Below are 57,671 nucleotides of genomic sequence, written 5' to 3'. Positions count from 1 at the left end.
CCAAAAGAGGAAACAGTCATCGTTGCTTCTGTTTCATGACTATAATATCGCCCTGCCAATCGCTGAATATCGATACCTCCGTCATCAACCCTCTTTTTAAGATAAAAGACATTGCCATTTTCATTAATCTGTTCCAGTGCAGTAACACTGTCATTTTCAATGATGGGTCTGAATCGGATTTTACCCCCTTTCTCTTGGAATGTACCGTCAGAGTTAAAAATAATCGGGTTACCTTTTTCGAATAAATTACCTAACAAATAAGTCTCTTCCTTGGTAATAATATAAGGATAAGGCTCTTCCCCTCGGAAAATACCGGTGATATCGATATCACTGGTTAGGCTATACGGTTCTTCTGGCTTAATATCGGTGTCAAACAAGATATCAATATTCTGTTCCACCCATTTAGAAACATCAACACCTATTGCAGCGGTAATCGCGATACCTAATTTAGCATCCGGTAAAATACAAACATGAGATTTGAAGCCAGCATAAGAACCACCGTGTTCTATTATCGTTTGCCCTTCGCGTTGGCTGATAATCAAACCGTACGCATAATTGTTGCGATTACCGTTGGTTAAATCTGGCGTGCGGGATAATTGAGGCAACAGATCCTGAACAATCGATGGTGAATAAAAGGCTCTGATCCAACGACACAAATCACTTACCGTAGAATGAAGCCCTGAACCACCGACCACTGTATCGTTGAGATCATCTCTTATCCAACGGCATGAATCCTCGTTATAAGTGTAGCCCATTGCCCGATCAACGATAATTTCAGTGACATCATCATAGAAAAAGGTATCTTTCATCTTTAATGGGGCAAAAACATTTTCTTCTGCATATTCTCTTAACGATTTACCTGAAACCACTCTGACTATTTCCGCCAGCAAATTATAGCCGGTATTACTATACAGATGATATTCCCCAGGAGTAAAGTTAAGCGCTTGTTGCCGTTGAGCCAATTTTCTGACTAAATCAATATGGCGGTGATCAAAGTCCGAATTTTTACCTGCCAGCTCATAAAGTAAAAACTCATCCCGTAACCCGCTGGTATGGTGAATAAGATGTTCAATGGTAATATCAGAGAATTCCGCAGGGAAATAATTCAAATATTGCCCAACTTTATCCTTGACGCAAAGCTTCCCTGCTTTTTCTAGCAAAGTAATACAAAAAGCTGCGAATTGTTTTGAAACACTCGCCAAATAGAATTTAGTATTAGGCTTTACAGCCACAGCATGTTCAATGCTGGCTTTCCCGATATGACGCTGATAAATGATTTTATTGCCGAGGATAACCGCAACGGCGAGAGCGCCCCCCTTCTTTTTATTTTCAATATTCATTAATTCGTCTATTTTCTTGAGAAATAACTTAATCTTATCTGTAGATATAGTAGATTTCATCATGAAACTCCTTATTTAAGGTTACAAAATAGAATATATACGGCCTGATATCAATACATATACAAACAGTACTGTAAGACGTAAATAAGAAATATCCAAGTGATAATGGTTATCATTTAATGTGTGAATGGCAATATAAAGTAATTATCGAAGCTGATGTTTAAAAAACAGGCAGAACTAAATATAATATTTCTGCCTGGAACAAAATGCATCTAATGGAAAATATCTTTAGGCCCTCAACAACATTAATTACACCCTGTTATAACAATGCCATTCTTCATTCTGATTTATCACTTTAAAAATTAAACTGCAACAAATTCTACCCTCCAGCAACCCCAGTCATTGATATAAAGGTGAGGCTTATTCATATCAGAGTCAAATTCAAAATCGATAACAAATTCAGTACTCGTGGAGAAATAACTATTACCGTAAATCCGCCGTAAAACCTCTTTTTTCTCAGAATAAGTAACCCCATCAATATAAATTTCATCTCCAGAAGCAGAAATAGTCACCGTTGCTTCTATTTCATGACTATAATAATTCCATAACAATCTCTGAATATCGATAACATCGTCATCAGTCATCTTGTTAAAATAAAAAACATTGCCATTTTCATCAATCTTTTCCAATGCGATAACACTATTATTTTCAATGATAGGTCTGAATCGGGTTTTACTTCCCTGCTGTTGGAATGAGCCATCAGAGTTAAAAGTAATCGGTTCGCCTTTTCCGAATAAATTACCCAATAAATAGCAATCCTCTTTGGTGATAATATAAGGATAAGGCGTTGCTCCTCGGAAAATTCCTGTGATATCGATATCACAGATTAGACAATGTGGTTTTTCCGGTTCAATTATATTCGTGTTAAACAACACATCAAGACACTGTTCAATCCATTGAATGACATTAATATTCGTTGCAGAGGTAATAGCGATACCTAATTTAGCGTCAGGTAAAATACAAACATCAGATTTGAAACCAGCATAGGAACCATCATGCTGTATTATTTTTTGCCCTTCTCGTTGGCTGATAATCAAGCCGTAAGCATAATTATTGTGATTGCCATTGGTTAAATCTGGTGTACGAGATAATTGAGGCAACAGTTCCTGAACAATGGATGGTGAATAAAATGCTCTGATCCAACGACACAAGTCATTCACCGTAGAATAAGCCCCTGTGCCACCTACCACCGAACCATTGAGATCATATCTTGCCCACCGGTTCGGTTCCTTGTTATAAGTGTAACCCATCGCCCGATCAAAAATAATCTCTGTGACATCATCATAGAAAGAAGTATCTTTCATCTTTAACGGAGCGAAAATATTTTCTTCTGCATATTTTCTCAATGATTTACCTGAAACCACACTGACGATTTCCGCCAGCAAATGATAGCCCGTGTTGCTATAAGTATAATATTCGCCAGGCGTAAAATTAAGCGCTCGTTGCCGCTGCGTCAGTTTTCTTATCAAATCAATATCATGGTAATCAAAACGCGAGTTTTTACCTGCCAAGCGATAAAGTAAAGATTCATCACGTAATCCACTGGTATGATAAATAAGATGTTCAATAGTAATATCAGAAAATTCTATCGGGAAATAATCCAAATATTGCCCAACTTTATCTTTGACGCTGAGCTTTCCTTCTTTCTCCAATAAGGCAATGCAAAAAGCTGCGAATTGTTTTGAAACACTCGCCAAATAGAATTTAGTATTAGGTTTTGCAGCCACAGCATGTTCAATGCTGGCTTTCCCGATATGACGCTGATAAATGATTTTATTGCCGAGGATAACTGCAACGGCGAGAGCGCCACCCTTCTTTTTATTTTCAATATTAACTAATTCGTCTATTTTCTTGAGAAATAACTTAATCTTATCTGTAGATATAGTAGATTTCATCATGAAACTCCTTATTTAAGGTTACAAAATAAAATATACACGGCCTGATATCAATACATATACAAACAGTACTGTAGGACGTAAATAAGAAATACCCAAGTGATAATGGTTATCATTTAATATGTGAATGGCAATATAAAGTAATTATCGGAGCTGATGTTTAAAAAAACAGGCAGAACTAAATATAATATTTCTGCCTGGAACAAAGTGCACCTAATAGAAAATATCTCTATCTCCTCAATAGTATTAATTCCATTCTACTATAACCATATCGCTCCTAATTCTAATTTATCATTTTATAAATTAAACTGTGACGAATTCTATCTTCCAACAACGTGAATTACTGATATAGATATGAGGTTTATTGCTATTAGGGTCTAATTCAAAATCAATAATCAGTTCAGTACTGGGAGAAAAATAACTATTTCCGTAAATCCGCCGCAAGACCTCCTTTTTACCAATATAAACTACCCCATCAATATAAATCCCATCGCCAGAAGGGGAAACAGTTATCGTTGCTTCTGTTTCATGACTATAATATCGCCCTGCCAATCGCTGAATATCGATACCTCCGTCATCAATCCTCTTTTTAAGATAAAAGACATTGCCATTTTCATTAATCTGTTCCAGTGCAGTAACACTGTCATTTTCAATTATAGGTCTGAACCGGATTTTGCCTCCTTGCTCTTGGAATGTACCGTCAGAGTTAAAAATAATCGGGTTACCTTTTTCGAATAAATTACCTAACAAATAAGTCTCTTCCTTGGTAATAATATAAGGATAAGGCTCTTCCCCTCGGAAAATACCGGTGATATCGATATCACTGGTTAGGCAATACAGTTCTTCTGGCTTAATATCGGTGCCAAACAAGATATCAATATTCTGTTCCACCCATTTAGAAACATCAACACCTATTGCAGCGGTAATCGCGATACCTAATTTAGCATCTGGTAAAATATAAACGTGAGATTTGAAGCCAGCATAAGAACCACCGTGTTGTATTATCGTTTGCCCTTCGCGTTGGCTGATAATCAAACCGTAAGCATAATTGTTGCGATTGCCATTGGTTAAATCTGGTGTGCGGGATAATTGAAGCAACAGATCCTGAACAATCGATGGTGAATAAAATGCTCTCATCCAACGACACAAATCATTCACGGTGGAGTGAAGCCCACCACCACCCACAGCAGAATTATTGATATCGTTTCTTACCCACTGGTGCAGCTTCTTATTATAAGCATAACCTATAGCCCGATCAGGAATAATCTCGGTTATATCATCATAGAAAAAGGTATCTTTCATCTTTAATGGGGCAAAAACATTTTCTTCTGCATATTTCCTCAACGATTTACCTGAAACTACGCTGACTATTTCCGCCAGTAAACTATAGCCCGTGTTGCTATAGAGATAATACTCCCCAGACGTGAAATTAAGTGCCTGTTGCCGTTGGACCAATTTTCTCACCAAATCAATATGACGGTGATCAAAGTCTGAATTTTTACCTGCCAGGTGATAAAGTAAAAATTTATCCCGTAACCCGCTGGTATGGTGAATAAGATGTTCAATGGTAATGTCAGAAAATTCTGCGGGGAAATAATCCAAATATTGTCCGACTTTATCCTTAACCCTGATCTTTCCTTCTTTCTCCAATAAAGCTATGCAAAAAGCCGTGAATTGTTTTGAAACACTCGCTAAATAGAATTTAGTATCAGGTTTTACAGCTACAGTATGTTCAATGCTAGCTTGCCCAATATGACGCTGATAAATGGTTTTATCGCCGTGGGTAACCGCAACGGCAAGAGCCCCTCCCTTTTTTTTATTTTCAATATTAACCAGTTCATCTATTTTATTGATAAATAATTTAATATTATCTGTAGATATTGTCAGTTCCACCATTAATTTCCTAATATTTAAAGTTATACAAGCAGGGCACATATATACAATCTGGTGATACAACATATGCGGGCAGAACTATAAGGCGTAAACAAGAAACACCCAAGTGATAATGATTATCATTTAATGTATGGATGACAATATAAAGTAACTGTGGGTGAAAATCAAAATTAGCTAACTTTTATAAATAGTTATTTGATTTCAGAAATCATTTTAGATCTAATGTTTACAAAAAACAGGCAGAACATAAATATAACCGTTCTGCCTAGGATGAAGTGCATCTAATATAAAATATCTCCAGACTCTCACAATAGTATCAATCCTATCCTACTAACGAAATACTGTCCTAAATTTTCATTTACTAACCTGTTAATTAAACCGAAACAAATTCCAAATTCAAGCAGCGCGAATTACTGACATAGAGACGATATTTATTTGAATCTGGATCAAATTCAAAATCAACAATAAGATCAGTTCCTGGGGATAAATAACTATTCCCATAAATATGCCGCAAAACCTCTTTTTTTACCGGATGGATAATCGCATCAATATAAACATTTTCATCAGCCGATATAACATTAATTACCGCCTCTGTTTCGTAACTATAATAGCACCCTGACAATAGTTTAATATCGATACTCTCTTCATCATTCATTTTTTTAAAATAAAAAACATTACCATTTTCATCAATCCGTTCTAGTGCGATAACATTGTCATTTTCAATGATAGGTCTGAACCGGGTTCTACCTCCTTGCTCTTGGAATGTACCGTCAGGATTAAAAGTAATCGGGTTACCTTTTTCGAATAAATTACCTAAAAAATAAACATCTTCTTTGGTAATAACATAAGGATAAGACTCTATCCCTCGGAAAATACCGGTGATATCAATATTATCGGTTAGGTAATGCGGCTTTTCTGGCCCAACATCGGTATTAAGCAATATATCAATATACTGATCCACCCATTTAGCAACATTAACACCTATTGCAGCGGTTATCACGATACCTAATTTAGCATCCGGTAAAATACAAATATTATTTCTGAAGCCAGCATAAGCACCACTGTGTTGTATTATCGTTTGCCCTTCGCGTTGACTGATAATCAAACCGTAAGCATAATTGTTACGATTTCCATTGGTCAAATCTGGTGTACGGAATAATTGAGGCAACAGATCCTGAACAATCGATGGCGAATAAAACGCTCTCATCCAACGGCACAAATCATTCACGGTGGAATGAACCCCTGCACTACCCACCACAGAATTGTTGATATCGCTTCTTATCCACCGTTGAGAATTCTCATTATAAGTGTAACCCATCGCCCTGTCAGAGATAATCTCGGTTATATCATCGCAGATAAAGGTATCTTTCATCTTTAATGGGGCGAAAACATTTTCTTCTACATATTTTTTCAACGGCTGGCCTGAAACTACGCTGATGATTTCCCCCAGCAAATAATAGCCCGTGTTGTTATAAAGATAATATTCCCCTGTGGGGACATTCAATGCCTGTTGTCGTTGAATCAGTTTTCTGACTAAATCAGCATGGCAGTAGTCAAGATCTGAATTTTTACCTGCCAGACCATAAAGTAAAAACATATCCCGTAACCCACTGGTATGATGAATAAGATTTTCAATGGCAATATCAGAGAAATGCACGGGTAAATAATCCAAATATTGTTTGATTTTATCCTTGACGTTGAGCTTTCCTTCTTTCTCCAGCAAAGCTATACAAAAAGCCGTGAATTGTTTTGAAACACTCGCTAAGTAGAATTTAGTATTAGGTTTTATAGCCACAGCATGTTCAATGCTCGCTTTCCCAATATAACGCTGATAAATGGTTTTATTACCGTGGGTAATCGCAACGGCGAGAGCGCCACCCTTTTTTTTATCCTCAATATTAACTAATTCATCTATTTTCTTGATAAATAATTTAATATTATCTGTGGATATTGTCAGTTTCATGATTAATCTCCTAATATTTATAAAAAACAGACAGAACATAAATATAATCGTTCTGCCTGGAACAAAGTGTATCTAATAGAAAATATCTTTAGGTCCTCATAATATTAATTCTATACCCGTCATCTTTCAAGTTGCCTCTTTGTTGGATTCACTCCCTTGCCGTCGCGATGCATCTTGAAATCTATAGGGTATATATTTACTAACCTGTGACTAAATTTCAACGAATTCCACATTCAAGCAACGTGAATTACCGATATAAAAACGAGATTTATTCGTGTCAGGATCAAATTCAAAATCAACAACAAATTCAGTACTGGGAGAGAAATAACTATTCCCATAAATACGTCGCAAAACCTCTTTTTTTACCGGATGGATAATCCCATCAATATAAATATCATCACCAGACGCTATAATATTAATTACTGCCTCTGTTTCGTGACTATAATATCGCCCTGACAATAACTGAATATCAACACTATCTTCATTGTTCATCTTTTTCAAATAAAAAACGTTACCAATTTCATCAATATGTTCCAATGCGATAACACTGTCATTTTCAATGACGGGCCTGAACTGGATTTTACTTCCTTGTTCTTGGAATGTACCGTCAGAGTTAAAAATAATCGGGTTACCTTTTGTAAATAAATTACCTAAAAGATAAACATCTTCTTTAGTAATAATATAAGGGTAAGGCTCTATCCCTCGGAAAATACCGGTGATATCAATATCACTGGTTAAGCAATGTGGTTTTTCTGGCTCAGCTTCGGTATTAAACAATATATCAATATGCTTATCCGTCCATTTACCAACATCAACATCGGTTGCAGCAGTCATCGCGATACCTAATTTAGCATCTGGTAAAATACAAATATTAGCCCTGAAGCCAGCATAGGTACCACTGTGTTGTATTATCCTTTGCCCTGCGCGTTGGTCGATAATCAAACCGTAAGCATAGTTGTTACGATTGCCATTGGTTAAATCTGGTGTACGAGATAATTGAGGCAGTAAATCCTGAACAATAGATGGCGAATAAAATGCTTTAGCCCAACGACATAAATCATTCACGGTGGAGTGAACCGCTGCACTACCCGTCACAGAATTATTGATATCGCTTCTTATCCACTGTTGCGAATTCTCATTATAAGTGTAACCCATCGCCCGATTAGAGATAATCTCGGTTATATCATCACAGATAATGGTATCTTTCATCTCTAATGGAGCGAAAATATTTTCTTCTGAATATTTTTTTAACGACTTACCTGAAACCACTCTGATGATTTCCCCCAGCAAATAATAGCCCGTGTTGCTATAAATATTATATTCCCCAATGGGAGCGTTTAGTGTCTGTTGTCGTTGGATCAGTTTTTTCACTAAATCAGCATTGCAGTAGTCAAAACTTGAGTTTTTACCTGCCAGACTATAAAGTAAAAATACATCCCGTAACCCGCTGGTGTGATGAATAAGATGCTCAATGGTAATATCAGAGAAATGCTCGGGTAAATAATCCAAATATTGACTGACTTTATCCTTGACATTGAGCTTTTCTTCTTTCTCCAGCAAGGCTATGCAAAAAGCCGTGAATTGTTTTGAAGCACTCGCCAAATAGAATTTAGTATTAGGCTGTATAGCCACAGCATGTTCAATGCTCGCCTGCCCGATATGACGCTGATAAATTATCTTATCATCGTGGATAATAGCAACTGCGAAAGCCCCACCTTTTTTTTCATTTTCAATATTAACCAGTTCATCTATTTTTTTGATAAATAAATTAATATTATCTTTAGATATCATCGATTTCATCATGAATTTCCTTATATAAGATTATAAAACAAGACATATATATGCAGTCTGATAGCAATAAATATGTTGTGAGTACTGTAAGACGGAAATAACCAACATCCAAGTAATAATGATTATCATTTAATATATAAAGAGAAACAGAAAGTAACTGTGGTTACTCATCAGAACAGATGAATTCGTGCTAGTACTGATTTCAACATTCATAAAAAAGCAATTACCGGACTAATTGTAAGCCCGGTAACCCAGATTTATTCAGTGGCAAGAGAGACTCTCTTTGTACGAAAGACTAATACAAGTCCTGATAAAATGGCTACCATTCCCAACAAACTTAGAGCAGGTAATGAATTTCCCAGAAACAAATAATCCATTACAGCGGTTACACCAGGAACGAGATAAAAAAGACTGGTTACATTCACCAAATTACCTGCCCGAATGAGTCGGTAAAGTAATAATTGAGCCACAACAGAGATAATTAACCCTAACCATAGCAATGAAATAATAAAGCCAGGCACCAGTTGAAACTCAAAAGGTTGGAAAGGAACAAACAATAAACAAAGTAGTAGGCTAACACTATATTGCAGGGGTAAAACCGCAGAGGGAGCTTGATGAATTCGTTTCTGTAAAATCGCACCAATACTCATACAAGCCAATGCGGCTAAGGCAAAAGTAATACCAGCAATAGAAAACCGAGACAGCACCAAGCTTTGATACACCACTAATACCAAACCCAGTAATGCTAATAATAAACCCGCTAAACGTACAACCGAGAAACGACGTTCGATCACCAACAATGTGATAATCGGTTGAATTCCCATAACTGTAGCCAAAACGCCAGGCGTGATCCCATTATCCAAAGCAAAAAAGTAACAAATAGAATAACCGCCAATTAACAAAATACCGGTGCCTGCTATCTGTTTGCGAGTACCATGCTCAGGTAAATAATAGCCCTTATGCCTGAATAATAATCCCAGAAATATCAAAAAAATAAGCGCAATAGCAAAACGCATCGTGAGAATGGCAAACGCGGTACTATGATCGAGTCCCCACCGAGAAAAAATCGCACCACTGCTCCACAATAAAACAAAAATCAAAGTCGAGCTATAAGAGATCCATTGAGCTTTAGAAATCATAGAGAATCCACACCCTGTCTTACATTTAATGTACACAAGTCAACGCAGCAGCCAAATCTAACACCGATTAAATATCAACCCTCTCTCAGAGGCAATCATATTATACGATTATATACCCGTCATCTTTCAAGTTGCCTCTTTGTTGGCTGCACTCGCTCACCCCGGTCTCATAGTTATCTATGCTCCCGGGGATTCACTCCCTTGCCGTCGCGATGCATCTTGAAATCCATAGGGTATAGATAAATATCTGTGAGCAGTTTTCAATCTCCATGAGCACGTTACGTTAGGTCCACCAAATAAGATCACCATTTTGCTGTAATCCCATAAAACAGGTCATCAGTAAACGCCGTTCTGGTGCAGAGATAGTATTACTATTCAGTACCGCATGGACCAAGTTCCCATTCAGTAATACCAAATCTCCCGCCTCAATATTAATCACCATACTTGCATGATCTTCCAATAACTCCGACGGGTATGGAAAACCACTGTAAGTTAAACCAAGGGCACTACGCGATTGGTCATCAGGTTGAATATTCCATACTTTTAATTGTCCGCCATTTTGAGGAACGTCAGCGTAAAAATTTACCGCCATAACACGATTAATCTGTTGGATCTCAAAATCACTCTGGCTCGGATCACTTAACTGTGCAAGATCATCATGAGGTAATAAAAGAAATTCGCCAAAATTATTCCAATACACAATTTTTACATTACCCGCCGCAACACCATGATACATTGCAGGACGTATTACCCGTAGGGTATTACTACTAAAATGAATTACTTGATCAATGAAATGATCAATTGGATTGATCGTATCTTGAAACACCTCATTAATTGAAGAACGGAAATGTTCCGCTTCTTCAATATATTGGCGGGTATCTTTTTCAATATGCGATGCTCCAATGAAATATCCCTCAACACCTTCAATACCTTCTCCGTAACGAGGAGTCCGTGCCGGGGAACGCCAAAAGTTCTCAATTATTTTCCTGCTTTGTTCTGACGGAAGAAAATTACGAACCCGACAAGCCGCAAGGCGACCATCCAAAAGGGCAGAAAGTGCGTGTATAGATATATTGTTTGATGTTTCATATATCATAAACTCCGATTCTGCCAGCGTTGCTCCTCTAATCTCGAATTTTTTTGCATTATAGTCGATTCACCCATTATTTTTGGTTTATACCCGTCATCTTTCAAGTTGCCTCTTTGTTGGCTGCACTCACTCACCCCGGTCACATAGTTCGCTATGCTCCCGGGGATTCACTCCCTTGCTGTCGCGATGCATCTTGAAATCCATAGGGTTTATAGATCTATGAAGTAACGATCTACGTCTATGTAAAAAACCCAATATTGCAGGTACCGGACTAATAACCCTCTTCTGTGCAGAAAGCTGAGTCGAATATTTCCTACGTAAATCAGGTAATAGCCTCCAATGCGTGTTTCCTGAGATATGATGTTCTTGGTGATAGCCATCATTAAACATCAAAAAATTATAGACACGACCATAGTAACTCGCTGAATTTGCAAATTTATTTTCCGGCAATGCACCATAATGCTCATAATAATTTTGTATATTAACCAGAACAAAGGCAAAATATAGAGAAGGTAGATAGCAAAATAAGCTCTATTCCCAAGACCAAGTGAATAAGATAATAACCCACATCGCTTGAAATAATCTATCCAGTCTCAATTGCCACAACTCTTTCATTCTCCTAACTTTTACTCTTGAAAGAAGTTTTTCATATCCTCTATCAGCTTTACTAAGCGGTTTATGCCATATAAATATAGCCCATAACATACGAATTAAACTGTTATAAAGAGTAAATATTCCACCAATGGTAGAATAACGCCAAAGAGCATTATGTTCCCCTATTTCTTTTCCATTGATAAAGGTTGAAGAAGTATCCTGAGGTCCACTTTCGCCGACTCCCCGGTCGTTATTATATTTGTGGTGATTACGAACATGGGACAAATGATAAGACTGTATAGATTGCCCAATATTCATTGAATTCAATATAGACACAAACATATTCATGGTATTAGAAACAAACCAGGGAGTATGGGTAAAAAAATGCGAGATCACCATTATGTTGTAAGTTATCATCAATGTCAGGAGAATAACATGAGTCAACCACCCCATAATAGTGAAACCATTCCAATAAACAACTAGCGTAATAGTGGCTACCGTATGCAAGATACTTAATGCAAACATTGCTGCATCCCAAAGGGAATATCTCCAGATAGCCATCATTATTCCTAGTCAAGATAAGACTGTAAAGTTCCACGCCGTCTTACATCCACTGTTGCACAATGGAAGGAACCGCCGAACGTATTAAAATTCCTGAAATTACATGGAATAGGCGTAAAGCCCCAGCGTTTCATCGCAGCGATCATTGGTTCATCCTGCTTTTCAACAATCACTCGCTGTTCATCCAACATCAGAATATTCATGTTGATCCATTTACTGGTCGTATACAGAGGATGGTCATCAGGAATAACCGGTTTCGGTGCATGTAATACATCCCAGTTCCTAAACAATTCAGGAATTTTTAATACTTTTTCTGGGTGAATTAACAGTTTTCCTGGCGCCATAGGAACAAAAGTGGCATCAATGTGCATAGGGCTATCATCGTTAAATTCAAAAACATGAATACGATATTCATCACCTATATGACGACGAAGCCATTCAATACCAAATTCATTTGTAACATGGCTCTTTTGAGCAATGATGTCTCGCCCACATCGAATAAAATCCGCAGCATCAAAAGTTGGTTCAAACTCAGTTATAGCAAGGGGAACACGCTCCTTGCTATTAGGCTGATGCCATTCGAAATTATATTGTTCCTCGGTCAACTGTGGCTTTGGCCCAGCGCTCCATTTTGCCCCTTTCTTAAAGTAATCTTTAAGTAAAGTCTTATATGCCGCTGTCTCAAAATAACGAGAACGCCATGCTAGCGGGCATTCAATAATATCATTTCCAATAACTAACAGCACATCGCGAGGCATTGCACAATAAAACCCTGTACTACTCCAGCCTGGCGCACCAAATACCTGAGATTGGTCTTGCGGATCCGGACGACGTACTGTCACGCCTTCACCTTCAAGAATATGGACAAACTCTTCTAATTCTCTAGATGCTGCATCAATTTGCTCTTGCGGAAATGACCGACCTGCATACCGATGAAAATTAGCAATCTGATTCGGTGGTAGTATTGGCTCTATCGCCATATGCCAACCGGGAAATCTGGCGCCATCAACGACACCGACAATAACCTCCTCAAGTGGATCCCATTCATTAAAAGAACAAACTGGGGAAGAATTCTTACTATCATTATCTGTTAAATTCGAATCAAGCATGTCGTCTCCTGATATTTTAATATTATGTCGCTTTAAAACTATAACAATTGTATTAATTGCGGCCCTGTTTTAATCAATATAAATCTCTTAGAAAAAATTCAATTTCAATATATCATCATACATAATATTATAGATTTACATTTCTTTCCGTTTAAAAATTCAAATTAACTATGATTTTTTTAGATCTGACAAATCCAACAAAAAATCATAACATTAGCTATTTAAAACAGTAAGAAACTGTTAAAAAATTTATTTTTTCATCATAAAACTTTCAATTAAGGTAATAATATAAAAAACAACTTTATAGTTTCACTGTGGTTTTATCACTTTAAAATAAAAATATAAGTTTTTCTTCGAGCAATAATATATGGACATTTAAATTTGTAAAGGAATTAAATTTAAGCATTGTAAAATAGAGTTAATGTGATTGTTTGCTATATAATTATTTACTTATAATAATATTACCGAAGATAAGTAAAGTGGAATTTATTTATGAGATATTGTTGTTTTATTTTTCAATAATTAATTCCAATAGAGGAAGGCAGAGCGATAATATTATCATTCTGCCTTTGACTAAGTGCATTTAGTAGAGAATCTTTCTACATTTTAATAAAATTAATTTCATTCTACCAAGGAAATACTTCTCTTAATTCCTGCTTGTAATATCTCTGTATTTAGTGAGGCTATTAATCAGAAAATTATAATTTATCTGAACTAATAGACCACTATACACCAACTTTTATTCCAGTAATGATATTTACTTGAGAGTTAGTTTGATCAACATCAATCGTTACTTTCTCACCCTTATAATAAGCGTGTACAAGAATAAGATAAGCCTGAGTAAAATCATCGCCCGTCAAGGCATCACTATCCAATACACAAACATCGCCTGAGATATAAAATTTTACTACATTTCTCTCTGTCTTACTTTTCGCGAGGGCAAGTTCAATTTTAACTATTTTACCAGAATTTTGACCTTTATCAATATCAGCATTACTGACAATTGTACTATCCATATCAAACTCCAAAATATAATTAATTTATAAATAGACTTATATTACCCAAGATGCAGAACAACAAACTGTTTACTTGTGGAATATAAGATAAAGGACACTTCTACTATAAAATCAATATGCATTAATAGGTCATCTACGCATCAGATATAGTAGTTAGCATTTTTAATACTACATTAATACTTTATCTAACACATATAACTATAGATGCCATTCATACGTTGTCAAATAAAGGTGATAGCTTAATTTAAAAATACGTCTACATTGTCACAAAAAACAGAAATTCAGATCTTTCATATGAAAACCTTGATATATCATTAACTTCTTCCACATCTAATAGTTACATATATAAATGATAATAATATGGGTATTTATCACTCTCCTTAAAAAGATAAAATTATTGGTACAATTACAGAGTTGAAAAATAAATTATAGAAATTATAATCGATGTATTGATCGTATAACTATATGCCGCTCTTCAGGTAATATTAATTATAACTCTCCACGTTTAGATCAAACTAATAGTATGTAAAATAGAGGAAATTTAGTTTCTTTCTATACCATTATTACCACAGATAAATAAACTGCGTTTATTTATCTGATTTTATTACTTTAATTACATAACAATTCATTAAAATAGAAAAAGGCAGAGCGATAATATTACCATTCTGCCTTTGACTAAGTGCATCTAGCAGAAAATATCTTTTTGAATTTAATAAAACCAGCTCTATATGATTATATCTTTCAAACAAAATTCAATTATTCTACAGAATATATTATTCTACGCACTCATTTAGAAATTTAACAAATACTTCTTAAATTTCAACTCCTACTATATATTTTATCTTAGTAAGATTACTTTTTGCGATTTTTACTTTCACTTCTAATTTTTCATGAAGAACACGTAAAAGAGAAAGATAGAGCAGCACAATCTTGTCTTTATCTTTATCACCATCAATGAGTAATAGATGAAAATCATCAACTACGCCTAAAATATTTAGACTAACGATAACTGAGCTGGGTGACAGAATATCAATATTGACCTTCTCTACTTTACCCACTTTAAGCTCATCATCGACAATTAGCTCTTCATTTAATAAAATATCTTTCTTAATTATCATAATATAAACTCCAAAATTTAATCTAACTAATTGATAAATAACTTATATCACTCAAAAATATATACAATAAGCTATTTATCTTGCCCACACAAAACGGTAACCATTTTCACTAGAAAATAAGGTGTTTATCAGGAATTTATCCAGCATTTAGATAATATCTATAGCATTTTTGATGCCATATTGATGCTTTATCTAATACATATAACTATAGATGCCATTAATGTATTGTCAATAAAATAAAAAAATAAATTTAATTAATTTAAAATCAATATTTTATTACCCAATGGAAAATAAAAAAGATATTACATCCTGTAATGAGCAGGATATTTCAGTAATTTTTTCAATCGAATATAATGACAGAGATAAATAATAATGAAAAATAATGAAAAATAAACAGCTATTTCCCTCTACTCTACAAAAGCTAAAGTCGAGAACATCATTTCATAAACAACAAATAATTCATAACGTTTTAACACTATATTTTGTAGAAATAACAAGCGGTATATTAATCAAGTGATGATTTATAGTAAATATTATAATTACATCCCATTCACCCATTATAATAACAAATGAGATATGGAATTAATAACAATCACTACGCAAAAATAATACAAAAAAACGTGGTGTCAATTTTGACTATACCACGTTTTATTTCCAAATTTAATATCACTTCCCAATATGAAAAAATCGGCGAATTAATACTATTTTAGATAACAGACGGTTATCCATAATCCCTATACCCTATGGATTTCAAGATGCATCGCGACGGCAAGGGGGTGAATCCCCGGGAGCATAACAAACTATGTGGCCGGGGTGAGTGAGTGCAGCCAACAAAGAGGCAACTTGAAGGATAACGGGTATATACCCTATGGATTTCAAGATGCATCGCGGCGGCAAGGGAGCGAATCCCCGGGAGCATAGATAACTATGTGACCGGGGTGAGTGAGTGCAGCCAACAAAGAGGCAACTTGAAAGACGACGGGTATAGATAACCAATTCTTTATATCTTCAACTATAGGAGTAATCTGCAAAACACCTTCACTATTCCTAAATCCATGACTTAGACCTGGGTATTGATAAAAGGTAATATTATCTTTCTTTAATTGTTCTTCCATTTTTATCGCTGAGCCAGCGCTGACGGAATTATCATTTAGTGTTTGAATAATCAAGATAGGTCTTTTAGTTTGACTTAACACTTTATATTGATCAATACCAAGTGAGATTCTCCACCAATTAGCACCGTGATTACTCATCTCTATATGACCCATATTATTCCCGGTAGCTATTTTTTGCTGAAAATCCCTAAATTCTTTAATTGCTTCATCGATATGCTCTGGTGGCACCTCACTCCTCATACTATGAATAACATCATCAGCGAAATACCGACCTCCACCATTCAGTGACACAGTTCTATCAATATAATTGACTTGTGATGTAATTAAATTAGCAACCACTGCCCCTTCACTTCCACCCAAAATAATGATCTTGTTATATTTATTCTGATGTTTCAGATAATCAATGATCTGAATATAATCCTTAACTCGCTGCTCTGGCGTATCCAACTGAATATAAACCTTGGGACAATCTGAACGCTCAACAACATCAGACCAAGGGAGTGATGCATTAATGCCATATTTTTCCACAGTCAGAACATCACTATCGGGATAAATATCGCTGAATGTATTATTCACAAACTTATTATTAGCGATACTATTACAATCAGAGCCCTGTATCAGCACCAATAGATTCTTACCACCTCTTTGCTTAAGATAGTAAGTTATTTCACTACCATCATGACGGAAAAACTGTTTATGCATATTTGTATTTGAGTAAGCAAAACCTATACAACATGAAAAAAGTAGAACAGATGTCAAAATTTTCTGTCGTAAATTAAAATAATATGCTTTCATTAATCCCTCCTTTAACTAACATATACAAAGACCACAAATTAACGATATTGTTCCTGTCAGAAAAAATTTTAAAATTTAAAAACAAGGTTCAGTGATTTTTTATCCAAAGTGCTAACTAAAACACCCATACCTTTGGAGAGAAGAAATGCAAACAACTTTATCCACAGAAATTACATTACCCGATAATTATCATACCCACGATTTTTTCGCTCTTCATCAAAGGGATAAACAAAATATCGCTGAAATTGTGGAACAGAATAAAATTCAAAAAGGGATGATGTGGGATGACAAACCTGCGGAATTAACCATAGCGATTAATGCAAAAACCGCACATATACAACTTAAGATTGATGGTGACACAACAGGCCCTGATGAGCGCTTATCTACTTTAGCATCACATATGCTAGGGCTTCTACAGCCAGTTCATCTATTTGAGTGTTTATATAAAGAACACCCGGTTATTGGTTCACTTATTGCCAGATAATCAGGTCTAAAAATTTATCAATCGGCCACACCGTTTGAAGCATTAAGTTGGGCGGTTATAGGCCAACAGATCAGCGTCAGTGCAGCCATCTCTATTCGCAGGAGATTTATTCAGGCAATGGGCGTTCAGCACTCTTCCGGGCTATGGTGCTTTCCAACCGCCAGACAAATTGTCAACCATTCAGAAGATGAATTACGCCAATGCGGATTTTCCGTCAGCAAAGCCAAGGCATTACTCCGCTTAAGTCAATTAATTGAATCTGGTGAATTAACATTAGCAATCTCTAATAGTGAGACAGATATTCAGCAATTGATAGATAATCTACTCGCTATAAAAGGCATTGGTATGTGGACAATTAACTATTCCCTGTTACGAGGATTTAACTATTTAAATGGCTCATTGCATGGCGACGTCGCAGTAAGACGTAATATCCAAAGATTATTCAATCAAAATGAAAAAGTTTCCGCAGAACAAGCAGAAAAATGGTTGGCAGATTTCGCCCCCTGGAAAGCCCTATTAGCCGCACATTTATGGCAACAAGAATCAAGTGCAGGGTATTGATGTTGTTGTTAGTTTTCATTTCTTTAGCTGGTATGGTGTATTGTTGCTATTATTTAGTAAACCCGGCAAATATCACCGGGTATTATGATGCGTTTTTTTAACATCAAGGCATCATGATGGTTTTCGGAATGATGAGGGGTTCCTCTGAACCTGCTGCTCATTAGCGGAAGAAAATAAATAGTAAATTTTGTCCTCTACTGATGGGTCTCCTTTCATTTTTATGACAATTTTGGGAGCTTCTCTGGGAACACGATAATAAGCTATAAGCCCTTTTTCCTGATTCTCATAATCAAAATCGAGAACCAAAATTTTTTCATCCCCTGAATCCGGATAATAATAATACTCTTCGAAATAAACCACTTGCCCATCCTTAACAAAGATAATCTTGGAAAAGATATCAGTCCTTTCCTTTAACTCAGCACCAATGACAGACTTAATTTCGTCAAGATTCCAGCCACTATCAATAACATACAAAGTGTCCCATTTAAACGGCGTGATTTTGCTGATGTTAACCACGCAGTCTGTGTTTTGCTGGCAATGTTTATCAGCATAATCAAACATACTCTTCACAATGCTAAACTGTCGGTTACTATTGAACACAAAAAAAACTATCAGCAATGTACATGAAAAAAAAATGATTTTATTTTTTCTGCTGTTCCAATTGCATCGCCAATAGTTACTCAGGTGAAAAGCCATCTTCATTTCCTCTTTCAAATACCGAGTTCATATAAGAAAACTGCTCATCGGTGATTTTTTCTTTGACAATCTCAAACCCCATCGCATTTTTCTTGGCAACATACAGTCCCTCTTTATGAAAGCGATTCAACACTGCCTTGGCCTGCGCTTTCATTGACGAGTTCCCGCTCTGTAGGCCAATCCTACGCCCTATCTGGTTATTGAGTAAATCAATTGTCTGATCAGCGTCCTTAAGGGCAGCAAACTGCCGGATGTTAAGATCTATTTTAGGATTACTTTCATGAGCATTGCCTGCATGGAGTGCGACTTCCTCACCATACCGAGCAGCAATGGTAGCTTGCCATAGTGTATGCCGGAAAGCATTGACCTGGGAGCCTTCCTTATATTTATTATCCAGTAATGTACCATTGGGGTTCGTTTTACTATTCCCCTGGGTTGAAAAACGTACCGCATTAGTCGTGATATTGGTAGCACCTCTTTCGTAGAGCCCAATATCATAGGCTGCAATAGGGTGCCGCATCGCAAATAAGATTTCCTTCATTTTCTGAGGCAAGTTATTGCTCTCACCAGTATAAGCACCATACCAGTCTTCAGAATAGCTAGCATCTTCTCCTGTTCCATACCCATATTTTTTATCAAAATCAGCTAAGTATGTAGTTAATTTTTTTATTTTCCCTACCTCATTATTAATATTACCATTTGCTTTTATTAATTCATTTAAAACAAAAAGATTTCTTTCTGTCAGCGGCATATTATCATGTAGCTCTTTTATAGCTTTATTATAATTTACTTCTCCTATAGATCCTTTAAGGTTATTATAAAATTTATCATATTTTGAATCTCTTGCATCCCTTCCATAAACAAATATTTGTAAAACAGCTTGAATTTTAACTGGTAGTAATCTAAATGAATTTATCTTCTGCTCTAAAAAGAATCGATCATCAAAAAATTCTCTCAGAGTATTTACATTTGAATTAATTCTTCCTTCAAACTTAGATACATAACTCATTACAACAGGTAATGTTGAATTAAAAACGTATCTATTAGCCATAATTGGTCTGGTGATATTTGGATTACCCATCAAAAATGCTTTTTTCTCTGAGCCAAATTTTTTTATCCCCCTCAATATATTCTCACAATCTCTTTTTAAAACCGGACAATCTTTTTTTTCACAAATAGGGCAATTCTCTTTGTTATATTTATCTTTATAAGTATTAACTATATCCGCAAAGCCAATGCCTCCCATTGGAGCATATTTAGCACCATCTGTTAGTGCCTTTACCATTTGCCCAGAACTCATGTAACCACCAGTTGCTGAAAAATTTGGCAAAAAACTTGTTTCTGAATCTAATTGTAATTTATCCTGAATTTCAATTTTTTGATCATTAGAATCAAAGGGAGAACTACCTTCATAATATGAAATTGGGTGAACACCTTCAATATGAACATCATATGGACCTATTTTAGTATTCATTGAACCACCAACCGCAACATTAGGTTTATCATTATTACTCATAAAAAACTATCTCTCTTTAATTTTACTTTTAAATTTAATGAAATCTTTTACTAGCTAAGAAAATCTATTACATAAATTTCTCAGCAGAAATTAAAATTTACATACTACATTGCATTAGCATAATAAGTGAAAATAATTTTGCCTATACTATAAAATAACTTTCTTTATTAAAAAATAATTCATTATATTTATTAATGTTTTCGATGCTATCGTATTCACTCTCAAAAACAGCAGTTATGAGTTCATCAGGCTGAACATCTCTCACTAAAAAAAGCTACCATTCTTTCTATAATCTCGTTTACTTTTATCATCCTCTTAACTTCTTCAAGTATTCGAGCTAATGCCTTTTTATTATCTAGTTGATTAAAATATTCTCTAATTTTAATGTATGCCTCAATCTGAGGCATTCTTAATTTCTTATTTCCCTCAACATTAACTGCTGTATAAAAAATAAGACATACATATTCCTTTTACTCTACCTATTATATAATCATCATTAAACTCATATTCATGTAAAATAGTCTATGTAGTATGGAATTTATAACTTGGTCGCTCAATAAATTATTTTTCACTTTTCCTAATTGTTTCATTTACGCTATCCATTCCAATGAAAACACAATAATATTTCACAGTATATAATCCTATGAATAATTTAATTACCTAATAAGATGGAACTGTAATTATAAGGATATTACATCTTTACATTCCCCTCTCATGAAAACAAAAAAGGACCTCTGTATAGAGATCCTTTAACTATATACTGTCAGTTATTAGAATCAATAATATCCCCGGAAAGTCTGCAAGGCAGGATTATCACTGTAATCGGATAGGGTTCCTGTAACATAATTATCCATTAATGTAATCATGACTCAGCCCTTCCTGTTGCATGACATCGTTGTTACTCCTTTGTCAGAAGATTAAAACTGGTCATCAGGTTACGGTAATCTGGAATATGGCTGGAGAATAGATTTGCCAGTCCTTCGATATCATTTCGCCAGTCACGATGCAGCTCACACGCAACTGCAAACCAGGTCATCAACTGAACCCCTGCTTGTGACATACGATCCCATGCTGCGTTTCGTGTCATTTCATTAAATGTACCTGATGCATCGGTTACAACAAAAACATCAAACCCTTCTTCAATCGCTGACAATGCCGGAAATGCTACGCACACTTCGGTGACAACACCTGCAATAAGAAGCTGCTTTTTACCTGTTGCTTTAACAGCCTTAACAAAGTCATCATTGTCCCAAGCATTAATGTTACCAGGTCTGGCAATGTAAGGCGCATCAGGGAACTGCTCCCTTAACTCAGGGATCAGTGGCCCATTTGGTCCGGTTTCGAAACTAGTGGTAAGAATTGTAGGAAGGTGGAAGTACTTAGCAAGATCGCTTAATGCCAGAATGTTATTCTTAAATTTGTCAGGCTCAATATCACGTACCAGAGAAATCAATCCGGTCTGGTGGTCAACCAGCAGAACGGCTACTTTATTTTTATCGAGTCGGACGTAAGGTACACCCATATTAACCTCCTTCATTGGGGATGTTTTTACTAAAAAATCAGATGAAACATTTCTTACTTAAACGTAGACCATTCAGTTGGATTTATTGGTTATTTCTCTATGCAATTTTGACGTGAGTCCTCAATTATGCCCCCACATATTTTTCCGACCATCATTGGAGAAATAAGCATTTATTCGCGGTTCAACGGAAACATGATGATGTTTGATCTCTACCCTCTCCTGCCAAAGAGCAAAACCGAGTGAGATGCTGACGATAATGATGCCGACAAACGCGAGGATAGTGTCCCGGTACTCATTGAAAACATGACGCATAGACGCATAAATGTTGTCTCCCTACCCTGAATTACGCGATCCGATGTAGGATCTTCTCCAGAAAGTCATTGGCCTGATGTCTATGTAGGTAGTCCTTCACTTCCCTCTCCCAAGATTCGCCATCACCCAGCACGGCACGGCTATGGGTAGATGCATAGAGATAGCGCGTATCATATAGATTGATTAGTGTCTGGTTAATGCCATCGATATTGCAGCCGAAGTTATTGCGTTGCTGCACTTCTAATGCCCGCAGCACCCGTACCTGATACTCTGGATCCGGCACGAACGTCCGTTCACTGAGTTCGCTGAGCACTAGGAACTGCGGTGGGATCCCTTCTTCGATTGCCGCCCCACCACCAATCCACCAGCGAGATGCGCTTAGGGGTTATCAGATCGGGGAAATCTTCGCCGTATAGTGCCCAGTCACAACCGATATTCCCGGCGCTGGCAGGCGCGTGAAAACACCAGCACTCAACCGGTATCTGTCGTTCAAGGGTATAAGGCGCAGTGGGCGCGACGGGTGACATGGGCCGCAACAACCAGCGGCGGGCGGGCAAAAGCGTAACGGAGGACTCTAGCAGATGACGGGCAAAATAGCGGCACCATCCACCGGTCCATGCTTGCGGCCCAGCACGTTGAATCGACCCCACCTCCTGCGAAGTCATGGGCGGCAACAGTGCGTGCTGGTCCAGATGATCTGTGTTAAACACCAGCCAAACGCCGGAATGATCTTTTAACATCGAGGCCCAGAATAGCGGCGTCTCGCGAATATACAGTGTCATGCGGCCATTATGGCCGCTACACATTTCCATCGCTGCAACCGCAGCGGGATCCGCCTGATTATGCAGTTCCAGCCCCTGCCAAGTGTTGTTCCGGTCGAGAAGATCCTTCCACCAGTAGTGCGACATGTGATTTTCCTTGTACCAAAGATAGGAAAAGTTTAAGGCAATGAGAGGAAGATGCAAATGGCGATCCGTTGAACGATGCACACGTTACCCAATTAATGTTACAACAATTTGTTGAGTTTGATGGTGTTCAAAAGAACTCAATTGGCGATCACAGGAGTCGCATTAGATGGATAATCATGTTGAATTTATTGAGTATTTTTCTATGCGATTTGTGAGTATGCCCCCAATTATGCCCCCACATGTTTTTCCTTGTCAGTTAACTGGTTAAATTATAAACGTTCCATGTTGAGTTTAAATCGCGCTCGGTGGACATCCATAGATGTTAACCAAGGTTCTTGATCTTGCACAGAGAAGCCTTTTTGGTCAATACGAACTAGCTCATAGCGTTCAACCAGAAAATTTACGGCATCGGCCAGAGTAATACCGGCCTCAATGTGTTCCTGAATAACAGTTTCATCACTGAACGGCGTGTCGTTTAGCGTCAGGCCATAGTGCTGTTCCAGCAAGCTTGTCAGTAACATTTGCCAGACAGCCACGGGCGACAGACATGGCTTCGCCGCCTGTGGAGTTGTTGCAGGTTGAGTATTCATGTTTGCTCTCGTGAAATTAGTTAGCGTTGAGTGGGATAAGCGGCGATGTACACGTAGCCGCAACTGCCAAGGTGTCGGCTTCGCAGGTAAAACCGTTGTGGTAGAGCGTGACACAGTGATGATGGCAGGGGGTCAGTTCACCAGTGGTCAGCATCGATTCCATCTGGCTGATAAAGTGCAGAAATGCGTCATTCAATTTGAAGCATTCCGTATCGCTGAAATTGCCCATTAAACCAGCCCTGTCAGCCAGATAATGCAGCCAGTTGCCTTCCTGAACTAATCTGGCACCAAACCGTGGAACAATTTCTCTTTGTAGTCCCCATTCATGGGCTGGTATTAATGACATGAAAACCTCCTTTTAAAGTAATCCCAGCTCAGCAAATGAAATTGTCTCATTCCCGACTACGAGATGATCCAGCACACGCACTTCCACCAGCGCCAGCGCTTTCACGATCCGCTGAGTAATATTTTTATCTTGCTGGCTGATTTCTGTCGTACCAGATGGATGGTTGTACGCCAGAATTACCGCAGCAGCATTATGCTTCAGGGCCGATTTCACCACTTCGCGGGGATGCACCTCGGTATGGCTCAGAGTGCCGGTAAACAGTGTTTCTCGTTCCAACAAACAGTGCTGATTGTCGAGATACATCACGATGAAAACTTCACGCTCAAGGTGTGCCATCCTGAGTTGAAGCCAGGTTTTAGTAACGCTGGTGCTAGTAAATGATTCACTGGGTTGACGCTGATACTTCTCCAGCAATCGCAGTGCGCGGTGAATAACACGTTGCTCGTTTACAGGAAATTCCGGGAATAAATTGAGTGCAGACATAATTGTTCCTTAAAGCAAAAAGCCCTACGAGTTTAGTCGTAGGGGCAAAAGAGCCTTCATGATAGAGTTTATGAAGCAAGTTGCAGCATATTCTCAGCCATAACCCACAGTGCTCGATTGAGCTTCACATCACCGTCGATACCTTTCACTGCACGGGTATGTGCGCGTTTACCTTTGATGGTTCGTCCCGATAGCCCACCTTTAATCAGGTTTTCTTGAATGCGTTGGTAGGTAGTCCAAAGGTCGTTGCTTTCATCCTGCCATCTGCGTGGCGAAAGTATCTGCGATTCCGTCACTGGTTGATGCTCTTCACCAAAGCGATAGGTTAATGCAGCTTTCGCCATTGCCTGCTGAGCGGGTGGCGGTAACAGAAGTGACTGCATGGCATCGCGCTTCTCTTCTACCCGGTCAAATATTCCGAGCACTTCATAAGCTCCTTCAATCACTTTCTCCACCACATTTCCTTTATGCGGTACGCGCACTTCGCCAAAACTCTCACCGCATATTAGCCCGTTCTAGCAAACCGCACGGAACAATCCCGGCAGCATCTGGTATGAGCTTGAACCGTCATGGCTATTGAGCAGAATTATTTCTGGCACCTGTTTGCCGGTAATTTGTCCTTCGCGACGCAGGCGCAGCATGTGTTTGGTGTGCTCTCGCTTACTCAGATCTCGCACGCGGGTCTGGCAGGCAAAGAACGGTTGAAAACCCTCGCGTTGAAGGTTGTCGAGGAGGGTAATGGTAGGGATGTAAGTGTAACGCTCACTGCGGGATTCATGCTTTTCTTCACTGAAGACACTCGGAACGTAATGCGCCAGTTCATCTTGGGTTAACGGGCGATCACGGCGCACTAAATTGACCGCACCAAAGCGGCTGGCTAATCGGGTCATAATTAATTCCTTCGGGCATAAAAGCGAAAAGGCCATACTTCCCTAGGGATGTATGGCCTCAGCATGCTGATAATGTTTTGGATATCTTTTGTCGCAGTGGTGGTTTGCACAGCCTGATAGTTCGGTAGAGCCCCGTCCGTTGCATTGCGGTTGCTGCTCAATCAAACCTATTGTTGCGGGTCTTACGCGAACAAGTACTCGTCCATCATCAGTGTAGGACTGACAAAAAGTCCCACTCACTTGCCATGCTGCGGAAACATTAAAAGCTGAGGCACCTAACATCACTGTCAGTATCGTAGTTTTAAGAGGTATGATTATTTTCATTAAAGGTTCTCCATAACAGATAAGATATACAGGCTAAATCAGGTCTTCCTGATAGCTGGGACTAATAGCGAAATGTGTTAATAACATCACTGATAAGAGGAAAATGCGGTAGTGCCGCAATAAAGCACTCACCAGCAGTCAGGTATGAAATATCTTCGCGACGTTTAAAGCGCCCCTCATCAAGCGTGACAGCGCCAATACTGGTCAGAGCAAACACACGGATTTTTCCCGACTGGCACACCACCAGATACCATTCCTCCACATAGTGAATAAGACGGTAAGGCTCCAATGCTTCATGACACTCCCCTTCAACCAACACAGTGATTTGTCGTTTCTGGCTGATAGCCTGCACAAGATGGGAAAAGAACTCGGGTAACGCGACATGGGATTTCAAGGGGGCATGCCAGATCAGACAAGGTGAAGTCCCGGACTCGTTCATTAGCAGGTTCATTAGTTGCCTGTCTTGCACCGGGATTATCCGCGCAATCCCTGTGGTACGGATAAACGAGAATGCGCCAGATGAATAATCGGGTGGTTGGCAATCATTCAAACGGTATCGTCCATTTTCATCCAGAATATCCAGGTGGATTAGCCTCTGATTGAAGTCACGTTGTAAAGTGCGTTCAGAGACACCGAATTCATCCACCAGAGATTTGAGTGAGAGTGTTTCTCCCGAAAGCAGACGGCTAATAATGACCGATAATCTGATCGCCAGTCGGTCGTAACGTGAGTCTTGCTCGTTGACGGACATATGGCCTCTCAGGGCAATAAATATGTTTCTATTTCATTCGGTTATTATGCAGCACAGGCCGGACACGTTATGTCGGCAAAGATAGGTTAAAGTACTGAAATCTGAAAAATAGTGCGGCACGATAACGCATTGTTAAGAAAGGTTTTGTCTGATAAACATTCATCATAGCGACACAACCTGACGGAGATGGAGTTAGCCAAAGACTCTGTCCCACAACACGGCGGCAAGTTGCACTAGTTTTTGGCGCAGTGTTCTCAAAAAGATGGTCCAGCCTGATGGGAAAGAGTCAGGGTTTATCACCGTATCAAATGCAGTTCCTGCCATCTCGCCAAACCGCTGGCGTACAGCATCGTTGCTCTCTGTGGTTAGGTTCTCTGGTTTCAATTGGCGATAAAAGGCGCTGCTAGCCTGTATCGGTAATGCATGCACTATAAGCTCTACAAGGACAGTCAGGTTGTAGCCAGTATGAGCGGAAACTGCTATTACCGGATAAGAAGAGGGAAACTGACCCGCAATTTGGGCGCTGATGGCGGCCAATGAAAGGCATTGTGTTGGAGAAGGCCGATCCCTGCACTCAGAGTTAGTTGGCAACGGAGGAATACATTCAGCCTGTGTTATCACAAATAAGAAACGTGATGCATCAGCGCCATTAGAAAGTAATAATCGGTGCGTTGTAATATCTATTGCCCGAGCGCGGTCTTCAGCCCGTAATACCCAAATAACCAAATCCAGTTCAACAAACAAACGATGATAGAGCGCCATATACTCAGCATCGAACTCAGGAGTTTCGCCCACACCAGGAAGATCGATAAGGGTTATGCTGCGTTCGCCCACAGTGAGGACCAAGCGCTGTGGCTCACGGGTACAAGCCATAAGCTCGCTAGTCAGACAAATTTGCTCCTGGAATAGTGCGTTGCAAAGGCTGCTTTTACCTGCGCCGGTTTTACCCATAATTCCAATCACTGGCTCGTAGTCGATGGATTGCTTTAATTGCTTCAGGATGCGTTCAGTTGTAGAGAAGGGTAGGAAGCTAAGGCAGGCTTGGAATGCGTTTACCGCATCCTGTGAATCAGTGTGTTTGGACATAAGGCGCTCCTTTGAATGTATTACCTGAAAGTCTTTCGGTACTTCAAAGGGGTAATGAGGGTGTGAAATTTTTTGGAATGGTAGTGGTAAGTTAACTTACTGTATTGTCGCCACAAAGCGTGGAAAAATGAGCGCCAAAAACGACAATTTTGGCGCTATTTGTGTATGGTATTGCATCACCTCTTCAACTTAGTTTAAGACCACTTCCGAAGGCGTCGCCTGACCCTGGTAGTGTGTCAAACACATACTCTGGGATGATAAAAAAGGTAGTCTCTTTGCTCTGCCTGCCCATGAAATAGAAAAAGCTAACGATTTGGCTCATCTCCCCGACGTCAACAACCTGAAGTGAGAAAAAGCTGTTGTAGAGATCAACAATTTCTTGGGGACTCTCAATAGCTGCGCCAAAAAAGTGCCGTAGATATCGCCTTAGAAGTAGGTACATGCATCTTTCGTAGTTGTCCCTGCCCCATGCCCGAAATGGATGCCTTGTGGATAAAGCCGTATCGTCAAACCAACGCTGAATCCTCATGAAACGCATCAGGAAGCGGTCACGATCACCTGTTAAGATCGCATAAAACATGATAGCAGCCACTAATTCAACATAGATAGGAAGAAGACCCTCGTAATCTCGCCGAATACCTTGAAGAAATTTAACAATGTCATGGTGCCCTAAGCGTAATAATTCCTCAATTAACAGCTTTAGTAGGGGAAATTCATGATGCATCCCCCTAAACTCCAGCTGTTTAGCGTAATTGCCATAAAAGTACTTTAGTTTGCCAATTGATGAAAGTTCTTCGTCTACTACCTTTTTTCCAAATCGTGTAACTAAATAAATTTTCAAAATAGTAGATCACTGGAAGGGAACTCAGTCCGATTTTTGCGATCTGATCAATTGCGAAAAATCCCAAACCCCAACACGGACTGAGTGATGCCTATCATAGCACCCATACCTCAAGATGAATGCCAGAAAATGAGAAAACTTATCCATAAAACTCGCGATAAGAACTATTCCCGTCGATTGACGGCGCTATTGATGCTCAATGAGGGATTGACGGTGACTTATGTTGCTAAAACCCTTCACGCCGCGCGTTCTTCCGTCAATCGTTGGGTTGAGTGGTTTACGTTATATGGGCTCGAAGGACTCAAAAGTTTACCCGTTGGCCGACCTGCTGTCTGGGATCTCTCCCCTCTCTATAACTTATTGCTTGTCTTATTACAGCAATCCCCCCAAGAATTAGGCTATCTCCGCTCTCGCTGGAGCCTTGAGCTCATGACTCATACCCTTAATGAATGACTCAACCTCTCTCTGACGCAAAATGTCCTCTATCGTTACTTTGCTCAGGCGGGGATTGTCTGGCGCAGAGCGGCACCCACGGTGAAACAACCTGATCCTGAAAACGTCATATCAAGATGTTTTGGGCAGTATACCTAAGAGTTGTAACTTGATAGATAACCGTCCCAGGTGAGTTTACTGCATTCTTCATCTGAGGGGGCGTCCTATAAGAGGACAGCATCGAACTCCTGCGTAACTGTCCGTACGTTCTCGCCATAAAATGTATACAAAATTGGTAAACTTTATGAGGAAAAAGAACTATAATATACCATGTTTTATTTTTTGCATTATAAATCAATGAATTGGTGGTTACGTGAATGGTAAATTGATTGTGCGGTTGGTGGACTCAGCGCTGTCAGGCAAGTTGGAGCAAGTGAAAATCATTGCTAATATTTTAAGCAGTGAGCTGCGCACAACTGACCCCGAGTCAAGTAAGCAATTATCAAAAATGATTGGTAATTCATTACGCTCAGCGCCAGAAAGGATCAATCCGCACCTCATAAAAGGTGAGGAAAATAACACGTTTTTATTCGATGCAAAAAAGAATGATGATGAATTGAATAAATTAGTGCTGTGCTCACAAAACAAAGAGGCTCTAAGCCAAGTTATTAAAGAGCACAAAAATGCGAGAAAACTAGCTCAACATAAATTAGAGCCAATCAAAACTCTTATTTTTAAAGGGCCGCCGGGTGTTGGAAAAACACTTACAGCAGAATGGCTAGCTCGTGAAATGGGATTGCCGATTAAAGTAGTAAATTTAGCTGCCATAATGAGTAGTTTATTAGGGCAGTCAGGTAATAATTTAATAAATATATTTAAAGAGGCATCTAATACTCCATGTATCTTATTGCTCGATGAATTTGATTCATTAGCAAAGAAAAGAGATGATGAACGCGATATTGGCGAGCTTAAACGACTGGTCACTGTGTTATTACAAGCAATAGATCATTGGCCTAGCACTTCTATATTAATAGCGGCTACTAATCATGCTGAGCTTCTTGATCCTGCGATCTGGAGACGGTTCGAAATAAAACTCGATTTTAAATATCCGCAAGACAAGGAAATAAAAGAGTTTCTGTTAAATTTAACCGGTAATAAAAAAATAGCTGATTTATCAATTTTGTTCAAGGGTATGTCATATAGTGATATCAGAAATGATATAAATCTTATCCAAAAATCAGTTATTTTGGATAATAAAGATATGATTTCACAATTAGCGACATCTTTTTTAAAGAATGGAGAAAAAGATAATTTCACGCTGGAAGAAAAAAAGAATATTGCTGTGCATTTAGTAACAGCAAATGTTTCACAACGTAAGGTTTCCGAAATATTAAATATTTCTAGGCCTACGATAAAAAAAGCTCTTTCTGAATAAGGGATGTACATGAAAAAAGTTATTTTAGGTAATGGTGAAAAATATGCTATTCCGAATGATTATTCAGGAAGACCACCTGGTGATGAACCTCACCCTTATCCTTACAACATATCTTCTAGGCGTGTTGCAACAAAACTAGCAAATACACTGATTGAAGCAGATGAACTTCCTGCTGACGCCAAGCCTAATGATACGATTGTAACAGCTTTAACCCTTCATCCAAGTTTTTTAGCTAAGAGCTATTATCCTAAAGCTTTGCTAAATGACTACGGACTGACTAGTATTGGTAGCAAAGAGGTTTTTGTTAAACCTGAGACTGCTGTTAATAAAGTTCAAAAGACTCAATCCGTCTCAAGTTCGCTATATTTTTTATCCGGGAAAAAATCTTCTTTTGAGAAGCTTCTTGCCGATATTGAAGAAAATAATCTCAGCGAGGAGGTTAGTACTGATATTGGTAAAATAGAGGAGCTACGATTATATTCATTCAAAGATAAAATAAAATCAAAAGAAGATGAGCAATATAACACTTATGAGGTGGTTTTGCATGCCGACGAGACAGAGAAAGATAAAGTCTTAAGTTTTATATCTTTTATCGAAAAGATGGATGGTGAAATAGATAAAAGTAAGATAAGGTTTATTGGTGGGTTAGCATTTTGTTTTGTTAAAATTGACTGTTCTAAAATAAGTGAACTAGCTAAATTTGTATTCGTGCGTGTTGTTAGGCCTGCATCTAAAATAAATTTATTTAATTCTTTTTTAGATATGGATGATGTTAACTCAGATGCAAAAAAACAAGTATCTGGTAAAGAATCTATCGCTGTATCTAAACATGAGATTCAAAATGCAAATGCTCAACCATTGGTTGCAGTTTTTGATGGCGGTTTAATATCTAGCCAGCTATCAACTACGCATCTTAGATATTTTGATCTGACAGGAAGTAACGATGGTGATTCTAAAATATTTACTCATGGCGAGCTTGTAACATCCGCTGTGATGTATGGAACGATGGAAGAACTTTCTTCAGATGAACATGAAATCATTCCATTAGATCACTACAAAATCTATTGCGAAAAAGATGATGAAGATATTGGTTTAGTAGATGTTCTTGACCGTATATGCTCAGTCCTTTCTAAAAGAAAGTATAAAATAGCCAATATAAGCTTAGGGCCGGAAGTTCCTTGCCCAGATGATGAGCCGAATCTCTGGACATCGACTCTAGATAAAATTGCTGCTGATGGTTCTGTGCTCTTAATAATTGCGGCTGGTAACACTGGAGGAATGCTTAATGATTTTCCAGAGGATGAGGATTTAGCTCGAATTCAGCCTCCGGCCGATATCCTTAACGGTATGAGTATTGGCGCAACTGACTCTCAGAAAAACAAATGGTCTAGAGCAAATTATAGTAGTATCGGCCCTGGTCGACGTCCAGGATATGTTAAACCGGATGTTGTTTTTTTTGGTGGATGCAATTCTGACCAAGGAGAAAAACTTAGACTTATTGGTTTATACGATTTTGAGGAGAAAAAGAAATATGGGACAAGTTTTGCAGCACCCTTGGTTACTCGATTAGCTGCACGATTAGATCGAATGACTCTAGGTAAGTTACCTCCTGCCACTTTGAGAAGTTTGTTAATCCACTCTGCGGAATCTAACAATGATAAAAAAGGTTGTGGTTGGGGGCGGGTTGATAAAAATTTACATAATTTTGTATTTTGTTCTGATGATTCAGTTACAATTATTTACCAAGGTATTTTGAACAAAAGTAGTGGTGTAAGAGCCGCTATTCCGTGTCCTAGTATTTTACAAAAAATAAAGACGAATGTCGCATTGGAGGCAACGATTTGTTTTTATACTGAGGTCGATCATCAACATCCAGTGAGTTATTCACGCGCGGGAATTGAAGTCACTTTTCGTCCGCATAGCAAAAAATTTACTTTAGATAAAGTTACGGGTAAATTACCATCCGAAGCTGCTACTAGAACTCTTTTTAGTAAAACAAAAATTTATGGTAACGAACAAACACTTAGAAGAGACGCCCATAAGTGGGAAACATGTTATAAAGTGAGTGATTCATTTTTCTCAACAAGTATCTTAGAGCCATGTCTTGATATTCGCTATTTAACTAGAGATGAAGGTCACGCATTATCCAATAAAGAAATGCGTTCATTGCCAGAGTTAAATTATTCTTTGGTCGTCACCTTAAAAACTAAAAAAACGACTAAACTGTATGATTATATTGTCAATGAATATAATTTGTTAAAGCCATTAGACATTAATGTTAAAGAAGAAGTTATTGTTTAACTTGGAGAATTTATGAAACGAATTATGAGTTACTCCGCTTTACGAGACAGTGAGGCTAAAAGCACCCTAGATTTTTATGAAGAGCTTTCAAATAAGGCTTTGAAATGTATTGGTGTATTAACATCTCATGATGCAAACTCAACTACAACAATTAAGCAAATAAAATCTATCATGGGTATTAATTACAATGCATTATCAACAATTGTTAAAGGTTTAAAAAAATCAGGATATATATCCGTCAGCATCATAAATCATGAACGTGTCGGGGATTCTAATAATGTTGGCCCAGATAATTTAAATATAAGACTTACCAGAGAAGGCCTGAATGCCATTCTTAAACTTACGAAATAACAGCAAAAAATATGATGATAGCACATTTCCGACTAGGGCTATCTTGCTGATTTTATTGATGATTGCTCCTGCTAACTTCTTCAGTCTTGAGGGGATTATGGAATACTTTTGTGTTTTTATAATTGGTGTTCTGTTAAGTGCTATCGAGTTAGGTTCAAGATATAAAGATGAACCTGTTTCAGTAATGAAATGCCTTCCAGGGGCATTTTATTTATTCATTAACGGCTTGATTTGTTGTGCTGGGTTATTCTTATTACATACCTTTGGTGTCAATCAACAAGTTTCTGAAAGCCTAAATCTTACAACAACGAATGAAGCGAGTAAGCAAGTCGCTAATGTTCTTTATGCCTCTATTGGTAGTTTTTTTGTAATGCGTAGCTCCTTTCTTAAGCTTGGGTCCGAAAATTCCCAATCACAAATTGATTTAGGCCTCAACTTGATATTAAAAAAAATGATAGACATTATTGATAGGCAAGTTGATCGAGACCAAGCGGGGCGGAGATCTAAGGATATAACTGAAATTCTTAATGATGTCAGTTATGAAGATTTATCATCAAAGGTCCACCCATTTTGCTTACAGCTTATGCAAAATGTTCCAGGTGATGAATCTGATACTCTGTTTAAAGAGTTGGAATCAATTAAAGCTTCAGATGTGAGTCTTGAGTCGAAAAAATTGGCGATTGGTTTGCAGTTATACAACATTGTAGGAAAAAAACTGTTTTCATCTATTGTTACTGATCTAAAAGTTAATGCAAAATCGACCACTCCTAATGAAGAGATTATCGAAAGTGAAGAGAATGATTTTGAAAGCTCTTTTAGTGATATAGTGGCTGAGGCAAAAAATAAAACACAAGAAGCGCAAGAAGCGCCATTGGCGACCTCCTAAAGGGAAAATTTGTTTTCTTTGGTGTTGCAAGGGCAGTAGCGAGATCAGGGGCTGGATTATATTCAGCGCGTCCGGTCACGATCGCATGACGGAATACTTCACCACAGCGTTACCTGCTGCCAGTACCTTTTTTGCAGCTTCACGTTTATCACGCGCTTCAGCCAAGGAGACTTCTGGATATACACCAAAAGCCAGACGTTTTTCTTTACCTGCGTAACGATACTTCAAACGCCAGTAACGTGAGCCGCTGGTTGCTACCTCAAGGTAGAGGCCACCGCCATCAGATAACTTGTAAGGCTTTTCTTTCGTTTAGCAGTATCAACTTGTCGGGCTGTTAACTTCATTGGGGGCACCTCAAAATAGGGGCATCTTTTATACCCCCCATAATGCCCCCAGAATGTACTTGATTCTGGTAGACATGAGTTGACCTCAGGAGAACATAACTGATTGCAATGGCAGGTAGTATAAGGGATTTATTGACTGTGGTGGAATTCAGGGGAGGCTAATTGGCGGAAGATCACAGGAGTCGAACCTGCCAGAGACCGCTGGCGGCCCCATCTGGATTTGAAGTCCAGCCGCCCCACCGGGGACGATGATCTTCCATATAAATACAAAGAATTATGAAAAGCGACTCATCATAGCGCATATTATCTGGCTTCTGAATCCGTTTGCTGAAATCATTCTCAATTTGCTAAAAAGCATTAAATTTTATTGTTCATAAGCTCAACATTCGCGTTGTGTTTGCCAAATTTTACCTACATCTTATTAGCCGATACCCATTACGATACAGGGTTGCTCCGCTCAGCAATGTATCCAACACATAAACAGGACGCTTTATATGACTAATCCGTTACTCGTTCCATCAGGTTTACCAAAATTTTCTTCTATTAAACCAGAACATGTTGTTCCGGCTGTAAAGGAAGTCATTGCCAATTATCGCCAAACCGTCGAAAAAATATTGGCCGAGAATACCGTTTTTACCTGGGATAATCTGTGTCAACCATTGGCCGAAGCAGGGGATAAACAATCCCGTGCATGGTCACCAGTCAATCATCTGAATGCAGTTAAGAACAGCCCAGAATTACGCGCCGTCTATGAAGAAAGTTTGCCATTACTGTCCGAATTCAGTACCTGGTTAGGTCAGCACAAGGGATTATATCAAGCCTATAAGTCATTACGTGAAAGTGCTGAGTTTGAGAAGCTCTTTCTGCCTCAACGCAAAGTTGTCGAAAATGCACTGCGTGATTTTAAACTATCAGGTATTGGTCTGCCCGAAGAGAAGCAGAAACGTTATGGCGAGATCAGTGCACGTTTGTCAGATTTAAGTTCGCAATTCAACAATAATGTGCTCGATGCCACTATGGGCTGGACTAAATTAATTACTAATGTGAAAGATCTGTCTGGTCTGCCTGAAAGCGCGATTGCCGCCGCTAAAGCACAAGCAGAAGTTAAAGGACAAAAAGGCTGGCTACTGACTTTAGAAGCACCAAGTTACCAGCCGGTTATTACTTATGCAGATAACCGTGAACTGCGTCGGGAAATTTACCACGCCTACAATACCCGCGCATCCGATCAAGGCCCAAATGCAGGTAAATGGGATAACAGCGAAGTGATCGCCGAAATCCTTGCGCTGCGTCACGAACAGGCTCAATTGCTTGGTTTCAAAAATTATGCTGAACAATCCCTTGCAACCAAGATGGCAAAAACCCCGAAGGAAGTATTGGATTTTCTGAATGATTTGACAAAACGCGCGCATCCACAGGGCGAAGAAGAAGTAGATGAATTAAAAGGTTTTGCTAAATGGCATCATTGTGCCCACAAGCTGGAAGCTTGGGATATGACGTACTATGGCGAAAAACAAAAACAGTACGAGTTCTCTATCAATGATGAGCAGTTACGTCCTTATTTCCCTGAACAAAAGGCTGTTGAAGGGTTATTCGAAGTTGTTCGCCGTATCTATGGTATTACCGCCAAAGAGCGCCATGATGTAGAAACTTGGCATCCAGATGTCCGTTTCTTTGATCTGTACGATGACACCAATGAGCTGCGCGGTAGCTTCTATATGGATCTGTACGCACGCGAGAATAAACGTGGTGGCGCTTGGATGGATGAGTGTATCAGCAGAATGCGTCGTTCCAACGGTGAACTGCAAAAACCTGTCGCTTATCTGAACTGCAACTTCAATAAACCTGTTGGTAATAAACCAGCGTTGTTCACCCACAATGAAGTCAATACGCTGTTCCACGAGTTCGGTCACTGTCTACAGCATATGCTGACCCAGATTGAAACTGCCGGCGTTTCCGGTATTGGCGGTGTACCGTGGGATGCAGTCGAAATGCCAAGCCAGTTCATGGAGAACTGGTGTTGGGAACCAGAAGCACTGGCATTTATCTCTGGTCACTATGAAACCCAAGAGCCTCTACCACAATCCATGTTGGATAATCTTTTAGCAGCGAAAAACTATCAAGCGGCTATGCGGATCTTGCGTCAGCTTGAGTTTGGTCAGTTCGATTTCCGTCTGCATGTTGAGTATGATCCAAAGAAAGGTGCTCAGACCATGAAGACCTTAAAGGAAGTGAAAAAATTGGTCTCGGTAGTGCCTTCACCTGAATGGGGCCGTTTCCCACATTCATTCACCCACATCTTCTCCGGTGGTTATGCCGCGGGTTACTACAGTTATCTATGGGCTGATGTGTTAGCAGCCGATGCTTACTCCCGCTTCGAGGAAGAAGGCATTTTTAACCGCGAAACCGGGCAATCTTTCCTTGATAACATTTTGTCCCGTGGTGGTTCCGAAGAACCAATGGAGCTGTTCAAACGCTTCCGTGGCCGTGAACCAAAACTGGATGCAATGCTGCGCAAGGCCGGTATTAAAGGATAATTTAAGGTGGGAATCTGTTTAATCTGTGAACAAGGCGCTGATAACAGCGCCTTATCTCAACTGGTAGAGCGCTGGGAGTTAGTGCATAACGAAAGCGCTATTATGGCGTTGGTCCTTACCCCTCAACGCCTTGAACTTCGCAAACGAGATGAACCAAAGCTAGGTGGCATCTATGTCGATTTTGTATCAGGTGCAATGGCCCATCGCCGCCGCTTTGGTGGCGGACGCGGTGAAGCTATCGCTAAGGCCATCGGGATCAAAAAAGATTATCTGCCAACAGTCGTAGATGCTACCGCAGGCCTGGGGCGCGATGCCTTTGTACTGGCATCACTAGGTTGCCATGTAAGAATGCTGGAACGCCATCCTGTAGTCGCAGCATTGCTGGATGATGGGCTGCAACGGGGTTATCAGGATGAAGAAATTGGTAGCTGGCTGCAAGAACGCATGACACTGCTCCATGCCTCCAGCATTACAGCGCTGGCCGATATTACGCCACAGCCCGATGTCGTTTATCTTGATCCTATGTATCCACATAGGCAGAAAAGTGCACTGGTTAAAAAAGAGATGCGAGTGTTCCAATCTCTGGTTGGCGCTGATGAAGATGCTGATAGTTTGCTATCCCCTGCACGCGCTTTGGCAAAACGCCGCGTCGTGGTAAAGCGGCCTGATTATGCAGAACCCTTAGCTGGAGTTGCTGCATCAGCAGCTATCACCACGAAAAACCACCGTTTTGACATTTATCCTTGTTAAAAAAATCAGCCGTATATTGCGGCTGATATCTTTTAGCCTACAGAATACCTTGAGCAAGCATGGCGTTGGCAACTTTCACAAATCCAGCAATATTCGCACCCTGAACATAATTGGTCTGTTTACCCTCGCCACCATACTCAACACAGGCGTGGTGAATATCTAGCATGATGTGATGCAAACGTGCATCCACTTTTTCAGCCTTCCAACCTAAACGGGCCGCATTTTGTGCCATTTCCAAACCAGATGTTGCCACGCCACCCGCATTGGCTGCTTTACCTGGTGCAAATAGCACACCGGCTTCAATAAAGGCTTCAGTTGCTGAAATAGTTGCTGGCATATTCGCCCCTTCAGCAACAGCTTTAACGCCATTCTTGATAAGAACCTTAGCCGCATCTAAATCCAGTTCATTCTGGGTAGCACATGGCAAAGCGATATCAACCGGCACAGACCACGGTTGTAACCCTTTCAAGAAAGTCAGACCCCGCTCTCTGGCATATTCTTCCACTCGGCCATAGTGTTGGTTTTTTATCTCTTCAAGATGAGCCAGCTTCTCTGGTGTGAAACCTTCCTCATCGACTAAGGTACCGCCGGAATCCGAAGCGGTTACCACTTTCGCTCCCAATGCCATACATTTTTCAATCGTATATTGCGCGACATTACCAGCACCGGAAACCGATACGCGCATACCTTCAAACCCCATGCCATGACGTTTTAACATGGCATTGACGAAATAGACCAGACCATAACCAGTTGCTTCCGGGCGAATCAAACTACCGCCAAAAGAGAGACCTTTGCCAGTGAATACACAAGCCGTGTTGTTAGAAAGCTTTTTCATCATCCCTGACATAAAAGCCACTTCACGGCCACCCACACCAATATCACCTGCGGGCACATCGGTATCTGGCCCCAAATGTCGGTACAATTCTGTCATTAATGCCTGGCAAAAACGCATCACTTCGCCTTGGCTTTTTCCTTTAGGATCAAAATCTGAACCGCCTTTACCTCCACCCATTGGTAAGGTTGTCAGCGCATTTTTCAAGGTTTGTTCAAAGCCCAGGAACTTCAGAATAGAGAGATTCACCGATGGATGAAAACGCATACCACCTTTATATGGCCCAATGGCTGAGTTGAACTGCACTCGCCATGCACGGTTTACCTGAACTTTACCCTGATCATCGACCCAACAAACCCGAAACTGGATAACCCTTTCTGGCTCCACCATACGCTCCAATAAGCTGTGTTCGCGGTATTTTGGATTTTGTTCAAGAAACGGCCAAAGAGAGGTGAATACTTCCCGAACAGCCTGGAGATATTCTGGTTGATATTCATCCCTGCGTTGAATCGATCCAAGAAATGAAGACAAAGATAGTAAACAGCTCATTTAGTTATTCCTTATTTCTACTTCGGTTGTGATGGGACCCCAGCCATTTTCTAATAATTATTTTTGTCGAAAATGTGAGGTAAGTTGTGTTTGCCCTTTGAATATATCACTGTTCTATATTCATCTTTCAAGAAGTTTTTTTGCAGAAAGGTAAAAAAAATTTCTTGATTGCATCGGGTATAAACCAAACAACACTCCATTTCACCCAAAAAAACGCCTGCATAAGCAGGCGATTTTATCGAATAACTTTTCAATCTGTTGTCATTCATCATCACGCAGAGGAACAATCAGCATATCAACATGCACCGTATTAATTAACTGACGAGCAGAAGACATCAATTTGCTCCAGAAATCCTGATGATGACCGCAAACAACCATATCTATGTCATATTTCTTAATTGCATCAACGAGTACTTGCCCCAGATCACCGCTACCACTCAGGGTTTCCTGAATGTCATAATCTGAATTTGCAGAGAGAGCTTTCAGCGCACTGCGGGTCTCGTCAGTAATACGTTGCTGCATATCACCGAGATTAACATCAATCAAACCGGTGTAGAGATCGGAATAGTTAACATCAACATGGATCAGGGAAACTTTGGCATTGTCCGGTTTAGCCATAGAAACAGCTTTTCTCACCAAAACCTGACTTTCCGGGGATAAATCAACCGCAACAAGAATATGTTTGTAAGCCATAAGCGAACTCCTTCCATAATGCCGAATTAGTGAGTTGGCAGGGCAAATTGCCACTATCCTGTGTTTATACCCGTCATCTTTCAAATTGCCTCTTTGTTGGCTGCACTCACTCACCCCGGTCACATAGTTATCTATGCTCCCGGGGATTCGCTCTCTTGCCGTCGCGATGCATCTTGAAATCCATAGGGTATATTACTACTGAGGATGTTCTTCAAGTACTGTTTCGATCACAGATCATCGTATTCAACGACTGGACAAAGAACATCCACCAAACAACATATACCACAATTGTTCTTCCTGCCACTTGATGGATAACAAAATCCTACTCTGAATTTATGGCCTTCCTTGAAACTCAGCATATTTACGCGAACAACTAATCAGTCTCTCTAGAGTTGTATGGTTGGATAAAACTGACTAGATAAGTGTTTATGATGTTTTTCTGCCAGTTTTGTCCCAACTGACACAGAACAGGTTTTTTGTACTATCTGACTATCTTTCCTACAATAAATATAAGGTGTCACCACCTGCAATTTTGATTTTTTCTTTTTTGTGACAGCTCTAGCTAACCATTCTAAGGAGGGGATTATGTTCAGTACAATCGCACTGTTTTGGGCACTGTGTCTTGTCTGCATTATCAATATGATGCGCTACTTCTCTTCACTACGAGCATTGCTGTCCATTCTTCGTCAGTCTGATCCCTTGCTTTATCAATCAGTAGACGGTAACGGCTTTTTCACTACTCATGGGCAACTTAATAAGCAAATACGGCTAGTGAACTACATCAATTCACAACGTTACCTTGATCATCATGATCCAGAAGTTGTTCTTCGTTGTGAAAGGTTGAGAAAACAATTTATTTTGACCAGTGCACTGAGTGGACTAGTTGTTATTTGCCTGATTTCTATGTTGATTTGGTATTAAAGAAAAAGGCGGTATAGTTGATCCATACCGCCTTCAAATTATCCATTAAAATAATTAAATCAGTTTCAAAGCGAACCAGTAAAGCGTACCGGACAACCCGATTGAAACCGGCAGCGTCAGTATCCAAGCCAACATGATATTCTGGATAGTTTTCCTCTGAACACCACCGCCATCGACTAACATCGTTCCAGCCACCGCAGAAGAAAGTACCTGCGTAGTAGAGACCGGCATACCGGTATAACTCGCAACACCAATTGAAACAGCAGCAGTCATCTGAGCTGAAACACCCTGCGCGTAGGTCATACCTTTTTTGCCAATCTTCTCACCAATAGTGACTGCAACACGTTTCCAGCCAACCAGCGTTCCCAAAGACAGTGCTAGTGCTACCGCAATGATAATCCAGACAGGTGCATACTCAACGGTGTGTAATAAATCTTTCCGCAATTTATTCAGGAAACGGGCGTCTTCAGCACGGGTTTCCGGCAGTTTAGCCAAAGACTCAGCCGTATCAGCAATACACATCAACATGCGACGCATATTGTTACGCTGTTCAGCACTCAGCTCACTGTAGCTCTGAATGCCCTTTAATAGGCTTTCTGTCTGATCAAGAACAACAACAGCACGCGTAATATCACAATGGAATCGCCCTTCCGATTCATCTTCCGCAACAGCAACCGAGGGAGTCAGTTCAATTACATGGGATAACGCTGCGCCATGCTGCTGATAATATTGCTGCAAGTGAGTAATGGCATCGTAGGTACGGGCAATGTCATAACCATTGGCATTCATGTTTACGACAAATCCCGCTGGAGCCACACCAATTAGCACCAGCATAATCAAACCGATACCTTTCTGACCATCATTCGCCCCATGAGAGAAGCTGACACCTACCGCAGATAAAATCAGCGCAGTGCGTGTCCAGAAAGGAGGTTTACGCTTACCATCCTTCTTTTCTCGTTCAGCGGGAGTCAGATGAATACGTTTACGTTTCTTGGTGCTACTCCAGTAACGGCGCAGTAGAAACACGATTGCCCCTGCAATGATCAATCCGATTAAAGGAGAGAGGATCAACGACAGGAAAATCTGTATCATCTTTGGCACATTCAACGCATCAACCACAGAAGAACCGGTTACGATCGCATTGGTCAAACCGATACCAATGATAGAACCAATCAGGGTATGAGAACTGGATGCAGGTAAACCGAAATACCAGGTCCCAAGGTTCCAGACAATCGCAGCCAGCAACATGGAAAACACCATAGCAAGGCCATGAGCAGAACTGACATTGAGAAGAAGATCGGTTGGAAGTAAATGTACAATCGCGTAAGCGACACTTAATCCACCAAGAAGAACACCAAAGAAGTTAAATACCCCAGCCATAACAACGGCGAACTGTGCTCGCATAGCACGGGTATAAATAACTGTTGCTACCGCATTCGCGGTATCATGAAAGCCATTAATGGCTTCATAAAATAGCACAAACAGTAGTGCCAGTACTAACATTAGGCTGGTGTGAAAATCCAGGCCAGTAAAAAGATGTAGCATAAACGTTAAGCCAGTTAGTTGGACATGAACGCGGCGCATTATCAGTGACAAATGCTAGCGGGGGAAGTGAAATATGAACTTTTTTTGATTTCATGACAACTAGATAACAATAAGAAATAGGAATACTCCTTATATATCATTAAATTACATATCTTTTAAAAAATTGACAATTTTAAGTTATAAAGGACTTTTTCCCTACAAACTTATCAAAAATACAACATATTAGGGGAAATTCCCCACTAAATTATTTAGTCATAAAGAGAAAAACAGTGGAAAAATTTGATGCGGTGATTATTGGTGCCGGTGCAGCAGGTTTGTTCTGTGCAGCTCAGGCTGGACAGCTCGGTTTACGGATACTCGTTCTGGATAATGGTAAAAAAGCCGGGCGTAAGATTTTGATGTCCGGTGGTGGACGTTGCAACTTCACTAATATGTACACAGAACCATCAGCTTATCTTTCTGCTAACCCCCATTTTTGCAAATCTGCTCTGGCCCGTTACACACAATGGGATTTTATCGAACTGGTTCAGCGTCATGGCATTGCTTACCATGAAAAAACACTAGGGCAGCTTTTCTGTAATGATTCCGCCCAACAGATAGTTGATATGTTGCTGAAAGAGTGTGAAGCCGGTCAGGTCACTATTCGTCTGCGCAGTGAAGTTAGCCAGGTAGAAAAAAATGAGCAAGGTTTCGTTATCCTCGTTAACGGAAAAGAAGTAAGTACACGCTCACTTGTTATCGCTTCCGGTGGATTATCTATGCCAGGTCTTGGAGCAACGCCTTTTGGGTATCGAATTGCAGAACAGTTCGGCATGAAAGTCTTGCCAACCCGCGCCGCCCTTGTACCTTTTACTCTGCATAAACCACTACTGGAGCAACTTCATATGCTCTCTGGCGTGTCCGTTCCCGCCATTGTCACCGCCGAAAATGGCGTTCTATTCAAAGAAAATATCCTGTTTACTCACCGAGGACTCTCTGGTCCAGCAATCTTACAAATTTCCAGTTACTGGCAATCAGGAGAGTTTGTGAGTATTAACTTACTTCCAGATAATGATCTGGAAGCCCTTCTGGAGAAAGAGCGGAGTTCTCATCCAAACCAAAGCGTAAAAAATACTTTGGCAAAATTATTACCAAAGCGGCTGACAGAGTGCCTGCAAACGCTCGGCCAAATCCCAGATATTGCTCTTAAACAACTGACCCCAAATCAGCAAAAACAGTTGGCGGTAAACCTCCAATCATGGCGGGTACAACCCAACGGTACAGAGGGCTATCGCACCGCCGAAGTGACAATGGGAGGTATCGACACTCACCAACTCTCATCCAAAACGATGGAAGCTAATCAGATAAAAGGACTCTATTTTATCGGGGAAGTGGTAGACGTCACCGGCTGGCTTGGTGGCTATAACTTCCAGTGGGCATGGAGTTCCGCCTGGGCATGTGCTCAGGCGTTGTGACTGGTGTGGAGAGACAATAAAGTTTGCCCGTAAGGAGATTTACAAGTTTCGTCCAACTAAAAATCGGGAAAAATGATACTGGAAAGCCGGATGAGGTCGAAAGTCTCATGTCCGGTTTGGAGAGGAGGCGTTCGGAAAAGTGTCATAGCAAATGGTAACTCGCTGGCGCTCTACTCTATTTCACGTCCAGTTGCGTGAGAGCCTATGGGTGAGATCCCCTCGGGCAACTCGACCATATCTAACTACCGGAATTATGACCTGGGTGGTTTATACCCGTTATCTTTCAAGTTGCCTCTTTGTTGGCTGCACTCACTCACCCCGGTCACATAGTTCTCTATGCTCCCGGGGATTCGCTCCCTTGCCGTCGCGATGCATCTTGAAATCCATAGGGTTTAGCTCTGTCAGTTGACGCAGTCATCATTCTGAAAATGACAGATATGGAGCATATTTTTAATTGAAGATTCTAATATTATGAAGAGGAACAGTTATTGCGGAGCGTTGATTGGCGAGTATAGAGCGCGAAAATGCCCCATAAACAGGTGTCATTATAATGATAGAATCATCGGGCTCCGAAAGTGCATTAATTATAATATCAATCGCAGTAACAACACCTGGGCTCTGAACAATCCAATCGGGTTCAATTGTCCAGTCATGCCTGTTTTTTTGCCAGTCTGTAATCGCATTTAATGTTGATAAGCTACAATTAGTGTAACCCAATATGCCATAATCAATGATGTTCAAAAGCGCTTTTCTGACAGAAGGAGGACTCTGAAAATCCATATCTGCTACCCATAATGGTGTTGGCTTGTTATCGGTATACAGTGAGTCTTGAGGGTATGTCCATTTAGTGGATGAAAAAACAGAACGATCGAATACAACATCAAAATTGAAATTCATACATCCACCATTAATTATTTTTTTTGATTAAAAAAGTATAATAAATCAATAGAGTTATCAAGCTAATTAGGGATAATAATGAAAACAGTAGAGTAGAATTAAATAAATCAAGCATGATCCCTCCGTAAATAGGTGCTAAAGCTGATCCGATACTTGACATATTGGAAGCACCAAAAAAAGCTCCCCTTAAATGGTGAGGTGTGAGCCTATCAACTTCGACATTAAACGTAGGTATGGCAATTATTTCCCCAAAACTCAGAATGACAGTTGCGACACAGAGATAATAAACTGTATTGATAGGTGAGAATGCAAAAATGATTTGAGCTATGGCAATTAACATGATACCGATTAATATTTTTATTCTTGGTGTAAAATTTCTTAATAAAACTAAAGTTGGTATTTGCAAAGTGATAATTGTCAATGAGTTGACAATAACTAATAAAGCAATAAAATTGGTAACATTGTTGATATTTGATCTAGATAAATATTGAACAAGCGTAGAATCAAAGTTAGCATAAACAAACATAACAAGAACATTACATAATAGAAGTATCATGAATGTTCGGTGAGAAATAATTATGTTCAATGTTTTTGTAAAGCTAATGTCATTGCTGAATTTTTTTATTTTCTCTTCCTTTTTTGAAGATAATAAAAAGACACGCAATATAATACCATAAACAAAATAAACAATGGCTGTAATTAGAAAAGTTTCTCTCTGTGCCGATAGGCCAGAGGCTAAGCCAATATAAGGACCAATTGCAGCGCCAACATTGACCAAATAATATCGATAGTATTGTATTGACTCTCTCTTTAGGAGAGTCAATATAATCGCCAATTAAGAGCCTATCTCAATAGGCGTAATTGTTGCAGGCCATTCTTATCAATGAACAGTGAACACGGACAGCGCGGAAAAACCGGAGCGTACACGTAGTACGTGAGGATTTTGAGCACTACCCAGGTTCAAAATGGCAAATAAAATAGCCCTATTGAGATAGGCAGTAAGGCTTTGCTACACGCTTCTAACAGAGCACGCCCAATACTAATTCCGGATATAGCGATTAAATATAAGATAGGTGAAGATGAGAAGGACATCATGATGAATGAGATAATGCTTATCATCACCCCGATAAGCATTATTGTTCTGCGGCAAAAAATATCAGACAAATATCCGGTATAAATGCCTGTCACTGAGCCTAAGATACTCGACAGCGCCAATAATCCGCCAATCCCTGTCGCTGACATGTTAAACTGCCGATAAAGGATCATCGCTAAAAAAGGCCAAACCATAAAATAGGCGGCTCTTGTTAACAGTGTCCCCAGTAACATGATAAAAATTGGGGGAGGTAAATGTTTTAATAAAGATAATCTGAATAGAGATGCCATTGGTTCACCAGGATACGTATTAAGTTACTCTGACTCTATTTCGATAATAACACTCTCTTTAAGGTGGTGACTATCAAATTCAGCCTGCTCCGCTGTTACGCCACACGCAATAGCATACCCTAATCGTTGAGAGCTATTTTTCAGTGATTCAATATGTTCTCCAACATTAACATCAAAATGGACAAAGCCATTCTTGGTGTAATTTATCTTTTTAACAATGCCAGAAGGTGCTGTGATATAAGAAATAGAGGCATATCTATTGAACTTCTTACTCAAGTCAGGTGAAATATCTAACGAAACTTGGATAACTGCTTTCCACATATCAATACCGGTAGCCATTTCCACTAATTCAGGAATATGATCTCCTCCTAACCGAGCGCCTACTTCAATGACTTTGACACCATCACTTGTTACCTTAACCTCGGTATGTCCTCCTCCATTATAAATACCTAACGCGAGCAAGGCTTGTGTTACCACTTTTTCTATTTCAATTTTTTGTTGTAATGGTAGATTAGCAGGCAATGTATGCCCTAATTCAACAAAATAACCATTATTTGATACGTATTTTTTAGTAATTGTGATAATGTTCACAACACCATTAAAGGAAATAGATTCAATACTGTATTCTTGTCCTTCTAGATATTCTTCTATCAAAAGTAAAGAAGATCTTTTTACTCCAAATGGAGGAGTTATTTCACAGACTTCACGGAAATTCCTTTCCAATTCGATGACATTATCATTACGTAAAACACCTCGACTTCCGGCCATGTTAATAGGTTTTATAATGTTTGGATACCCAATTTTGGCTGCTTCTATTTTTGCACTATCAACATTCGAAATTAGAGCGTATTTAGGGATAGGAACATTTTTTTGCCCAAAAGATTCTCTCATTAGGTGTTTGTTTCTTGCTTTCAATGCATTTTCATATGTTATTCCCTTAAGACCTAATGTTTCTGATACTTTAGCCGCAAGGGGAACATAGAACTCCATAAATGTAATAACACCCTGTATTTTTTTCTTAGCATTGATATGCTCAGCCATATTTAGAACAAGTTCATCGTCATTAGTATCTGCTTCGAAGAATTCATCAATATAGAGTAAATCATTATCAGATACTTTATTATAGTACTTCCTTGATCCAATGAATATAATATAAGCACCCAGCTCTTTTGCTTTTTTTAACCCAATCGAACCGGATGGGTTTTTTTCTATTACCAATAATCTATTAGACATTTTTAATCTCTATCGATCTACTAGAGAGGTTATTCATTAGCTCACGAGAAAAACACCCATTATTTAACACACCGTTTAATCTTTTATTAACAAGATCGTTAATTTCATCAAGATAAATATGAATATCTTGAGGCTTTATATCAGTAAAAGGTGTATTTAATGGTTTATCACCATGAAAATCATAGACAATCGGTTTATTTATCATTTTTATTTTCCTTGCCTAGAATGTTTGAAATTAAAACTTATTATTTACATGATTATTTTCAAGTGTTTTTTGATAGCCAAGAAAAAATATTTTTGTCACATTAACGGAGAAGTAAGACAGAACATTTGTTCAGCTATTGGTTGAGTAAAGCTAAGTCGGTAGAGGGTTTTGGAACCACCGAATTTAACTACATAACACGTAATGATCAGAAGAAAGCAAAGTGTTTAACACTCCTAAAAAAAGTAACTCAATTGCAAGCATTAGCAGGGAAATAGGCAAAAGTCGCTGCTTTGTAAAAGCTGTTGCTCTTGGGGCAAAAATAAGTACGCGACTAAAGCCTATTAAGCCAACCCCTTTGGTTTGCCAAATTGCAATTGAACTTGCTACGAAAGGCTTTCACCGTAAAGAAATCGCGCGAAGATTGTCTATTTCAACCGGGGGTGTTGAGCCGATCGTTTCTACTACGGATGGACTGGTAAATTGGCGTAAACAGTGTAAACATGAATCAAAAAGGCGACGCTATCAACTTCAGATTCTTCTTTATCGTCAATACCACCCAGAAGCCATCCGACATGACATAAAGTCTGACTGTAATGCGGCATTCTTCTGGCTGTATAAACATGAAAGAGAGTGGCTAGAGATAAACTTGCGCGAGCCTACTCCGCTACACCAAAGCCCAAGAGCAAAGTAAGTCATAAAGTGAACATCTGCACTTTTTATATCTAATTTACACCTCAGAGTGACTGCTCTTATTGTGCATGATTAATTGTTATACATTGTAATCCTCCCTATTTTATGAGAGGTTTACAGATGGTAGGCACTGATCGATGACTTTTCCGACGCCGACATGTGTGCATGTTGTGTCGCTCCCGCAAATAAACACACTGCCATCCTGATGTTGTCTGAACTGATAGGTCAACCCGTCGTCACAACACCACACACCTGATAAATCCATCTCCATTGCTGTTCCTTATTCTGTTTGTGTCACCCAGTCTCTTGATTGATGCCCCTGATTGGCATGCTGGCTAACTGGCCTAAGTTCTTGCGTTTGATTGAAATATTGGGAGAGTCTATTTTTCAGCCGGAACAAAAACTATTACAGAGTATTACAGCACCTGCAAAAGGGTTCACTGCTATACTTTGAAAGAATATGAATTCAATGGCGGATGCAATATGTCTCAAAGCGATATCTCTCAAAAGAATACAAACAGAACGATGCAACTGGAAACGCGGGCCATTCATAGTGCTTCAGAACAATTTGAAGACCCATATCAGGCGATTTCCCCGCCACTGTATGTGAACGCCTCTTATACCTTTGAGACCTGTGAAGAGGCCGCCATGGTGTTTGCGGGTGAAAAACAGCGCTATGTGTATGGCCGGGTCCATAATCCAACCCAATCGTTATTAGAATCCAGACTGGCTGATCTGGAAGGCGCAGAAGCCGGAGTGACGTTCGCATCTGGGATGGCGGCGCTCAGCAGCGTTGTCTGGAGTTTACTTCAGTCCGGGGATGTTGTGATTGCGCACAATAAGATGTATGGCAACAGTTATAATTTGCTGACTCAGGAATTACCGAAATTTGGTGTGCAGGTGATTTTGATTGACATGACTGATCTTCAACAGCTCAGGGAGGTGCTGTCTGACAAGACAGTACTGGTGTTTTTTGAATGTCCCTCCAATCCTTTACTGGAACTCATTGACATTCAGGCGGTGGCATCTCTTCTCCAACCTTACCATGCGCAAATGGTAGTCGATAGCACCTTAGCCTCGCCCATGATGCTCAGGCCGATTGAGCACGGCGCAGATATGGTGATTCATAGCCTGACCAAATACATCGGCGGCCATGGGGATGTCCTTGGCGGGGTGGTGCTGGGCCGTGAAGAGACGATGAAAACGGTTCGGATGCATGGCTTGCGATGTTTGACGGGTGCCACACTGTCGCCTTTGTCGGCTTTTCTTGTGTTGCGTGGGTTGAAAACACTAGGCATTCGAATGCAACGGCATAGTCTCAATGCGCTGGCGGTCGCCCACTTTCTCGAGGATCATCCCATGGTCAAACAGGTGTACTATCCCGGATTAGCCACTCATCCCCAATACGCGCTGGCGACCCAGTTGCTGGATCTCTATGGCGGGTTGATCTCGTTTGAATACCGAGGAGATCAGGCTGCAACGCAGGCGTTTCTCGATCGACTTCAGTTGGTGAAGCGGGCTGTGAGCCTTGGGGATGTTGAAACGCTGATTCAGCATCCGGCCTCGATGACGCATTCGGCTTACCCGGAAGAGGCCTTACAGGCGTATGGGATTCACCAATCTTTGGTCAGAATGTCTGTGGGGCTGGAAGATGTGCAGGATATTGTGGCGGATTTAGCGCAAGCCTTTTATGAGAATATGTGAGGATGAATCGTTCTATGTCTATTTTTGAGTCTGCTTTCGGTATGTTGCGTGCTCACCTTTATCGCTTCTTTTGATTACATTGAACTCGCTACATTGACTCTTTTGGGATGTATCCATTTGAATCGGGTCAGGTATGTTACGCACCAACCTTCACCGCTCCCTTTTACTGCATCGTGTGCGCCCCTGCCTGTTTTTGAGGGCTCAAAGACAGGCGAAAAACTCTTTTTGATTCAACATTATCATAGCAAAACGGGATCGGTTTCTAAGCTCCTCCTGAGTTGAGAAACCTAAAAATTCTTCCTTGAATTTTTTCCCTCACTCCGAGTTCAAATCATCTACCAGTGCATCTTTTGATTTCTTCAAAAAACGAGCACCCATTCAAATGAAGAAAAAGCCCGCAGGAGTCGGGATTGAGGATTTTGAGTACAGGGATGTGCTTGAAAATCCGATTCTGGCAAGCGTATGAAAGAAGACCTTTTCCATGCTTTTGGGTCTTTCCAAAAGCATGTGGGGCGTGTTCGATAATGTCAAATTGATCGAGAAACGTCACCGCGCACCAAACCAGATCCAGCATCTAAATTAAGCAAATCAGTGGACAGGCTTTTTACTGATGCGAAGCTGCATCGGCCATTGAATCATCCGGGATTGATGCGCATCTCCCCACAGCGGTAGCAAAGCTTGTTCAACAGCATCAAGCGGATTGTGATGCCGAGCCAGTTGATACCGCCGGGTGGCGGACCAACTGTATAAGTAGCCCATTAATTGCTCGAATCTCCATTCCGCCAGCATATAAAAGGTGGGGGATGGTATGGCTTCAAATCCTGAAGGCAGTGGGTAGTGGGTGACGTCCGCTTGTTTGGCTTCGGTGGGCCAATAGTCTTGCAACGTGGTCTGTCGATACGTATGAATCACAGCGTCCATGGTATCAGACACATGGCAGTGACCATAACTCCAACAGGCCAGCACCCCACCGGGTTGGAGTACCCGAGCAACTTCTGCATAGAAGCGGAGCAGGTCAAACCAGTGCATGGCTTCTGCAACCGTGATTAAACCGATGGACTGATCACGAAATGGCGGGTGCTCAGCCGGGCAGACCTGATAAATCACCCCTGCGCAGGCTTTAGCAAGATTGATTTGTGCCGCGCTGGCATCGGTGGCGATAACCGTCGAAAAGCAGGTGGCAAGGCCTTGAGCGGCCTGTCCGTTGCCTGTCGCGCAATCCCAAACAGGAGGATCGCCTGTCACCCATGACCGTAAATATTCGAATAGGGCAGCCGGATACTGCGGGCGAAACTGCTGATACACCGCGGCCTGCTCAGAGAAAAAATCCTTAAACGCGGCCTCGTTGGGCGATGTCGGGGCCGCCTGAGTCACGGATTTGCTGACCATGGTCATTCGCCCTTATGCACTGGAAACCCGCCGACACAGAATCTGATCCGCACCGCCAATCATCTGATGGAAATAGACATACATGACTTCTTCGTGGAGCTCTTCGCCTTTCCATGTCGGTAAAAGATAAGACTGGTCCTCGGATAGGGTGATGAGATCCTTCTGAATCAAGGTATCAAAGACTTGCTTGTAAGGCGCTTCTTTAAGAATGTGAACCCCAAACTGAGTCTGATAATCCTGCACCCGAATCGGCTGATTGGCTTTATAAGCGAAGGCGAGCTTAGTCCCGATGGCGACATTGCCTTCAAGAACACGGCCAAATGCGAGTGGGGGCGCAGTCGGGTTGCTTTGCATGTAGGTCATATAGAGGTTGATGTTGGTCTGATTGTGCGTTTGGATGATGGTGTCATTGCCGCCGGAGAGCCAGCCATACGCGCCCGGCCCTAAAGCAATCATGGTGTTGTATTTTTCCCACTTATCTTTAGAGACACGGGGAATATTGCTATCCTTGTAGGTGCCTTTTTTATTCCACCAGCCACATGGACTGGGGTGATAGTCATTGGCCCAAAGGATCTTGGTAATCGCATCCCGCATTTTGTAGGTGTCAATCACACCCGGCAGCAAGTGTTGTGCATCGAGCTTTTCTTTCTGCCGATCTGCATTCCATACCGACGCGTTGCCAATGCCCATACTTTCCCGATCAGAATTTCTCAGCCGATAGATGGTAATCGCCGGTACCTCAATTTCGACCAGCGTGCGGATATCTTGCGTGACCGTGTCGATGGTTTGGTGCGGCAGGCCAAACATCATATCGGTACTGAAGGGTTTCCCCGTTTGTTTTAAAACGTGAATGGCATTCAGGGCGTCTTCTTTTTGTATGACGACGATTGGTGAAGTCATTCACCTCATTTTGCAGGCTTTGAATGCCGATGCTGAAGCGGTTAAATCCTAGCGACAGGGCGAGTTCGACATGCTGCGGGAGATAATTTTCCGGGTTGCCTTCAATGCTGATTTCACAGTCATCCGCCAGCTGATAATTCTCGCGAATATAGGTCATCAGTTTGGTGATCGCCACCGGATTATTGAGTAATAATGCGCCAGTGCCGCCGCCGATGTAGAATGACTTAATCTGCGCCTGACGCACCCACGGCACCTGCGTCAGATACAAATTGGATTCCTGAATCAGCAAATCTGCCCAAATCTCCAGCTCATGCATTTTGTCATTGGCTTTGATCCGTCGTTTGACGTAATTACAGTAGTGACAGATGTAATCACACAAAGGCAAGTGCAGGTAGAGATGGGTCTCTTTGCCGGCACCATCAAAGTCTTTGTAGGCCTGAAAGGTGTCTACATCATTGAGAATATCCCCGTGATTTGAGGTCACATTAATATTGTACTCGTGAACCGGAATATTGAGTTCTGGATTGTCATGTAACAATGTTTCTAAAACAGTCGGATGGGCCATGCGCATCATGATGATGCTCCTCGAATGTCAGTAATGATTCAGGGCATGAATCACTCGTTAGTCATAGTACTGTGCCATAATGGCCGAGATCCATGCAGGCTCACGTATTTCTGTTTGTGGCTCAAAGGCTTGCATATAAGGTTTGATGTCGATCACCGGTGTGCCATCAATGGCATCAAGGGCTTTGACGGTTAAGGTCAGCCCATCACAGGCCAGCAGTTCACAGCAAGACACCCCCAGCCGATTGGGGCGCGCTTTGGCCCGTTGCCCGAAGATGCCGACTAGCGGCAGCTCCGTCTGACCCCGCGGGTGCCTTGCACCGGTGACGATTTTTTCAGCAGGGACTTTGTGCATCGCAAACACAATTACCAAGTGAGAAAACTCACTCAAACCTTGCGTCGCTGCCGGGGTGAACTGGTTGCTATCGAGCGTGATGGTTGAGATCACGCTGCCCCAGAAATCGTCTTGAGTGGTCGTTCTCTCATTTCTCACCCAGCCAATCGGGTGTAGGGTAAATATAGTGGTATCTACTGGCTCCATAGCTGCCCTCTTACGAATAAATGGTCAGGATGTACCCGATCGACAACGATATAGATCTCATCCCGGTTGACGCCAAATACCTCAACAATGCCATTGGCAACACAGGTGATGATGTCTTGCACGGCTTGGTTGGAGTACGTGGATTTACAGCGAATTTTGACCAGCGGGGCCGAAGCGCTCGCGGTTTCCCAGTCCGGTTTGAAGAAACAAGCCGGATCGATCGGGTGCCAGAACGACCACACATGATTGGGCGCGAGCTGCAAGATCACCTGAATCCGGTCACAGATAGTTTTCAAAAATGCTTCTGGCGGTGCAGGTTCCAGCGAGAGGTATTCAATGATTGGCATGATTCGCCTCAACAGATGCGGTACATGGAGATTTGGATTCGCCGGCGATCAGAGCCGCAAGATAATCGGCCGGATCGCAGGGCGGGTTGTCTGTCGTCTGCATATCCATCAAGTGTCCAACACCTTGAAGAATATGAATGTGTTTCTCTTGTGATTTGCGTGTCACCACATAGTCAGCGCTGTCTTTTGAATAAGTGTCCGGGGAGCAGACTTGTTCGACGGTCTCGGTTGTCTCATCACAATAGGCAATGCAGTCCCGGCTGCCATAAATTAGATGAATGGCATCGGGGTTTGCATAGACATACACAGGTTGTTCAACCACGGTACTGAGTAAAAAAACTTGTCGGCAGTGAGCATGGGCATGATTTGAATCTTCAAGCAGCTTTAATAGGATTTGTCCGCCTAAGGACAGCCCGATCACACAGTAGTTGCGCTTGAATGGTTCAAAAAGTGGGGCCTGAATCACCTGATTGAAGCGTTCATATCGTTTTTGGATATCCGTCGCGCAGGCGATTTCGTCCGCTTGCATTTTATCAGGCAAATCAAAATCAAGGGTCGCGATACCAAGCGCTGCTAAATTCCGTTGCAGTGCGGAGAAGAATTCATTTTCCCGGGCGGGGGCATCAAATGCCGTCATGTGACCGGAATGCAAGAACACACAGCAAAGCGGAGATGATGGGGTATCGGGCACCGTCATATGCACTCGAAAAGGCTGGTGATCCGCATCTTTTAAATGATAGTGCTGAGAAGTAGGGTTCATCGTCCCGGACCTGTCTGCAAAACGCGTCTTCGCAAAAAGTGTGCGTATGTACAGAATTGAGAATGCACATACGCAACACCTGTGATTACTTTTTCAAGGCCGCAGAGGCTGCCCCTACCATGGCTAAGGTAATCCCTTCTTTCGTCGGTTTGAGCGTAATGGAATGGCGATTCTCTTTATTGGCTAAAGACGTTGCAGCGCCGACCATCGCTAGAGTAATGCCATCATCTGCGGATAGATCCATATGGATCCGGGTAAATTTCTTTCCGGGAGAGGCGACAATCGATGCCCCTTCATCCGGGATCATATCGAGAACTCTTTTTTTACTCATTGCTTTTGCTCCTATTGCTGTGAGTGAAACAACAAAAAAGCCACTGCCAGAATGAGCCGCGACTTAATTGTCCGGTGCGATCAATTTGAGCTTCAAACCCTGGCGTCTTCTTAACGTCCAATACTGATGCGATTTAATCATAAACAGCCGCAGATACTCGGTTGCGCCACAGCCCGCTTCATTCCCGGACACATTTTTCGCAAGCGGAGGACAGCGAAACTGACACCAGACGCCACTTTGCTGAACATCGCAGGACTGACAGACGGTATGTCTGGCAAAGGTCTTGCCCCTGAAATCTGAGAAGCCTGTCTCCCATATCTCCTGAAAGGACCGATCTTTAATATTTCCGGCACCATACATCTTGTTACTCATACAGTTACTGCAAGGAAACACTTCCCCAGAGCTATTCACATAAGCCGTTGAACGGCCACATTTTTCTTGTTGGGTCGCCCACTCCAAGGTCTGACAAAACTTAATGGTCTCAACGCCGTGAATGTCATCGGAGGTGAACGCGCCTGTCTTTTTCCCCATCAGGGACTCATGCGGGGAATCGGCATCATCTCCCTGAAAGCGATCCATACAACGTTCGTAAATCGCAAAGACTTCATCAAGCCGTTCAGGTTGTAAAATGATATGTGGATTGAGCAATGCCCTGCCGATGGGATGTGTTTCCAGCCATTGCGGGCGGGGAAAGCCGTTGTCCACACACCACTGGAAGATTTCTTCAACATCATTGATATTCTGGTTATGGACAGACACGGCGGTGCGGACGACATGGCCATACTGACTCATGAGCTCGAAGCATTCTCTTAATTTCGGGAAGTTCATTTTTCCTCGCACGGTTCGTTCCGGTACGGCGGTATCAAAGCTGACAAAAAACGACTGACCTTTGGGGATGCGCTTGAGTTTTTCTTCCGTAATGAGCAGGCCATTACTAAAAATTTGGGTACTAAATGGCTTTTGCCGGGCGTGCTGAATGATCTCGATAGCATCTTTATGGGCAAACAATTCGCCCCCAGTCAGAAAGACTTGCAAGACCCCCAAGGCCTCGAACTCATCAATGAGCGCCTTAATTCTTTCGGTGGAAAGTTCGTTGTCCCGCTTTTTCCCCGACCAGGCATAACAATGCTGGCAACGCAGGTTGCAGAGGTTGGTGGTTTCAATAAAAGCGATCGCAGGTGCGGAAAGGTGAAAATTATCCAGCGCGACAAAAGGAGATTCGAGAATAAAATCTTCAAAGAAAGCCATATCTTTCGGCATGTCGCCCCGGTTAAATTGTTCGATATAAGGCTTCACCGAGGGATGAAAATAAGCCACTTTCCCCGTGGGAAGAAGAGCAACAATACCGCCGACATTGTCTTGATAGACGATTTTATTCAGAGACATATCACAACCTTATTTTTATAAATTATGAATGAATGTCTTGCCATGAGTGTGTTGTTACTCGGATGCAATCAACTTGTATGCCGAATGTAATTAAGTAAAGCAGTGTATCCTTAATTAGTCAAACTGAATGCAATGAATTATTTCTTCAACTAATTGATTCAATAGTAATACTCTCTTTCGATAAACGTACCAATCACTTTGTCGTGCATAGATTTTGATTTGGAAAAGCCAATCGTTTTTCTCGCTAACCTCTTTAACCGTGTCCGTAGGGTGAGATTGGTTCGCTCTATCCTCTGTGTGTAACGTTTTCCAACAATATGCTCCAATAGTCTTGGTTGTGTTCACTTAATTCTTACAAGTTATGCTCATTTCTGGTATGTAGTGTTCAACTAATATTTAATATTGGCCACTGCGTTGTGCGCCGGCCTTTGCAAAGAAGGCTACTTAATCTGGTTTTTCTGAATGCGCTAAAATCAGGGGGAAGGTTGGTATGAGTAAAAGGAAAAACGGTTTTGGCCTGGCGTTAGGTGAATCATGACAGAGCTTTATTTTTCGAGTTTTAAAACGGACTGGATATAGTTTTAACTAATGGAGGTTGGGGGGATAAGCCTAGTGTTCCCTATCAAGCAAGAAGTGAATTTGAGACTTTTAATCCTAATGATTTATTCGTCCTATATGAAAAAAACAAATATGTTAATCGCACTTACTTTTCCTCCCCTTTTTCACTAAGGTCCCTTTTTATTGATGTTTTTTACCCGGAGAAACAGAAAAGCTACTCAGGGCAGCATGTCTAAATTTGCTATTGCCAAAAGTGTATTGAAAAGCAGTTATATAACTTAGGATATGCATACTTCAAAGCTGATTGGCTTAAATCTAGTGGTTGCCATATTCATAATGAGCAACTTAATGTTGTAGAGAATAGATTGTCATTAAACGAGACGAGAGAAGCTATTAAGGGCAAGAAGTCAGTAGCTGGTAGCTTAGTTTCTTGGAGGGCGGTTGAACATGATAATTCCCCTTTTTCTAAATAACTTATACTTTGCAGTCTGTGCTAAGGACGCTATTTTTAATTATATCTTTTTCAATGAAGAACTCTGCCCATATGACTATAATTGATCTTATACCTACAGGATTGTTAAAAAAAGAAAACTCTAATCATTCTACATGGGGCGCTAGACGGCGTTCGTTGATATGTAATCTTAAATACTATTATGAAATAGCAATAGAAAGATCTCGCAGTCAGATGATGTTATACATATCTAGTCATATGATAATAGTGAGAATGCCAGCTCCTTTTGGCTTCCTCAAAGATAGCGGTAAATTTCTATTAAAGATCGAAGCGGTAGTGACTGTAGGGAGCCACGTCCTTTAGGACGTGGTAGATATCAATGCCCCCAAAGAGCATTCATTGCAGGGCGCGAGCATACTTTTTTACCCCCCCCTTGAATGAACCGTAATTATATGATCTCATTCTCCTTATTTTTCTTTTTAATACTCGCCCATGAATCCGAACCAGACCCTG

The 57,671-nt window shown here is 40.6% G+C and carries 50 protein-coding genes, 1 tRNA gene and 7 pseudogenes (1 of these 58 running past the window's edge); 13 read left to right on the top strand and 45 right to left on the bottom strand.

The annotated features are described in order from the left end of the window. From ACGF49_RS14990 to ACGF49_RS14930, 13 genes and pseudogenes are all read right to left on the bottom strand, one after another. Positions 1-1,403, bottom strand: partial view of a serine hydrolase gene (locus tag ACGF49_RS14990; RefSeq protein ID WP_191214745.1) — the 5' portion only. 190 nt of this gene lie to the left of the window's left edge; the window shows 1,403 of its 1,593 coding nt (coding positions 1-1,403); it begins with the start codon at positions 1,401-1,403; its stop codon lies beyond the left edge, outside the window. Positions 1,404-1,702: 299 nt separating this feature from the next. After that, positions 1,703-3,298, bottom strand: coding sequence for a serine hydrolase (locus ACGF49_RS14985; RefSeq protein ID WP_113041241.1), 1,596 nt, complete (start codon positions 3,296-3,298; stop codon positions 1,703-1,705). 300 nt (positions 3,299-3,598) lie between these two features. Next, on the bottom strand, positions 3,599-5,191 hold the full coding sequence (locus ACGF49_RS14980) for a serine hydrolase (protein ID WP_191214743.1): 1,593 nt from the start codon (positions 5,189-5,191) through the stop codon (positions 3,599-3,601). 370 nt (positions 5,192-5,561) lie between these two features. Continuing rightward, positions 5,562-7,151 carry a serine hydrolase gene (locus ACGF49_RS14975; RefSeq protein WP_262977902.1) on the bottom strand — a complete coding sequence of 530 codons (1,590 nt, stop codon included), beginning with the start codon at positions 7,149-7,151 and terminating at the stop codon, positions 5,562-5,564. Between the two features lie 210 nt (positions 7,152-7,361). Continuing rightward, on the bottom strand, positions 7,362-8,954 hold the full coding sequence (locus tag ACGF49_RS14970; protein ID WP_113041244.1) for a serine hydrolase: 1,593 nt from the start codon (positions 8,952-8,954) through the stop codon (positions 7,362-7,364). Positions 8,955-9,199: 245 nt separating this feature from the next. Continuing rightward, positions 9,200-10,081 (bottom strand): DMT family transporter, encoded by an 882-nt coding sequence (locus ACGF49_RS14965; RefSeq protein ID WP_036778977.1) that lies wholly within the window; start codon positions 10,079-10,081, stop codon positions 9,200-9,202. Between the two features lie 283 nt (positions 10,082-10,364). After that, entirely contained in the window at positions 10,365-11,177 is an 813-nt protein-coding gene (locus tag ACGF49_RS14960) for a hypothetical protein (RefSeq protein ID WP_113041246.1), read from the bottom strand. Continuing rightward, a complete protein-coding gene (locus tag ACGF49_RS14955; RefSeq protein ID WP_158536495.1) occupies positions 11,174-11,314 on the bottom strand; it encodes a hypothetical protein in 141 nt (46 codons plus the stop codon). The genes ACGF49_RS14960 and ACGF49_RS14955 overlap by 4 nt, the downstream gene beginning before the upstream one ends. Further along, positions 11,298-12,218: pseudogene (locus ACGF49_RS14950) on the bottom strand (fatty acid desaturase family protein). Before ACGF49_RS14950 ends, ACGF49_RS14955 begins: the two are co-directional and overlap by 17 nt. A 116-nt stretch (positions 12,219-12,334) precedes the next feature. Next, complete coding sequence (locus ACGF49_RS14945; RefSeq protein WP_113041247.1) at positions 12,335-13,435, bottom strand: amidinotransferase; 1,101 nt, start codon at positions 13,433-13,435, stop codon at positions 12,335-12,337. 725 nt (positions 13,436-14,160) lie between these two features. Further along, on the bottom strand, positions 14,161-14,451 hold the full coding sequence (locus ACGF49_RS14940; RefSeq protein ID WP_113041248.1) for a hypothetical protein: 291 nt from the start codon (positions 14,449-14,451) through the stop codon (positions 14,161-14,163). A gap of 812 nt (positions 14,452-15,263) precedes the next feature. After that, the gene (locus ACGF49_RS14935; protein ID WP_113041250.1) at positions 15,264-15,569 is read right to left on the bottom strand and encodes a Cro/Cl family transcriptional regulator; all 306 of its coding nucleotides are present in this window, start codon (positions 15,567-15,569) and stop codon (positions 15,264-15,266) included. A gap of 875 nt (positions 15,570-16,444) precedes the next feature. Continuing rightward, the gene (locus ACGF49_RS14930; protein ID WP_387491646.1) at positions 16,445-17,479 is read right to left on the bottom strand and encodes an alpha/beta hydrolase family protein; all 1,035 of its coding nucleotides are present in this window, start codon (positions 17,477-17,479) and stop codon (positions 16,445-16,447) included. A 145-nt stretch (positions 17,480-17,624) separates the two neighbouring features. Between ACGF49_RS14930 and ACGF49_RS14925 the strand changes: the two genes are divergently transcribed. Together ACGF49_RS14925 and ACGF49_RS14920 are read left to right on the top strand one after the other, a co-directional pair. Further along, complete coding sequence (locus ACGF49_RS14925; protein WP_349010563.1) at positions 17,625-17,963, top strand: hypothetical protein; 339 nt, start codon at positions 17,625-17,627, stop codon at positions 17,961-17,963. A gap of 12 nt (positions 17,964-17,975) precedes the next feature. Continuing rightward, positions 17,976-18,524 carry a DNA-3-methyladenine glycosylase 2 family protein gene (locus tag ACGF49_RS14920; RefSeq protein WP_349010565.1) on the top strand — a complete coding sequence of 183 codons (549 nt, stop codon included), beginning with the start codon at positions 17,976-17,978 and terminating at the stop codon, positions 18,522-18,524. A 111-nt stretch (positions 18,525-18,635) separates the two neighbouring features. Here the strand turns inward: ACGF49_RS14920 and ACGF49_RS14915 are convergent, their stop codons facing one another. The 13 genes and pseudogenes from ACGF49_RS14915 to ACGF49_RS14855 all read right to left on the bottom strand — a co-directional run bounded on the left by ACGF49_RS14915 (position 18,636) and on the right by ACGF49_RS14855 (position 28,672). Continuing rightward, on the bottom strand, positions 18,636-19,085 hold the full coding sequence (locus tag ACGF49_RS14915) for a hypothetical protein (protein WP_387491643.1): 450 nt from the start codon (positions 19,083-19,085) through the stop codon (positions 18,636-18,638). A gap of 115 nt (positions 19,086-19,200) precedes the next feature. Beyond that, entirely contained in the window at positions 19,201-20,736 is a 1,536-nt protein-coding gene (locus ACGF49_RS14910; RefSeq protein ID WP_262977906.1) for a DUF6973 domain-containing protein, read from the bottom strand. Positions 20,737-21,634: 898 nt separating this feature from the next. Then, the gene (gene ycaC, locus ACGF49_RS14905; RefSeq protein ID WP_113041256.1) at positions 21,635-22,258 is read right to left on the bottom strand and encodes an isochorismate family cysteine hydrolase YcaC; all 624 of its coding nucleotides are present in this window, start codon (positions 22,256-22,258) and stop codon (positions 21,635-21,637) included. A 120-nt stretch (positions 22,259-22,378) separates the two neighbouring features. Next, the gene (locus ACGF49_RS14900) at positions 22,379-22,570 is read right to left on the bottom strand and encodes a hypothetical protein (RefSeq protein ID WP_262405107.1); all 192 of its coding nucleotides are present in this window, start codon (positions 22,568-22,570) and stop codon (positions 22,379-22,381) included. A 31-nt stretch (positions 22,571-22,601) separates the two neighbouring features. Then, positions 22,602-23,478, bottom strand: a pseudogene (locus ACGF49_RS14895) (hypothetical protein). Between the two features lie 269 nt (positions 23,479-23,747). Further along, positions 23,748-24,068 (bottom strand): TA system toxin CbtA family protein, encoded by a 321-nt coding sequence (locus ACGF49_RS14890; RefSeq protein ID WP_113041257.1) that lies wholly within the window; start codon positions 24,066-24,068, stop codon positions 23,748-23,750. 20 nt (positions 24,069-24,088) lie between these two features. Continuing rightward, positions 24,089-24,414 (bottom strand): annotated as a pseudogene (locus ACGF49_RS14885) (type IV toxin-antitoxin system YeeU family antitoxin). 12 nt (positions 24,415-24,426) lie between these two features. Further along, the gene (gene radC, locus ACGF49_RS14880) at positions 24,427-24,897 is read right to left on the bottom strand and encodes a DNA repair protein RadC (RefSeq protein ID WP_113041258.1); all 471 of its coding nucleotides are present in this window, start codon (positions 24,895-24,897) and stop codon (positions 24,427-24,429) included. 68 nt (positions 24,898-24,965) lie between these two features. Further along, positions 24,966-25,787, bottom strand: a pseudogene (locus tag ACGF49_RS14875) (DUF932 domain-containing protein). 42 nt (positions 25,788-25,829) lie between these two features. After that, positions 25,830-26,111 carry a hypothetical protein gene (locus ACGF49_RS14870; RefSeq protein ID WP_228902798.1) on the bottom strand — a complete coding sequence of 94 codons (282 nt, stop codon included), beginning with the start codon at positions 26,109-26,111 and terminating at the stop codon, positions 25,830-25,832. Positions 26,112-26,172: 61 nt separating this feature from the next. Continuing rightward, complete coding sequence (locus ACGF49_RS14865; protein WP_113041259.1) at positions 26,173-26,862, bottom strand: YafY family protein; 690 nt, start codon at positions 26,860-26,862, stop codon at positions 26,173-26,175. Positions 26,863-27,054: 192 nt separating this feature from the next. Beyond that, positions 27,055-27,948 carry a GTPase family protein gene (locus ACGF49_RS14860; protein WP_113041260.1) on the bottom strand — a complete coding sequence of 298 codons (894 nt, stop codon included), beginning with the start codon at positions 27,946-27,948 and terminating at the stop codon, positions 27,055-27,057. A gap of 184 nt (positions 27,949-28,132) precedes the next feature. After that, positions 28,133-28,672, bottom strand: a complete 540-nt coding sequence (locus ACGF49_RS14855) for a hypothetical protein (protein ID WP_191214742.1) — start codon at positions 28,670-28,672, stop codon at positions 28,133-28,135. Positions 28,673-28,876: 204 nt separating this feature from the next. Here ACGF49_RS14855 and ACGF49_RS14850 point away from each other — a divergent pair. From ACGF49_RS14850 to ACGF49_RS14830, 5 genes and pseudogenes are all read left to right on the top strand, one after another. After that, positions 28,877-29,344, top strand: a pseudogene (locus ACGF49_RS14850) (helix-turn-helix domain-containing protein); the annotation flags it as partial. Between the two features lie 250 nt (positions 29,345-29,594). Continuing rightward, entirely contained in the window at positions 29,595-30,656 is a 1,062-nt protein-coding gene (locus tag ACGF49_RS14845; RefSeq protein WP_113041261.1) for an AAA family ATPase, read from the top strand. Between the two features lie 9 nt (positions 30,657-30,665). After that, a complete protein-coding gene (locus ACGF49_RS14840; protein ID WP_158536496.1) occupies positions 30,666-32,957 on the top strand; it encodes a S8 family peptidase in 2,292 nt (763 codons plus the stop codon). Between the two features lie 12 nt (positions 32,958-32,969). Then, the gene (locus tag ACGF49_RS14835) at positions 32,970-33,308 is read left to right on the top strand and encodes an Rrf2 family transcriptional regulator (protein WP_113041263.1); all 339 of its coding nucleotides are present in this window, start codon (positions 32,970-32,972) and stop codon (positions 33,306-33,308) included. Next, positions 33,283-34,194, top strand: coding sequence for a hypothetical protein (locus tag ACGF49_RS14830; protein WP_113041264.1), 912 nt, complete (start codon positions 33,283-33,285; stop codon positions 34,192-34,194). Before ACGF49_RS14835 ends, ACGF49_RS14830 begins: the two co-directional genes overlap by 26 nt. Positions 34,195-34,269: 75 nt before the next feature. On the opposite strand, the pseudogene ACGF49_RS14825 reads toward ACGF49_RS14830, so the two are convergent. Together ACGF49_RS14825 and ACGF49_RS14820 are read right to left on the bottom strand one after the other, a co-directional pair. Next, positions 34,270-34,434: pseudogene (locus tag ACGF49_RS14825) on the bottom strand (Arm DNA-binding domain-containing protein); the annotation flags it as partial. Positions 34,435-34,701: 267 nt separating this feature from the next. Then, positions 34,702-34,796, bottom strand: a tRNA-Sec gene (locus tag ACGF49_RS14820). Positions 34,797-35,032: 236 nt separating this feature from the next. Here ACGF49_RS14820 and prlC point away from each other — a divergent pair. Next, positions 35,033-37,075, top strand: a complete 2,043-nt coding sequence (gene prlC / locus ACGF49_RS14815) for an oligopeptidase A (RefSeq protein WP_113041265.1) — start codon at positions 35,033-35,035, stop codon at positions 37,073-37,075. Between the two features lie 6 nt (positions 37,076-37,081). Beyond that, the gene (gene rsmJ / locus ACGF49_RS14810; RefSeq protein WP_113041266.1) at positions 37,082-37,825 is read left to right on the top strand and encodes a 16S rRNA (guanine(1516)-N(2))-methyltransferase RsmJ; all 744 of its coding nucleotides are present in this window, start codon (positions 37,082-37,084) and stop codon (positions 37,823-37,825) included. A gap of 37 nt (positions 37,826-37,862) precedes the next feature. Here rsmJ and gdhA read toward each other — a convergent pair whose 3' ends face one another. Both gdhA and uspA read right to left on the bottom strand, forming a co-directional pair. Further along, positions 37,863-39,206, bottom strand: a complete 1,344-nt coding sequence (gene gdhA, locus ACGF49_RS14805; RefSeq protein ID WP_113041267.1) for an NADP-specific glutamate dehydrogenase — start codon at positions 39,204-39,206, stop codon at positions 37,863-37,865. A 261-nt stretch (positions 39,207-39,467) separates the two neighbouring features. Further along, a complete protein-coding gene (gene uspA / locus ACGF49_RS14800; RefSeq protein WP_113041269.1) occupies positions 39,468-39,899 on the bottom strand; it encodes a universal stress protein UspA in 432 nt (143 codons plus the stop codon). Between the two features lie 585 nt (positions 39,900-40,484). Between uspA and uspB the strand changes: the two genes are divergently transcribed. Further along, complete coding sequence (gene uspB, locus ACGF49_RS14795; protein WP_049583893.1) at positions 40,485-40,820, top strand: universal stress protein UspB; 336 nt, start codon at positions 40,485-40,487, stop codon at positions 40,818-40,820. Between the two features lie 54 nt (positions 40,821-40,874). Here uspB and pitA read toward each other — a convergent pair whose 3' ends face one another. Then, positions 40,875-42,365: an inorganic phosphate transporter PitA gene (gene pitA / locus ACGF49_RS14790; RefSeq protein WP_113041270.1), complete on the bottom strand. Its 1,491-nt coding sequence runs from the start codon at positions 42,363-42,365 to the stop codon at positions 40,875-40,877. Between the two features lie 269 nt (positions 42,366-42,634). On the opposite strand from pitA, the gene ACGF49_RS14785 reads away from it, so the two are divergent. Further along, positions 42,635-43,819: an NAD(P)/FAD-dependent oxidoreductase gene (locus ACGF49_RS14785; RefSeq protein WP_387491634.1), complete on the top strand. Its 1,185-nt coding sequence runs from the start codon at positions 42,635-42,637 to the stop codon at positions 43,817-43,819. 450 nt (positions 43,820-44,269) lie between these two features. Here the strand turns inward: ACGF49_RS14785 and ACGF49_RS14780 are convergent, their stop codons facing one another. From ACGF49_RS14780 to ACGF49_RS14760, 5 genes are all read right to left on the bottom strand, one after another. Next, positions 44,270-44,716, bottom strand: coding sequence for an aminotransferase class I/II-fold pyridoxal phosphate-dependent enzyme (locus ACGF49_RS14780; protein WP_262977912.1), 447 nt, complete (start codon positions 44,714-44,716; stop codon positions 44,270-44,272). A gap of 10 nt (positions 44,717-44,726) precedes the next feature. Further along, positions 44,727-45,494: an MFS transporter gene (locus ACGF49_RS14775; protein ID WP_223121437.1), complete on the bottom strand. Its 768-nt coding sequence runs from the start codon at positions 45,492-45,494 to the stop codon at positions 44,727-44,729. 182 nt (positions 45,495-45,676) lie between these two features. After that, the gene (locus ACGF49_RS14770; RefSeq protein ID WP_387491679.1) at positions 45,677-46,042 is read right to left on the bottom strand and encodes an MFS transporter; all 366 of its coding nucleotides are present in this window, start codon (positions 46,040-46,042) and stop codon (positions 45,677-45,679) included. An 81-nt stretch (positions 46,043-46,123) separates the two neighbouring features. Then, positions 46,124-47,332 (bottom strand): ATP-grasp domain-containing protein, encoded by a 1,209-nt coding sequence (locus ACGF49_RS14765; protein ID WP_228901664.1) that lies wholly within the window; start codon positions 47,330-47,332, stop codon positions 46,124-46,126. After that, entirely contained in the window at positions 47,325-47,537 is a 213-nt protein-coding gene (locus ACGF49_RS14760) for a hypothetical protein (RefSeq protein ID WP_228901663.1), read from the bottom strand. The genes ACGF49_RS14765 and ACGF49_RS14760 overlap by 8 nt, the downstream gene beginning before the upstream one ends. A 220-nt stretch (positions 47,538-47,757) precedes the next feature. Between ACGF49_RS14760 and ACGF49_RS14755 the strand changes: the two genes are divergently transcribed. Then, positions 47,758-48,228 carry a TnsD family Tn7-like transposition protein gene (locus ACGF49_RS14755; protein WP_113042825.1) on the top strand — a complete coding sequence of 157 codons (471 nt, stop codon included), beginning with the start codon at positions 47,758-47,760 and terminating at the stop codon, positions 48,226-48,228. Between the two features lie 482 nt (positions 48,229-48,710). Continuing rightward, positions 48,711-49,931: a PLP-dependent aspartate aminotransferase family protein gene (locus tag ACGF49_RS14750; RefSeq protein ID WP_202967588.1), complete on the top strand. Its 1,221-nt coding sequence runs from the start codon at positions 48,711-48,713 to the stop codon at positions 49,929-49,931. Positions 49,932-50,519: 588 nt separating this feature from the next. Here ACGF49_RS14750 and ACGF49_RS14745 read toward each other — a convergent pair. The 9 genes and pseudogenes from ACGF49_RS14745 to ACGF49_RS14705 all read right to left on the bottom strand — a co-directional run. Further along, positions 50,520-51,320 (bottom strand): class I SAM-dependent methyltransferase, encoded by an 801-nt coding sequence (locus tag ACGF49_RS14745; RefSeq protein ID WP_228901661.1) that lies wholly within the window; start codon positions 51,318-51,320, stop codon positions 50,520-50,522. Between the two features lie 12 nt (positions 51,321-51,332). Then, positions 51,333-52,130 (bottom strand): hypothetical protein, encoded by a 798-nt coding sequence (locus tag ACGF49_RS14740; protein ID WP_262977915.1) that lies wholly within the window; start codon positions 52,128-52,130, stop codon positions 51,333-51,335. Further along, positions 52,060-52,794: a radical SAM protein gene (locus ACGF49_RS14735; RefSeq protein WP_262977916.1), complete on the bottom strand. Its 735-nt coding sequence runs from the start codon at positions 52,792-52,794 to the stop codon at positions 52,060-52,062. The genes ACGF49_RS14740 and ACGF49_RS14735 overlap by 71 nt, the downstream gene beginning before the upstream one ends. 48 nt (positions 52,795-52,842) lie before the next feature. Next, positions 52,843-53,325, bottom strand: coding sequence for an SAM-dependent methyltransferase (locus ACGF49_RS14730; protein WP_046975493.1), 483 nt, complete (start codon positions 53,323-53,325; stop codon positions 52,843-52,845). Then, entirely contained in the window at positions 53,313-53,672 is a 360-nt protein-coding gene (locus ACGF49_RS14725) for a tautomerase family protein (protein ID WP_046975492.1), read from the bottom strand. Before ACGF49_RS14725 ends, ACGF49_RS14730 begins: the two co-directional genes overlap by 13 nt. After that, a complete protein-coding gene (locus ACGF49_RS14720) occupies positions 53,659-54,432 on the bottom strand; it encodes a hypothetical protein (protein WP_046975491.1) in 774 nt (257 codons plus the stop codon). The genes ACGF49_RS14725 and ACGF49_RS14720 overlap by 14 nt, the downstream gene beginning before the upstream one ends. Positions 54,433-54,517: 85 nt before the next feature. Beyond that, the gene (locus ACGF49_RS14715; RefSeq protein ID WP_036812610.1) at positions 54,518-54,763 is read right to left on the bottom strand and encodes a hypothetical protein; all 246 of its coding nucleotides are present in this window, start codon (positions 54,761-54,763) and stop codon (positions 54,518-54,520) included. A gap of 63 nt (positions 54,764-54,826) precedes the next feature. Further along, positions 54,827-56,149 carry a radical SAM/SPASM domain-containing protein gene (locus tag ACGF49_RS14710; protein ID WP_387491625.1) on the bottom strand — a complete coding sequence of 441 codons (1,323 nt, stop codon included), beginning with the start codon at positions 56,147-56,149 and terminating at the stop codon, positions 54,827-54,829. 158 nt (positions 56,150-56,307) lie between these two features. Then, positions 56,308-56,469 (bottom strand): annotated as a pseudogene (locus ACGF49_RS14705) (IS1 family transposase); the annotation flags it as partial. Positions 56,470-57,671: the final 1,202 nt, after the last annotated feature.

It is taken from the genome of Photorhabdus sp. RM96S (assembly GCF_042879335.1).
In the GTDB taxonomy this organism is placed as follows: Bacteria; Pseudomonadota; Gammaproteobacteria; order Enterobacterales; family Enterobacteriaceae; genus Photorhabdus; species Photorhabdus kayaii.
The sequence above is the reverse complement of the archived record's forward strand: the minus strand, read 5'-3'. Positions and strand labels throughout refer to the sequence as shown.

Coding starts and splice junctions, on each gene's coding strand:
- pitA (WP_113041270.1), bottom strand. CDS start 42,365: ATGCTACATCTTTTTACTGGCCTGGATTTTCACACCAGCCTAATGTTA.
- ACGF49_RS14970 (WP_113041244.1), bottom strand. CDS start 8,954: ATGATGAAATCGATGATATCTAAAGATAATATTAATTTATTTATCAAA.
- ACGF49_RS14770 (WP_387491679.1), bottom strand. CDS start 46,042: ATGTTACTGGGGACACTGTTAACAAGAGCCGCCTATTTTATGGTTTGG.
- ACGF49_RS14890 (WP_113041257.1), bottom strand. CDS start 24,068: ATGAATACTCAACCTGCAACAACTCCACAGGCGGCGAAGCCATGTCTG.
- ACGF49_RS14980 (WP_191214743.1), bottom strand. CDS start 5,191: ATGGTGGAACTGACAATATCTACAGATAATATTAAATTATTTATCAAT.
- uspA (WP_113041269.1), bottom strand. CDS start 39,899: ATGGCTTACAAACATATTCTTGTTGCGGTTGATTTATCCCCGGAAAGT.
- ACGF49_RS14965 (WP_036778977.1), bottom strand. CDS start 10,081: ATGATTTCTAAAGCTCAATGGATCTCTTATAGCTCGACTTTGATTTTT.
- ACGF49_RS14865 (WP_113041259.1), bottom strand. CDS start 26,862: ATGTCCGTCAACGAGCAAGACTCACGTTACGACCGACTGGCGATCAGA.
- ACGF49_RS14715 (WP_036812610.1), bottom strand. CDS start 54,763: ATGAGTAAAAAAAGAGTTCTCGATATGATCCCGGATGAAGGGGCATCG.
- ycaC (WP_113041256.1), bottom strand. CDS start 22,258: ATGGGTGTACCTTACGTCCGACTCGATAAAAATAAAGTAGCCGTTCTG.
- ACGF49_RS14925 (WP_349010563.1), top strand. CDS start 17,625: ATGCAAACAACTTTATCCACAGAAATTACATTACCCGATAATTATCAT.
- uspB (WP_049583893.1), top strand. CDS start 40,485: ATGTTCAGTACAATCGCACTGTTTTGGGCACTGTGTCTTGTCTGCATT.
- ACGF49_RS14940 (WP_113041248.1), bottom strand. CDS start 14,451: ATGGATAGTACAATTGTCAGTAATGCTGATATTGATAAAGGTCAAAAT.
- ACGF49_RS14830 (WP_113041264.1), top strand. CDS start 33,283: ATGCCATTCTTAAACTTACGAAATAACAGCAAAAAATATGATGATAGC.
- ACGF49_RS14740 (WP_262977915.1), bottom strand. CDS start 52,130: ATGATGTTTGGCCTGCCGCACCAAACCATCGACACGGTCACGCAAGAT.
- ACGF49_RS14765 (WP_228901664.1), bottom strand. CDS start 47,332: ATGTCTAATAGATTATTGGTAATAGAAAAAAACCCATCCGGTTCGATT.
- ACGF49_RS14975 (WP_262977902.1), bottom strand. CDS start 7,151: ATGAAACTGACAATATCCACAGATAATATTAAATTATTTATCAAGAAA.
- ACGF49_RS14900 (WP_262405107.1), bottom strand. CDS start 22,570: ATGCGTCATGTTTTCAATGAGTACCGGGACACTATCCTCGCGTTTGTC.
- ACGF49_RS14910 (WP_262977906.1), bottom strand. CDS start 20,736: ATGAGTAATAATGATAAACCTAATGTTGCGGTTGGTGGTTCAATGAAT.
- ACGF49_RS14840 (WP_158536496.1), top strand. CDS start 30,666: ATGAAAAAAGTTATTTTAGGTAATGGTGAAAAATATGCTATTCCGAAT.
- ACGF49_RS14930 (WP_387491646.1), bottom strand. CDS start 17,479: ATGAAAGCATATTATTTTAATTTACGACAGAAAATTTTGACATCTGTT.
- ACGF49_RS14855 (WP_191214742.1), bottom strand. CDS start 28,672: ATGCATCATGAATTTCCCCTACTAAAGCTGTTAATTGAGGAATTATTA.
- ACGF49_RS14720 (WP_046975491.1), bottom strand. CDS start 54,432: ATGAACCCTACTTCTCAGCACTATCATTTAAAAGATGCGGATCACCAG.
- ACGF49_RS14730 (WP_046975493.1), bottom strand. CDS start 53,325: ATGGAGCCAGTAGATACCACTATATTTACCCTACACCCGATTGGCTGG.
- ACGF49_RS14985 (WP_113041241.1), bottom strand. CDS start 3,298: ATGATGAAATCTACTATATCTACAGATAAGATTAAGTTATTTCTCAAG.
- ACGF49_RS14745 (WP_228901661.1), bottom strand. CDS start 51,320: ATGGTCAGCAAATCCGTGACTCAGGCGGCCCCGACATCGCCCAACGAG.
- ACGF49_RS14780 (WP_262977912.1), bottom strand. CDS start 44,716: ATGAATTTCAATTTTGATGTTGTATTCGATCGTTCTGTTTTTTCATCC.
- ACGF49_RS14935 (WP_113041250.1), bottom strand. CDS start 15,569: ATGATAATTAAGAAAGATATTTTATTAAATGAAGAGCTAATTGTCGAT.
- ACGF49_RS14735 (WP_262977916.1), bottom strand. CDS start 52,794: ATGATGCGCATGGCCCATCCGACTGTTTTAGAAACATTGTTACATGAC.
- ACGF49_RS14860 (WP_113041260.1), bottom strand. CDS start 27,948: ATGTCCAAACACACTGATTCACAGGATGCGGTAAACGCATTCCAAGCC.
- ACGF49_RS14945 (WP_113041247.1), bottom strand. CDS start 13,435: ATGCTTGATTCGAATTTAACAGATAATGATAGTAAGAATTCTTCCCCA.
- ACGF49_RS14725 (WP_046975492.1), bottom strand. CDS start 53,672: ATGCCAATCATTGAATACCTCTCGCTGGAACCTGCACCGCCAGAAGCA.
- ACGF49_RS14710 (WP_387491625.1), bottom strand. CDS start 56,149: ATGTCTCTGAATAAAATCGTCTATCAAGACAATGTCGGCGGTATTGTT.
- ACGF49_RS14760 (WP_228901663.1), bottom strand. CDS start 47,537: ATGATAAATAAACCGATTGTCTATGATTTTCATGGTGATAAACCATTA.
- ACGF49_RS14835 (WP_113041263.1), top strand. CDS start 32,970: ATGAAACGAATTATGAGTTACTCCGCTTTACGAGACAGTGAGGCTAAA.
- ACGF49_RS14750 (WP_202967588.1), top strand. CDS start 48,711: ATGTCTCAAAGCGATATCTCTCAAAAGAATACAAACAGAACGATGCAA.
- radC (WP_113041258.1), bottom strand. CDS start 24,897: ATGTCTGCACTCAATTTATTCCCGGAATTTCCTGTAAACGAGCAACGT.
- prlC (WP_113041265.1), top strand. CDS start 35,033: ATGACTAATCCGTTACTCGTTCCATCAGGTTTACCAAAATTTTCTTCT.
- gdhA (WP_113041267.1), bottom strand. CDS start 39,206: ATGAGCTGTTTACTATCTTTGTCTTCATTTCTTGGATCGATTCAACGC.
- ACGF49_RS14960 (WP_113041246.1), bottom strand. CDS start 11,177: ATGATATATGAAACATCAAACAATATATCTATACACGCACTTTCTGCC.
- ACGF49_RS14870 (WP_228902798.1), bottom strand. CDS start 26,111: ATGAAAATAATCATACCTCTTAAAACTACGATACTGACAGTGATGTTA.
- ACGF49_RS14915 (WP_387491643.1), bottom strand. CDS start 19,085: ATGTTTGATTATGCTGATAAACATTGCCAGCAAAACACAGACTGCGTG.